Below are 57671 nucleotides of genomic sequence, written 5' to 3' on the forward strand. Positions count from 1 at the left end.
CCACAACACCGTCCGCCGCCGTCTCTATCTGCTGCAACTCGACCGGGTCAGGGGTGGTCAGGCGACCGATCATCAGGCCCACCATCAGGCCGACAATCGCCAATGAGCCCATGACCCTCGGCATTAGCTTCGGCCTTGGGTCTTCTTCAGGGGTAGAATGCAGCGCATCTTTGCCTTCGGAGCCGTGCATGTTTCACGTCATCCTTTTTCAACCAGAAATTCCGCCGAATACCGGCAACGTTATCAGGCTGTGCGCCAACAGTGGCTGCCACCTGCATTTGATCGAGCCCCTGGGCTTCGACATGGACGACAAACGCCTGCGCCGTGCCGGCCTGGACTACCACGAGTACGCCACCCTCCAGCGCCATGCCGACCTGGCCAGCTGCCTGGAAAGCCTGGGCCACCCACGGCTGTTCGCGTTCACCACCAAGGGTTCGCGACCGTTCCATGATGCCAGCTTCGCCGAAGGCGACGCTTTCCTGTTCGGCCCGGAAAGCCGCGGCCTGCCGGCCGACGTACTCGACGCCCTGCCGGACGGGCATCGCCTGCGCCTGCCGATGCGCGAAGGCTGCCGCAGCCTGAACCTGTCGAACACCGTCGCCGTGGCCGTCTACGAAGGCTGGCGCCAACTCGGCTTCAAGTAACACACATAACAAATGTGGGAGGGGGCTTGCCCCCGATGGCGGAGTGTCAGTCGACATCTACGTGACTGATCCACCGCCATCGGGAGCAAGCTCCCTCCCACATTGGGTTCTGCGTCGGGTTCGAGATTACTGAACCGTCGGCGCGCCTTCCTGTTGCATGCGCTGCAGCTCTTGGGCGTACAGAGCATCGAAGTTCACTGGAGCCAGCATCAACGCCGGGAACGAACCACGGGTGACCAGGCTGTCCAGGGTCTCGCGGGCATACGGGAACAGGATGTTCGGGCAGAACGCACCCAGGGTGTGGCTCATGGACGCTTCGTCCAGGCCCTGGATCAGGAAGATACCGGCCTGTTGCACTTCAGCGATGAAGGCCACTTCTTCGCCATTCTTGACGGTGACCGACAAGGTCAGCACGACTTCGTGGAAATCGCCTTCCAGTGCCTTTTGACGGGTGTTCAGGTCCAGGGCAACGCTTGGGGTCCATTCCTGGCGGAAGATAGCCGGGCTTTTCGGCGCTTCGAACGACAAGTCACGCACATAGATACGCTGCAGCGAAAATTGTGGGCCTTGGGCTTCTGCTGCTTCGGTGTTCTGTTGGTCAGTCATCGCAGATCCTTCTTGATCTTGGGGTCTTTTAGGGGTTAGGAGTCAGACGAGCAGCAGCGCATCGAGTTTACCGGCGCGCTCCAGGGCAAACAGGTCGTCGCAACCACCGATGTGTTTAGCGCCGATCCAGATCTGCGGCACCGACGTGCGCCCCGCCTTCTGGGCCATTTCGGCACGCACCTGGGGTTTGCCATCGACCTTGATCTCTTCGAAGGCAACGCCCTTTTTCTCCAGCAGGGCTTTGGCCCGCATGCAGTAAGGGCACCAATCGCTGGAATATACGACGACCTGGCTCATATCACTTCACCAGCGGCAGGTTATCGGCGCGCCAGCTGCTGATGCCACCGGACAGCTTGGCGGCGGTGAAACCGCTCTTGAGCATCTCGCGGGCGTGGGTACCGGCGTGCTGGCCCTGGGCGTCGACCAGGATGATGGTCTTGGCCTTGTGCTTTTCCAGCTCGGGCAGGCGCGCGATCAGCTTGTCCTGAGGGATGTTCAGGGCACCGACGATATGGCCGGTGGCGAAATCCTTGACTGGGCGGATATCCACCACAATGGCCTCATCCTTGTTGACCAGCGCGGTCAGCTCCGACGTGCTCAGGCTGCGGCCACCACGGCTCAATTCGTGAGCGATCAGCAGCGCCAGCAGGATGACGAAGGCACCCACGAGCAGATAGTGGGCAGTGGCAAATGCAATCAGGTGATCAACCATCAAGGAGGTTCCAGGGCGTTAAAATGGCGGTAAGTATACACAGCCGTCAGGGGGGGCCAACCCCCGTAAGGCGGTGACGTGGTCGGAACTTCGCTTTAAACTGCCACTCCCTTTTCAATTGCCTTCCTTTATTACCGCCGCGAGAGGATCTATGACTACTACGCCTAAACCTTTGGTCCTGATAATTCTCGATGGCTTCGGACACAGTGAAAGCCACCACGACAACGCGGTGTACGCGGCCAAGAAGCCCGTACTCGACCGCCTGACCGCGACGGTGCCCAACGGCCTGATCTCCGGCTCGGGCATGGACGTGGGCCTGCCGGACGGCCAGATGGGCAACTCGGAAGTCGGCCACATGAACCTCGGCGCCGGACGAGTGGTCTATCAGGACTTCACCCGCGTGACCAAATCGATCCGCGATGGCGAGTTCTTCGAGAACCCGACCCTCTGCGCAGCGGTAGATAAAGCAGTGGCCGCCGGCAAAGCCGTGCACTTCATGGGCCTGTTGTCCGACGGCGGCGTTCACAGTCACCAGGACCATCTGGTGGCAATGGCCGAGCTGGCCTTCAAGCGCGGCGCCGACAAGATCTACCTGCACGCCTTCCTCGATGGTCGCGACACCCCGCCAAAAAGCGCGCAATCCTCCATCGAGCTGCTGGACGCCACCTTCGCCGCCCTGGGCAAGGGCCGCATCGCCAGCCTGGTGGGCCGCTACTTCGCCATGGACCGCGACAACCGTTGGGACCGCGTGTCCCAGGCCTACAACCTGATCGTCGACGGCCAGGCCGAATTCCACGCCGCCACCGCCCAGGAAGGCCTGGAAGCCGCCTACGCCCGCGGCGAGAGCGATGAATTCGTCAAGGCCACCACCATCGGCGAGCCGGTCAAGGTCGAAGACGGCGACGCCGTGGTGTTCATGAACTTCCGCGCCGACCGTGCCCGCGAGCTGAGCCGTGTGTTTGTCGAAGACGGTTTCAAGGAATTCGAGCGGGCGCGCCAGCCAAAAGTCCAATACGTCGGCCTGACCCAATACGCCGCCAGCATCCCGGCCCCCGCTGCCTTTGCTGCCGGCAGCCTGGACAACGTGCTGGGCGACTACCTGGCGAAGAACGGCAAGACCCAGCTGCGTATCGCTGAAACCGAAAAATACGCCCACGTCACCTTCTTCTTCTCCGGCGGCCGTGAAGAACCGTTCCCGGGCGAAGAACGCATCCTGATCCCTTCGCCGAAAGTCGCCACCTACGACCTGCAGCCGGAAATGAGCGCGCCGGAAGTCACCGACAAGATCGTCGACGCCATCGACCACCAGCGTTACGACGTGATCGTGGTCAACTACGCCAACGGTGACATGGTCGGCCACAGCGGCAACCTGGAAGCTGCGACCAAGGCCGTGGAATGCCTGGACCTGTGCGTCGGCCGCATTGTCGAGGCCCTGGAAAAAGTCGGCGGCGAAGCGCTGATCACCGCCGACCACGGTAACTGCGAGCAGATGTCCGACGAAACCACCGGCCAGGCTCACACGGCTCACACGACCGAGCCGGTGCCGTTCATCTACGTCGGCAAGCGCAACTTCAAAGTACGCGATGGCGGCGTACTGGCGGATGTGGCGCCGACCATGCTGATGCTGATGGGGTTGGAGAAGCCGAAAGAGATGACTGGCACCTCAATCCTGGTCTGATCTAAACAACAGTGTGGGAGGGGGGCTTGCCCCCGATAGCAGTGGGTCAGCCAACACCTATTCAGCTGACACACCGCAATCGAGGGCAAGCCCCCTCCCACATTGGATCTGCGGCGTTTGGTAGATGTCTTTTTGCCATACCACCGCCACTCGGCACCTATCTTGCCTTCCAGGCCGAATTGGGCGTTTTTTTTGCAGCGCTTGGCGGGCATACTAGGCCGTCCCTTTCCCTGGTGTCGCCCGCCTCTATGCTTCGCGCCTTGATTACCCTCGCTCTTGTCTGCCTGCTCCAACCGGCGTTTGCCGACGAGCGCGCACAAACTCAACAACAGTTGGACGCTACGCGTCAGGACATTACCGAGCTGAAAAAACTGCTCGGCAAGCTCCAGGAAGAAAAATCCGGGGTGCAGAAAGACCTGCGCGGCACGGAAACCGAAATGGGCAAGCTGGAGAAGCAGGTCCAGGAGCTGCAAAAAGAACTAAAGAAGAGCGAGTCGGAACTGGAGCGACTCGACGCTGAGAAAAAAAAACTCCAGAGCGCACGCGTTGAACAGCAACGCTTGATCGCGATCCAGGCCCGCGCCGCCTACCAGAGCGGCCGCCAGGAATACCTCAAGCTGCTGCTCAACCAGCAGAACCCGGAGAAATTCGCGCGCACCCTGACCTACTACGACTACCTGAGCAAGGCCCGCCTGGAGCAATTGAAAAGCTTCAACGAGACCCTGCGCCAGTTGGCCAACGTCGAACAGGAAATCGCCAACCAGCAGTCGCAGCTGGAGGACCAGAAAGCCAGCCTCAACGCCCAGCGCGACGAGCTGGACAAGGTCCGCAAGGAGCGCCAGCTGGCCCTGGCCAAGCTCAATGACGACGTGAAGGCGCGCGACGCCAAGCTGCAGGCCCGCGAGCAGGACCAGGCCGACCTGGCCAAAGTGCTCAAGACCATCGAAGAAACCCTGGCACGCCAGGCACGCGAGGCCGAAGAAGCGCGACAGAAAGCGCTGATCGCCCAGCAGGAAGCGGAAAAAAAGCGCCAGCGTGAGGCCGAACTGGCAGCCACCAGCGATGCCCCCGCACCGCGTAAACCGGCACATGCCGCCCCTGGCCCGCTGGTTTCCAGTGCCGGCGAGTCGTTCGGCGGGCCTTTTGCTTCAGCCCGCGGCAAACTTCCATGGCCGGTTGATGGTCGACTACTGGCACGCTTTGGGGAAACCCGAGGCGACGATACCCGCGCCAAGTGGGATGGGGTGATGATCAGCGCCTCTGCCGGCAGCCAAGTCCACGCCGTACATGGCGGGCGCGTGGTGTTTGCCGATTGGCTGCGGGGCGCCGGCTTGCTGGTGATTCTCGACCACGGTAATGGCTATTTAAGCCTTTATGGCCACAATCAGACGTTACTCAAGTCGGCAGGTGATGTTGTAAAAGCCGGTGAATCCATCTCCACTGTCGGTAACAGTGGTGGCCAGGACACCCCGGCGCTGTACTTCGCTATTCGTCAGCAGGGTCGCCCGAGCGATCCCGCACAATGGTGCCGGTCCCAAGGATAGGGTCGCATCTACATTAGGAGTTCGTTCGACATGCTGCATTTGTCCCGCCTCACTTCGCTGGCCCTGACGATCGCCCTGGTCATCGGCGCGCCTCTGGCTTTTGCCGACCAGGCCGCCCCGGCTGCACCCGCCGCCACGGCCGCGACCACCAAGGCGCCATTGCCGCTGGACGAGCTGCGCACCTTTGCCGAGGTCATGGACCGGATCAAGGCCGCCTATGTCGAACCTGTAGACGACAAGACCCTGCTGGAGAATGCCATCAAGGGCATGCTCAGCAACCTTGATCCGCACTCCGCCTACCTGGGTCCGGAAGATTTTGCCGAGCTGCAGGAAAGCACCAGCGGTGAATTCGGCGGCCTGGGCATTGAAGTCGGCGCCGAAGACGGCAATATCAAGGTGGTCTCGCCCATCGATGACACCCCGGCGTCCAAGGCCGGCATCCAGGCCGGTGACTTTATCGTCAAGATCAACGGCCAGCCGACCCGCGGCCAGACCATGACCGAAGCCGTCGACAAGATGCGCGGCAAGATCGGCCAGAAAATCACCCTGACCCTGGTGCGCGACGGCGGCAACCCGTTTGACGTGACGCTCACCCGCGCGACCATCGTGGTCAAGAGCGTGAAGAGCCAGCTGCTGGAGTCGGGCTACGGTTACATCCGCATCACCCAGTTCCAGGTCAAGACCGGCGACGAAGTGGCCAAGGCCCTGGCCAAGCTGCGCAAGGACAACGGCAAGAAACTCAGCGGCATCGTGCTCGACCTGCGCAACAACCCGGGCGGCGTGCTGCAGTCGGCGGTGGAAGTGGTCGACCACTTCATCACCAAGGGCCTGATCGTCTACACCAAGGGCCGTATCGCCAACTCCGAGCTGCGCTTCTCGGCCACCGGCAACGACCTCAGCGAGAACGTGCCATTGGCCGTGCTGATCAACGGCGGCAGCGCCTCGGCCTCGGAAATCGTCGCCGGCGCCCTGCAAGACCAGAAGCGCGGCGTGCTGATGGGCACCACCAGCTTCGGCAAAGGCTCGGTACAAACCGTGCTGCCGCTGAACAACGATCGCGCCCTGAAGATCACCACCGCGCTGTACTACACGCCGAACGGCCGCTCGATCCAGGCCCAGGGCATCGTGCCGGACATCGAAGTGCGCAAGGCCAAGATCACCAACGAAATCGACAGCGAGTACTACAAGGAAGCCGACCTGCAAGGTCACCTGGGCAATGGCAACGGCGGTGCCGACCAGCCAACCGGCAGCAGCAAGAAAGCCAAGCCGATGCCGCAGGACGATGACTACCAGTTGGCCCAGGCGCTGAGCCTGCTCAAGGGCCTGAGCATTACGCGCAGCCGTTGATATGCGTGTTGCCCTGATCATCGCTGTGCTGTGCAGCCTGGCAGGGGTCGCGCAAGCGACTCCTGCCGGCGAATCCCACAAAGCCTACCTGACCCTTATCATCGACGACTTGGGGCAAAACCTGCCCCGGGATCGTCGCGTGCTGGCCCTGCCTGGGCCAGTGACCACGGCGATCATGCCCGACACGCCCCACGCCGCCGAATTCGCCCGCGAAGCGCACAAGGCCGGCAAGATCGTGATCCTGCACATGCCCATGGACCCCGCCACCGGCCCGTTCGCCTGGCACCCTGAACTCTCCCTCGAAGAACTTGGCCAACGCCTGGACGCCGCCTTCAAGGCCGTGCCCTACACCGCCGGCATCAATAACCATATGGGCAGTCGCATGACCGCCCAGCCGGCCGCCATGGCCTGGCTGATGGCGGAACTGCAGCGGCGCAACAAATTCTTCGTCGACAGCCGCACCAGCGCACAGACCGTGGCCGCCGCCGAGGCGCAGAAGATCGGCCTGGCCCATGTCTCGCGGGATGTATTCCTCGATGATGAGCGCACCGAAGCGGCGATTGCCACGCAGCTGCAAACCGCGATCAAGCTGGCGCATAAACAGGGTTCGGCGGTGATGATCGGCCACCCCTATCCGCAGACGCTGGCGGTGCTCGAGCGCGAATTGCCCAAGCTCCAGGCCCAGGGTATCGAGTGGATTGATATCAAGCTGATGATCAGTGTGCGCAGCAATCAAGCCATGGCGGGGCACGGCAAGAACGGCGTCTACCGCTACAAATAGTCCGCCATGATCTGTTCCACCCGCCCTTCAGAGCGCAACTGATCCAACGCTGCCTGCAGCCTGGCCACCGTCTCATCCGGCACATCCTTGTTCAGCGCCAGGTACAACTGGGCACTGTTGAACCGCAGCACAGTCTTGAGCCCGGTCACACCGACCTGGCGCGCCAGGTAACGTCCGGCCGGGTCGCCGGTGGCCCACAGGTCGATCTGGCCATCCACGAGCTTTTGCGCGTTGTCCTGGTCACGCAACACCACCACCGGGTTAAGGCCCTGCTTCTCCAGGGTCTCGGCGATGGCATCGCCTTTATAGGCGCCGATCCTGTAGCGGCGCGCGTGCTCCAGGTCGTCGAGCTGGATCTTGCTGTCGGCCTTGGCCAGCAGCACCCAGTCGTCCGGGCCAATGGGGCCGACCCACTTGAACAGCGCTTCACGATCCGGCAGGCGCGCCATCACAAACACGCCATAGCCGGGTTTCTCCAGGGCGAGCTTGTAGATTCGCTCCCAGGGAAAACGCAGGGTGAGATTGTAGGAAATGCCGGCACGCTTGAAGGTTTCCCGCACGATGTCCACGGCGATGCCTTCGATGTTCTCGTCCCGGGCGAAGTTCTTGCCGTTCTTGGCCATGTTGTAGGGCGGGAAATTTTCCGTCAGCAACACCAGGGAGGCGTCGGACGGCTCTTCGGCGTGGGCCGCACTCACCATGAAGATGGAGGCGCTGGCGAGGGCAAGCAGCAGGGTCTTGAACATGAAGGCTACCGGAATCCATGGCAAGCGCAGAGAGTGCCGCGCGCCTGCCATGGTGTCCAGCAACGTTTAGCGAACCACGATACCGCGCGCCGCCATGTAGGCCTTGGCCTCGGGAACGGTGTATTCGCCAAAGTGAAAAATACTCGCCGCCAGCACCGCGCTGGCATGGCCTTCGATCACGCCGTCGGCCAGGTGTTGCAGGTTACCGACACCGCCGGAGGCGATCACCGGAATACCCAGCGCATCGCTGATGGCGCGGGTCACGCCCAGGTCGAAGCCGTTCTTCATGCCGTCCTGGTCCATGCTGGTCAGCAGGATTTCCCCGGCGCCCAGGCCTTCCATCTTCATCGCCCACTCCACCGCGTCCAGGCCGGTCGGCTTGCGACCGCCATGGGTGAAGATCTCCCAGCGCGGGGTTTCGCCCGGGCCGGAGACTTTCTTGGCGTCGATGGCGACCACGATGCATTGCGAGCCGAAGTGCTGCGCGGCTTCGCCGACGAACTCCGGGTTGAACACCGCAGCCGTGTTGATCGAGACCTTGTCCGCACCGGCATTGAGCAGGTTGCGGATGTCCTGCACGGTGCGCACGCCACCGCCCACGGTCAGCGGGATAAACACCTGGCTGGCCATGCGCTCGACGGTATGCAGCGTGGTGTCGCGGCCGTCGACGCTGGCGGTGATGTCGAGAAAGGTGATCTCGTCGGCACCCTGCTCATCGTAGCGACGGGCGATTTCCACCGGGTCGCCGGCGTCACGGATGTTCTCGAACTTGACGCCCTTGACCACGCGACCGTTGTCGACGTCCAGGCAAGGGATGATGCGTTTGGCCAGCGCCATGGTCAGTCCTCAGCCGTTGTAGGCATCGCAGTAAGCCTGGGCTTCGGCGACGTCCAGGGTACCTTCGTAGATCGCGCGGCCGGTGATGGCGCCGATGATCCCTGGCGCCTTGGCGTCCAGCAGCGACTTGATGTCACCCAGGTTGTGAATGCCGCCGGAAGCGATCACCGGAATCTTCGTCGCCGCCGCCAGCGCCGCGGTGAACGGCACGTTGCAGCCCTGCATCATGCCGTCTTTGGCGATGTCGGTATAAACGATGGCGGACACGCCGTCGGCTTCGAACTGCCTGGCCAGGTCGATGACTTGCACGGTGCTGATTTCAGCCCAGCCGTCGGTGGCGACGAAACCATCTTTAGCGTCCAGGCCCACGATCACTTTGCCCGGGAACGCGCGGCAGGCTTCGGCGACGAAGGCCGGGTCTTTCACGGCCTTGGTGCCGATGATCACGTAGCTCACGCCAGCCTTGACGTAATGCTCGATGGTTTCCAGGGAGCGGATACCGCCGCCGATCTGGATCGGCAGGTTCGGGTAGCGCCTGGCGATCGCGGTGACCACCTCGCCGTTGACCGGCTGGCCTTCGAAGGCGCCGTTCAAGTCCACCAGATGCAGACGCCGGCAGCCCCCTTCCACCCATTTGGCAGCCATGCTCACCGGATCATCGGAGAACACGGTGGAATCTTCCATACGGCCTTGGCGCAGACGGACGCAGGCGCCGTCCTTGAGATCGATAGCGGGGATAATCAGCATCTGGCAAACCTTATTCGATATTCAGCAATGCTTGGGAAATCAGGGTTTCTCAAGCGACCACAGGTCGCTTTCGATGCTTTCGAACCTTTCTTTAAGGAGCGTCTGCGTATCGAAAATCGCCCTGTTGTAATAGTGCGGAGCCACTTCGGTGGTGAACAGCTCAAGAATCTCGGCGACCTCGAACGAGCCCAGCTTGAGCTCGAAGCGGTCTTCCATGAAGCGCTTGATCTTGAGGGTAGCCTCACTTTCCTGCTCCGGCGTGAGGGTCAAGATCGGCAGCTTCGGCTTCCTGGCCATTTACCAGCGCCCATCCCAGGCGGCGAAGTTCTGCAGCAATTGCAGGCCATGGGTATGGCTCTTCTCCGGGTGGAACTGCACGGCAAAACGCGAACCTTCGGCCAACGCTGCGGCGAATTCGACGCCGTAGTGCCCACCACCCACCACCTGGCGCGGTTTACCGGCGGCGATGTAGTAGCTGTGCACGAAGTAGAAGCGCGCCATGTCCGGGATGTCGTGCCACAGCGGGTGATCCACCGCCTGGCTGACTTCGTTCCAGCCCATGTGCGGGACTTTCAGGTGGGCGCCGTCTTCGTGCAGGTCCTTGCCGAAGAACTTCACCTGGCCGGGGAACAGGCCGATGCAGTCGACGCCGTCGTTCTCTTCACTGCGATCGAGCAAGGCTTGCATGCCCACGCAGATGCCGAGGAACGGACGATCCTGGCTGACTTCGCGCACCAGGCTGTCAAAGCCCAGGCGACGGATCTCCGCCATGCAATCGCGGATCGCCCCCACACCGGGGAACACCACGCGGTCGGCTTCGCGAATCACGCTGGCATCGCTGGTGATCAGCACCTTGCCGGCCCCTACGTGTTCGAGGGCCTTGGCCACCGAATGCAGGTTGCCCATGCCGTAATCGATAACCGCGACCGTCTGCATTACAGGACGCCCTTGGTCGAGGGCATCTGCCCGGCCATACGCTCATCCAGCTCCACGGCCATGCGCAGCGCGCGGCCGAAAGCCTTGAACACGGTTTCGATCTGGTGGTGGGTGTTGGTGCCGCGCAGGTTGTCGATGTGCAGGCTGACCAGTGCGTGGTTGACGAAGCCCTGGAAAAATTCCTGGAACAGGTCGACGTCAAAGCCGCCCACGGTGGCGCGGGTGTACGGCACGTGCATCTGCAGGCCTGGGCGGCCGGAGAAGTCGATGACCACACGCGACAGCGCTTCGTCCAGCGGGACATAGGCGTGACCGTAGCGACGGATGCCTTTTTTGTCGCCGATGGCCTTGGCAAACGCCTGGCCGAGGGTGATGCCTACGTCTTCCACCGTGTGGTGGTCGTCGATATGCAGGTCGCCCTTGCTGACGATATCCAGGTCGATCAGCCCGTGACGGGCGATCTGGTCCAGCATGTGCTCAAGAAAAGGTACACCGATATCAAATCGGGCCTTTCCGGTGCCATCCAGGTTGATCGAGGCTTTGATCTGGGTTTCCAGAGTGTCGCGCTCGACGGACGCCTTACGTTCGGCCATCACCAGCTCCGCAAAATCATTGGGCGAAAAAGGCAGCCATTATAGGGGCGCGGGCGCTAAACAGAAACATCGAAGGGGATAAGACTGACGAGTTGAGGCGGGGAATGCCGGGATAGACATGTATACACAAGCGGGTGCTCCAGGATGGTGCGCCCGCTTGTATTCAACTTAGTGGAACAGTACCGCCGTCTTCTGCAGGGTCACCCACACACCCCACGCCAACGGAATACCCACCACCAGCCAGGCCGCGATCGCCAATGGCACGGTGCCGGGCGCCGCTTTCCACTCCAGGGAAGTGCTGGCATCAGCCCCTTTGTCATGGCCCAGCGCCTGTTCGGCGGCAAGTTCTGCATCGGTCATGAAGTACTTGTCGGCCACCGGGCGGACCAGCATGTTGCAGATAAAGCCCAGCACCAGCAGGCCGGCGAGGATGTACAAGGTGATGTCATAGGCCGCAGCGCGTTCAACGCCGATGCTCAGTTGATACTCACGCAGGTAGTTCACCAGCACCGGGCCCAGCACGCCCGCCGCTGCCCAGGCAGTCAGCAGGCGACCGTGGATCGCGCCGACCATCTGGGTACCGAACAGGTCGGCCAGGTAGGCCGGGACCGTCGCAAAGCCACCGCCGTACATCGACAGGATGATGCAGAACGCCGCCACGAACAGCGCCACGTTGCCCAGGTGCCCCAGGTTCGGGATCAGCGCATACAGGGCAAAGCCCAGGGCGAAGAACACGAAGTAGGTGTTTTTACGCCCCAGGTAGTCGGAGAACGACGCCCAGAAGAACCGACCACCGATGTTGAACAGGCTCAGCAGGCCGGTGAAGCCCGCAGCGATGGCGGCAATCGACGCCAATTGCCCGGCGTCCAGTTGGCCAAACGGCACATCGACACCCAGCAGCTTGCCACCGAACACTTCCTGCAGCAGCGGCGAAGCCATGCCGAGGATGCCGATACCGGCCGACACGTTCAGGCACAGCACCAGCCATACCAGGCGGAACTGCGGGGTTTTCCACGCCACATTCACGTGCACGTGACGGTGGGTGATCATCGCGTTACTGGCTTTTTTCGCCGGTGCGGTCCAGCCCTCAGGCTTCCAGCCAGTGGGTGGAACGCGGTAGGACAGCGCGCCGCCGATCATGAACACGAAGTAGATCGCAGCCATGACCAGGAAACTCTGCCATACGCCTACGCTGGTCGGCGAAGCAAAGTGGCCCATCAGCGCAGCAGCCAGCGGGGCGCCCACCATTGCGCCGCCGCCGAAGCCCATGATCGCCATGCCGGTGGCCATGCCGCGCTTGTCCGGGAACCACTTGATCAGGGTCGATACGGGCGAGATATAGCCCAGGCCCAGGCCGATACCGCCAATGACCCCGGAGCCGATCCACATCAGCCAGATCTGGTGGGTATAGATACCCAGCGCCGAGATCAGCAGGCCGCCGCACCAGCACAACGCCGACACAACACCGGCCTTGCGCGGCCCGGCATGTTCCAGCCAGCCACCCCAGATCGCTGCCGAGCAGCCCAGGAAGATGAAGAACAGGGTGTAGATCCAGCCCAGCATGGAGATGGGCCAGTCGCATTGGGATGAGAAGACCTGGGCGATGAAGCTCATGTCCGGTGCACAGGCGACAGGCTTGGTGATACCCAGCGCCTTGGACAACGGCAACCAGAACACCGAGAAGCCGTAGGCCATGCCGATGCACAGGTGGATGGCCAGGGCGGCCGGTGGAACCAGCCAGCGGTTGAAGCCGGGCTTGGCGATAATGCGCTCCTTGGACAGGAACGCAGGCTGTGGGGCGGTAGTGCCCGCCACAGTGCTGCTGCTCATTGATGTATCCCCCAGTTATTAGTATGCGTTCGTCAGGCGCTCTCTCCCTCGGCCTTGCACGCAAAGCGTGGCCGTTTTTTGTAGAGTGAAGCTCCATTTTGGCGCGACGATAAGTCGCAGAAGGCGAACGAACGGCTGAAGATTAGCATTAGCGAGTGACAGAAAAACCAAAATGACATCATCTTTTTGCGATTTTTCGGTTTTATTGGCGTCAAAAACCCGTTTTCACCCCTATGGATACAATGTAACGATCGGTGACCTGACGCAGGCCGTCGGGCGTTATACTCTGCGGCTAAATTTTGAAATCGACATACAAGGACTCGCCCATGAAAGCGTTCGGCAAAATCCTGGGTCTGGTACTTCTCGGGCTGTTGCTGATCATTGTGGCTCTGGGCTTTGCCCTGACCCATCTCTTCGATCCCAACGACTATAAAGACGAGATTCGCCAGATTGCCCGCGACAAGGCCCACATCGAGCTGACGCTCAATGGCGATATCGGCTGGAGCCTGTTCCCCTGGCTCGGCCTTGAACTGCACGAAGCCAGCGTGGCGACCCTGACCACGCCGACCCAACCCTTCGCCGACCTGCAAATGCTTGGCCTGTCGGTGCGCGTCCTGCCGCTGCTGCGTCGCGAGGTGCAGATGAGCGATGTGCGGGTCGAAGGCCTGAACCTGCGCCTCAACCGCGACAAGCAGGGCCATGGCAACTGGGAAGACATCGGCAAGAACGCGCCGGTGGCAACTGCCGGAACCCCCGCGCCAGCGCAAGCGCCTGCCGAGCCCGAAGCAGAAAAACCGTCCAAGCCGATCCGCCTGGATATCGACAGCCTGACGGTCAACAACGCCCGCGTCGAATACAACGATGAACAGACCGGCAAGCAATTCAGCGCCGAAAGTATCCAGCTGAGCACCGGCGCCGTGCACGAAGGTGCGAGTATCCCGGTGAAACTCACCGCCTTCTTCGGCAGCAACCAGCCGGTGATGCGCGTCAAGACCGAGCTCAACGGCAACCTGCGTATCGAGCGCGCGCTCAAGCGCTACCAGTTCGAAGACATGAAAGTCACCGGCGAAGCCACTGGCGAGCCGCTGCAAGGCAAGACCGTGACCTTCTCCACCCAGGGCCAGCTACTGGTGGACCAGGCGGCCAATATCGCCGAATGGACCAACCTGAAGCTCGCGGCCAACCAGTTGCGCGCCCTGGGCGAGCTGAAGGTCAACGACCTGGACAAGACCCCGCAGCTCAGCGGCGCGCTGTCCATCGCCCAGTTTGACCTGGCCAAGTTCCTCGACAGCGTCGGCAACCCGCTGCCGCCCATGGCCGAGGGCAGCCTGAGCAAGGTCGAGCTGGTCAGCCGCCTCAAGGGCACGCCGACCAGCCTGGCGCTGGAAGACCTGAACCTGAAACTCGATGGCAGCACCTTTACCGGTCGCGTCGCCGTGGACGACTTTGCCAAGCAGGCGCTGCGCGTGCAGCTCAAGGGCGATACCTTCAACGCCGACAACTACCTGCCGGCCAAGTCCGAATCCGCCAAGGGCGCGACCGCCGCCCGCCAGGCCGAAGTGCAGAACAGCGAAGCCGGCGCCATGGCGGCCGGGGGCACCACGCCACTGCCGGAAGCACCGACCAAAGGCGCCTGGAGCACGGACAAACTGCTGCCATTGGCCCACCTGCGCAAGCTGGATGTGAATGCCGACCTCGCCTTCGGCCAACTGACCCTGAGTAAATTGCCGATCCAGAATGCCGTGCTGAAAGCGTCCGGCGTCGACGGCCAACTCAAGCTCGACACCCTGAGCGGCGGGCTCTACAACGGCACCTTCCAGGCCAATGGCAGCCTGGACGTGCGCCAGGACATTCCGCTGCTGGCCCTGCAAAGCCGGATCAGGCAGGTGCCGGTCGAACGCATCCTGCAGGCCCAGGGGCAAACGCCGCCGGTGAAAGGCCAGGTCACCCTCGACAGCAACCTCAGCGGCCGCGGCAACAGCCAGAAAGCCCTGATCGACAGCCTCAACGGTACCGCCAGCTTTGTGATCAACAACGGCGTGCTGCTCAACGCCAACCTCGAGCAGCAACTGTGCACCGGTATCGCCCTGCTCAACCGCAAGACCTTGAGCGGCGAACAACGCGGCAAGGACACACCGTTCCAGGAGTTGAAGGGCAACCTGACCTTCCGTAACGGCGTCGCCAACAACCCCGACCTGAAAGTGCGCATCCCCGGGCTGGCGGTCAATGGCAACGGTGACGTCGACCTGCGCGTACTGGGCATGGATTACCGCGTCGGCATCATCGTCGAAGGCGACCAGCGCGAAGTACCGGACCCGGCCTGCGAAGTCGGCGCCAACTTCCAGGGCATCGAAGTGCCGCTGCGCTGCCGTGGCCCGCTGGAGCTCGGCGCCAAGGCCTGCCGCCTGGACAAGGACGGCCTGAGCCAGGTCGCGATCAAGGCGGCCGGCAACAAGCTCAGCGAGAAGCTGGAAGAGAAGCTCGACAAGGTCAATCCGCAGCTCAAAGATGCTTTGAAAGGCCTGTTCAAACGATGAAAAACGAGCAGTTTTCAACGGCGGTGCTGGACTGGTACGACCGCCACGGCCGCCATGACCTGCCCTGGCAGCAGGGCATCACGCCTTACCGGGTGTGGGTTTCGGAGATCATGCTGCAGCAGACCCAGGTCAGCACGGTGCTCAATTACTTCGACCGCTTCATGGCCTCCCTGCCAACGGTCGAAGCCCTGGCCGCCGCGCCGGAAGACGAAGTGCTGCACCTGTGGACCGGCCTGGGTTATTACACTCGGGCGCGCAACCTGCAAAAGACCGCGAAAATCATCGTGGCCGAGTACGGCGGCGAGTTTCCCAGGGATGTGGAAAAACTCACCGAGTTGCCCGGTATCGGCCTGTCCACCGCCGGCGCGATTGCCAGCCTGAGCATGGGCCTGCGCGCGCCGATCCTCGACGGCAACGTCAAACGCGTGCTGGCGCGCTTCACCGCACAAGAGGGCTACCCCGGCGAGCCCAAGGTGGCCAAGCAGCTGTGGGCCACCGCGGAGCGCTTCACACCCCATGACCGTGTCAACGCCTACACCCAGGCGATGATGGACATGGGCGCCACCCTCTGCACCCGCAGCAAGCCCAGTTGCCTGCTGTGCCCGCTGGAAAAAGGCTGCGAAGCCCACCTGCTCGGCCTGGAGACACGCTACCCGATCCCCAAGCCGCGCAAGAGCATCCCGCAGAAGCGCACGCTGATGCCGATGCTGGCCAATGCCGAAGGCGCTATCCTGCTTTACCGTCGCCCTTCCACCGGCCTGTGGGGCGGCTTGTGGAGCCTGCCCGAACTGGACGACCTGCAAGACCTCGAACACCTGGCCAACCAGCACGCACTCGAACTGGGCAAGCATCAGGCACTGCCGGGGCTGATCCACACCTTCAGCCACTTCCAACTGGCCATCGAACCCTGGCTGGTCCAGGTCGAGGAATCCGCCCATCACGTGGCCGAGGCCGACTGGCTCTGGTATAACCTCGCCACCCCGCCGCGCCTGGGCCTTGCCGCCCCGGTAAAGAAACTGCTGAAACGCGCGGCCGATGTATTGAACGCAGGAGAGTCGTCATGACCCGCACCGTAATGTGCCGCAAGTACAACGAAGAATTGCCAGGCCTGGAACGCCCTCCGTACCCAGGTGCGAAGGGCCAGGACATTTTCGATCATATCTCCGCCCAGGCATGGGGCGACTGGCTGAAACACCAGACGCTGCTGATCAATGAAAAACGCCTGAACATGATGAACGCCGAAGATCGTAAATACCTGTCAGGCGAAATGGACAAGTTCTTTTCCGGCGAGGATTACGCCAAGGCTGACGGCTACGTGCCGCCTGCTCAATAATTGATCAAAAATCGGGGTCGGCACGTAAGCGACGGTAATAATTAAATTTTTTTTGAAAACTTGCTTGACGACCCCCTGAAAAACCCGTTTAATGCGCCCCGTTGCCCAGATAGCTCAGTCGGTAGAGCAGGGGATTGAAAATCCCCGTGTCGGCGGTTCGATTCCGTCTCTGGGCACCACTAATTAGTTTCAGGTGGTGCAAAAACCACCCGAAAGCCCACAAGAAGCCCGCCCAGTGCGGGCTTTTTGTTGTCCGGGATTTATAGATGCCGCCTGGGGCGATCGAGCATCGCCCCAGGGGATTTCAGCTAGCTGCGATCCGACATCAATGTGAACACTGCCACCCGCTCCTGATCGGATATCTCAAAGCCGCGCTCTTCCACCCGATCCAGCCAGCCCTGGGCTGACAGCTGCTCGCCAAAGCGTACCAGGCGCCCGTAACGCTCGAAGACCGCCCTCAACACATTGATCATCGCCGGATAGCTGCAACCGCCATCAAAGCCAATGCTCAGCCTTCCGATTCGCGAGCGCTCAATTACGTAGCCACTGACGGGCCGCTTAAAGTCCTTTTTCGTCATATCCCTGTGCTTCCAATACGGCAAGTTCAAAAAACGGCACAGCCAATTTGACCGACCGGTCACTCGATCGGCAAACATACAGCAAGGTGCCAGGTCACTTCAGCAAAAACACCACCAGCGGGTTGTCGTTCAATCGCCCCTCTAGGCTCGGCTGCAGGCGATCCAGGGGCGTTCCCGGCAACAGCGCCGTTTCCTTGCGTGCCACGATCACCCAGGCAGGACGGGGCAAAGCATCCAGCCGTCCAACCTCGTTACCCGCGATAAACACGGGCTGCTCGTCGTGGTCCAGGTTCATCATGTAGCGCACGGCCCAGGTATCACGCCCCAGATTGAGAAACACCAAGGTACCCGGCTGCTTCACGCGAAGCGCCTCCACCTGCCCCACGAATCTCCGGGTATCGAACTGCAAATCCTTGGCCGGCTCCACGACAGCCACCAACACCAGCCATTGCGCCGCCAATGCAACGAGGCTGAGCCACACCAGTCGCTGCGGCCGTCGCCAGACACCCAGCGCCGCCACTTGCAGCACCAACAGGACAGCAATCAGTAGCGGCAACGAAACGTTAGGCCAGTAACCGTGCTTCTGCCACCCATGCCGACAGACAAACACGGCAACCACGCACAGCGCCGGCAGCGCCGCGACAAGCCACTCATAGCCCCTGCGCACGCCCGAGAGCCAGCCTTGCGCCTGAAGCAGCCCATAGGCCGCGACAGCCGCAAACATCGGCACCATGGGCAGGATGTAATAGGCACGCTTGAAATGCGGCACCGACAAGCCAAGCAGGATCATCAACCCACAGGCACCGAGCCGCACCACCAATTGCACCGGATCATCAAACCGCTGCGCCCAACGATGACGCAGCGCAACCAATGTGACCAACGCCAGCGGCACCACGGGGAAGTAACGGTACAGGCTCAGCTGGAAGTAGAAATAGAACGGCTCGCCGCTTTCATCAAGGCGCCCGCCCACTTGCATCTTGAACACTTCATCGGCAAACCCATCGCCGCCGCTGATGCGCGCCAGCTTCACCAACAGCCACCAACAGGCCGCCAGCAACACCAGGCCGACGATGCCGTGGATCAACACCTGCCTGACCCGTCGTCCAGGACTGCCCAGCGCCCAATACACGCACACCACGCCGCAGACTTCGATCAAGCCCAGCGGGCCGCGTATCGCGAAACCCAGGATGAACAGCGGGAACACCGCAAGTTGCCTGAGCCGTGAGCCCAGGCGCTCACCACTGTGCAGCAGGTAGAAACTGCCGACACACAGCAACGCCACCATCTGGTCCAGGCATACCGAGCGGGACTTCTCGAGCAATTGGGTGGTGAGCAACGTCAGCAGCACCGTGAGCAACGCCCACGGGCGACTCGCCGGGACCAGCAAGCGATAGATCAAGGCTACGACCCCGGCGGATGCAAGGGCAGTGGGCAGCACATTGGCCAAGTGGTTGGGCGCACCGAACAGCCGGGCAAATACGTAACTGAAGAAGGTCGCGGTACCAGGGTAGTCCGCATAAGGCTGCCCATAGGTGGTGGGGAAAAGACTCGCGCCATGGCGAAACATTTCCTGCAGGAACAGCGCCCAGCGCCCGTCAAAGCCCTGGGGTTGCTGGTCCCAGATACCCAGCGTGAACAGCAACAGCGCGAACAGGAAAATGCCCAGGGACTCCAGGCGGAAACGGTTGCAGTGATCCATGGGTTGGCCTGTCGGATAGGGAACGCCGACCTAGGGTGCCGAACGTATCCCTAATAGCACCTGAACAAACCTGAACATTCACGTTTCACCGACCTGCAGGCCACACCAGCCTCGGGATCAGGCGCACGTAGATCAACTCGCCCACCAACTCGACCAGGGTTTGCAGGATCACCGCCGTCGCCGCCACGCCGCGCACGCCTTCTGGCAACGCCAGGGCCAGCGGCAACACCACCAATGAGTTACGCGTCGATGCGCTGAACGTCACCGCCCGTGCCGTCGCCGCCGGCAGCGCGAACAGCCTCGCAGCCAACGCCCCGATCACCGGCGCCAGCAACAGGAACGCCACGTAGACCGGAATCACCGGCAGCAACAGGTTAATGTCGCGCACCACCGAAGTGATTTGCGAACCGATCACCACCACCAATACCAGCACCATCGCCGGCACCGGCAACCACGCCCAGGCGTCATTCCAGGCGCTGACGCCCGATGAGCGTCGTGCCAGGAATGCGGTGATCACCGCCAGCGCCATGGGCAGCACGATCAACAATAGGAACGCCTCGATAAACGGCCCCGCCTGCACCACCACCCCGGACTGCGCCCCCAGCATCAACCTCAGGTACATCGGCAACAGCAGCAACTGCAGCAACAACAGCACCGGCGTCGCCGCCAGCATCAAACGCGAGTCGCCTTTACCGATATGGGTAAACACCACCACATAGTCGATACACGGCGTCAGCAACACCAGCAATGCGCCCACCAGCAATGCCGGGCGCTCCACCAGGCCACGGGTCAACACCCACACCAGCAACGGCACGAGGATGAAATTGGCCAGCAGCAGCGCCGACAGAAAGCGCTTGTGACTCAAGCTCTGGCGCAGATCCAGAAAAGGGATTTGCAGGAACATCGCATACATCAACACCGCAATGGCGGGCGTGACCAGCACGCCGAGGCCATGGGCCAACGAAGGCGCGAGCAGGCCGAAAGCACCAGCCAGGAGGACAGCGGCGAAGTAGAGGGGGATCTGGTGGTGTTCGAGGGTGTCGCGGGTCATGAAAACGCTCTGGTGGATCGCAGAGGTGCAAGCCTATGCGTCTACTGGCGCGAGGTCGAGTGCAGCGGACCGGTCGCCTCTGAAGGATATTCTTGGCGTGTATGCAATACGGTCAGGATCTCGACCTGTTCCATAACGCGATAGACGACCAGATAGTTTGGATGAACAACCATTTCACGAGTGCCGGACAAGCGCCCTTGCCTGAATCCGTATGGCATTGACGACAAACCCTCAGCGGCCTCCACAATCGTACGGTGCAACGAAGCGGCGGAAGCGGCATTGTACTGCTCGATGTAATCAATAATTTCGGTCAAGGCGACGATAGCCTCAGGTCGCCATTTAACGAGCAGCACGACGAGCCTTGCGCCTCTCTTCCAGCATCCTCTCGACTTCGGCCATTGCCTCATCATGTGGAATGCTTGGGCGAGGATCATCAATGGAAGCCTGTACCTTGGCACGAAACCAACGGTCGTAGCTGGCAGCCTGCTCTTCAGTTTCAAACTCTGAAACGATGGGAGAACGTGGGATGCTCATGGAGACCTCCGGAATAGGTGCCTGCCAGTCTAATCTGTCCATGGTTTGCTGTCGTTTCTCTCGGATGTATGGCTTTCGCCGGGGCTCTGCACGCTTTGCGAGCGCCGAAGGTTAATGACCCAATCAAAGGGCAGACAAGTGCTGGCAAACTGGCTAACTGTTACTAAAAAATAATAATCCAGGCAGGGGCTTCGAAACGATGAATTTGAATGACGCCTCTTCAGTAGTAAAAATTGCAACTACACCCAGAAATAGCCAAAGCGAATCCTTCAAGGAATCCGCCGCAGACGGCCATCCCCTCGGCGGCTTCACCTGGCGCCACCCGCGCACCGACCGCGAACGCCCGGTCGTCATCATCAACGCCGCCACCTCCGTGCGTTGCCGCCACTACTCACGTTTCGCCGACTACCTGTTCGCCAACGGCTTTGACGTGATCACCTACGACTATCGCGGCATCGGCGAGTCCCGCAGCGGTTCGTTGCGTGGGTTCAAGGCGTCGTGGTCGGATTGGGGTACGCTGGATTTCGAAGCGATCCTGCTGCGGGCACAGCGGGAGTTTCCAGGCCAGCCGATTGATGTGGTCGGCCACAGTTTTGGTGGCTGTGCGGCAGGGCTGGGCGCATCCGGCGCGGTGATCCGGCGAATCGTGACCGTGGGCGCGCAGTTCGCCTACTGGCGCGATTACGCCGCCGCCGGGCGCTGGCAGATGTTTGCCAAATGGCATGTGGTCATGCCGGTGGTCACGGCATTCTGCGGGTATTTCCCCGGCAAGCGCCTGGGTTGGCTGGAGGATACGCCGGCAGGCGTGGTGCGCGACTGGAGCACGCCAACGCCCAGGTATGAGACGCGGCCCAGCGGGCGGGCCCTGGCGGACTTGCCATTCAGTCGCGTAAAGGCGCAGGTGCTGGCGATCAGCATCACCGATGACCCCTTCGGCACTGTGGCGGCGATTGAGCGGTTGCTGGGTTACTTCGACGGCAGCGAGCGCACCCATCTGCGCATCGCCCCGGAAGACATCGGCGAAAAACAGGTCGGACATTTCGCGTTCTTTCGCAGCGAGTATCAGGATCGGTTGTGGCCGATTGCATTGGCCTGGCTGCAACACGGTCAATTAACGGCGGATACCCTTGGGATTTCCCTCAACCTGCGCTTCAATACCCCACCCAGATCCTGACCCAAGGACGTGAGCCCATGGCCTCGCCGAACAAGCAGCAAAAACGTGCCCACCGGGCCAAGGCCAAGGCCAAGCAGAACCGCACCCAGCGCGCCGTCGCGAGCAAACCGGATGCGTTTGCCGGCGATGACGACCGCATTGACCTTGAGTCAGTGGATTTGACCGAGCTGTTCGTGGAGATGCGCACCGCCGGCGAGACCAGCCAGCAGGCCCTCTGCGCGGTATTCCTGGCCCACCCGCTGCTCGCCCTGGTGCTGGAGCAGGAAGGCGAAGAAGAAGCCACCGACTTTATCCTGGCGGCACTGATCGAGTATCGGCAGTGGGCCACCGACAGCGACGATGAAGCCGCCGCACTGGCGTGGATCGAATCGCCGCAGTTCCAGGCGGATTACGTCGCCGCATCCGAGGCCCTCACCAACTAAAACCAAATGTGGGAGGGGGCTTGCCCCCTCCCACATTTGAACTGCGGCGCAATCAAGCACCGCATTCCATCACATCAATTCAGCACCGCAGCGCCCACTCTCTGCGCCTTGCGACGGCTGGACACAATCAACCCCGCCGCCACTACCAGCAAGCTCAAGACCCCAGTCGCGATGATCTCGACCCGATGCGCTTCCTGGAACAGCATGATGGTCAATGTGCCGACGATGAATACCATCACCGCGTAAGTCAGGCCTGGGAACAGCCACATCTTGAAGACAATTTTCTCGCCCGCCGCCATGCGCTTCTGGCGCATGCGCAATTGCGACACCGCAATCACCAGGTACACCAGCAGCGCGATGGCGCCGGAGCTGGCCAGCAGGAATTCGAACACCGCTGCCGGCGCCACGTAGTTGGCAAATACCGCCAGGAACGCCGCGCCGGTGGACAGCAATACCGCCCAGTAAGGCGTGCCGCTCTTGTTGGTGCGCTTGGCCACGGCCGGTGCATCGCCGCGACGGCCCAGGGAGAACAGCATGCGCGAAGCGGTGTACAGCGCCGAGTTCAGGCAGCTGGTCACGGCAACCAGGACCACCAGGTCGACGATCAGCTTGGCGTTCGGGATACCCATGCGTTCCAGCACGGTCTGGTAGGAACCTACCGCCGCCAGGGTCGGATCATTCCAAGGCACCAGGGACACGACGATGAAGATCGACAACAGGTAGAACAAACCAATCCGCCAGATCACCGAGTTGGTGGCCTTGGTGATTTGCTGGCCTGGGTTCTTCGATTCAGCGGCGGCGATGGTGACGATCTCGGTGCCCATGAAGGAGAACATGGTGGTCAGGATCGCGGCCAATACCGCGCCCATGCCGTTGGGCATAAAGCCTTGGGTGTCAAAGAGGTGGGAAACGCCGCTGACCTGGCTGGTCGGCAGGAAGCCGAAAATTGCCGCCAGGCCGAGGATCACAAAGCCCACGATCGCCACGACCTTGATCAACGCGAACCAGAACTCAAACTCACCGTAGTTCTTCACGCTGAACAGGTTGGTCGCCGTCAGCAGCAACGTGATGACCAGCGTGAAGGCCCAGATGGCCACATCCGGGAACCAGGCGTGGAGAATGGTCGCGGCGGCGTTGGCTTCCAATGGAATCACCAGCACCCAGAACCACCAGTACAGCCAGCCGATGGTAAAGCCGGCCCAGTGACCGATCGCACGGTCGGCGTAGGTGGAGAACGAACCGGTGTCCGGCGACGCCACGGCCATTTCGGCCAGCATGCGCATCACCAAGACCACCAGCGTACCCGCTGCGGCATACGCCAGCAGGACCGCAGGGCCGGCGGCAGCAATCGCGTGGCCGGAGCCGACAAACAAACCGGCACCAATGACGCCGGCAATCGACAGCATGGTGACGTGACGCGGTTTGAGCCCCTGTTCGAGGTCATTGGAGCTTTGCGTACTACTCATTGACACACCTTTGCGAGGAATTGCGAAAACGGTCCGCCCGGCCTGGGCTCTTCCTCGTGAAAAGAAACCAACAGGGCGTTCTTTATTTTTTACGCAAGATTTGCGCCAAAATGTTACAAAACCGCGATTGACGCGGCCTGCAGGACGATTCACCAGTCATCGCAAGTCATTGAGAACAATGGCATTCCGCTATAGCGTTACCGTGCGACTCACTTTCAAGACGAACAAGTGCACCAAAACCACACACGAAAAGTAAGCAGCGCGCCATAAAAGGGCCGATAGCTACCGTTTGCCCGTTTAACCCTTCCAACACCCGGCCAAAGCTGGCACCATCGCGCCCTTTTTCACGCGAAGCCTGCGGATTCACGGGTTAAAACGGTTGTTCGGTTGTTGATGGCGCGACACCCTGCTGTGCCGATGCGACACCCTGCCGCACACCGCCCGTTTACCGCCCGCCGCGCTGTTGGCCGCCATCAGGACGCTATGCTAGCTTGGCGCCTCGCCAGGAAGGCGGCCCAACAGCGAAGATCGCAATGAACACAATGAGGACCCCACATGGCCGAGGCCACGCCCGCGCTTGAAATCCGCAACTTGCATAAACGCTATGGTGAGCTGGAGGTACTCAAAGGTATCTCGCTGACCGCTCGCGACGGCGATGTGATCTCGATCCTGGGTTCCTCCGGTTCCGGCAAGTCCACGTTCCTGCGCTGCATCAACCTGCTGGAAAACCCGCACCAGGGCCAGATCCTCGTGGCCGGCGAAGAACTCAAGCTCAAGGCCGCGAAAAACGGCGAGCTGCAGGCCGCCGACGGCAAGCAGATCAACCGCCTGCGCAGCGAAATCGGTTTTGTGTTTCAAAACTTTAACCTGTGGCCGCACATGAGCATCCTCGACAACATCATCGAGGCCCCTCGCCGTGTGCTCGGCCAGAGCAAGGCCGAGGCCATAGAAGTGGCCGAAGCCCTGCTGGACAAGGTCGGTATCGCCGACAAGCGCCATGCCTACCCCGCGCAATTGTCCGGCGGCCAGCAACAACGGGCCGCCATCGCGCGCACCCTGGCGATGCAGCCCAAGGTCATCCTGTTCGACGAACCCACTTCAGCCCTTGACCCGGAAATGGTCCAGGAAGTACTTAATGTGATCCGCGCGCTGGCCGAAGAAGGCCGCACCATGCTGCTGGTCACTCACGAAATGGGCTTCGCCCGTCAGGTGTCCAGTGAAGTGGTGTTCCTCCACCAGGGCCTGATCGAAGAGCAAGGATCGCCACAGCAGGTGTTTGAAAACCCGCTTTCGGCGCGCTGCAAACAATTCATGTCCAGCAACCGCTAACGGAGCAACATGCATGCAGAACTATAAAAAATTCCTTCTGGCCGCGGCCGTCTCGATGGCGTTCAGCGCCACGGCCATGGCAGAAACCTTGACCATGGGGATCGAAGCGGCCTACCCGCCGTTCAACAATAAAGACGCCAGCGGCCAAGTGGTCGGCTTCGACAAAGACATCGGCGACGCCCTGTGCGCCAAGATGAAAGTCGAGAAGTGCGACGTGTACGTGTCCGACTGGGACGGCATCATCCCGGCCCTGAATGCCAAGAAATTCGACTTCCTGGTGTCCTCGCTGTCGATCACCGACGAGCGCAAGCAAGCCGTCGACTTCACCGACCCGTACTACTCCAACAAGCTGCAGTTCATCGCGCCCAAAGCCACCGCAGACTTCAAGACCGACGCCGCCTACCTGAAGGGCAAGGTCATCGGCGCCCAACGCGCGACGCTGGCCGGTACCTACCTGGAAGACGAGCTGCCTGACACCGAAGCCAAGCTCTACGACACCCAGGAAAACGCCTACCTTGACCTGACGTCCGGCCGCCTCGACGGGATCCTCGCCGACAAGTACGTGCAGTACGAATGGCTCAAGAGCAAAGACGGTTCGGCCTACGAGTTCAAGGGCGACCCGGTTGTCGAGAGCGACAAGATCGGTATCGCCGTACGCAAGGGCGACCCGCTGCGCGAGCGCCTGAACAAAGCCCTGGCAGAGATCAAGGCAGACGGCACCTACAAGAAGATCAACGACAAGTACTTCCCGTTCAGCATCGAATGACCTGAACGGCCTGCCCGGCGCGCTCACTTGAGCGCGCCGGCTTTCAGCAATGCCTGCCGCGATATGAAGACACCATGAATTTCGATCTCTACGGATTCGGCCCGGCGCTCGCTGCCGGCGCGCTGATGACCGTCAAACTGGCCCTCACGGCGTTATGCCTGGGGCTGGTACTCGGCCTCGCCGGTGCCCTGGCCAAGACTTCCCCGTACAAGCCGTTGCAATGGCTGGGCGGTACTTACTCGACAATCGTTCGCGGTGTGCCGGAGCTGCTGTGGGTGCTGCTGATTTACTTCGGCACGATCAACGCCATGCGCTCACTGGGTGAGCTGCTCGACATTCCCGACCTGTCCCTCAGCGCCTTTGCCGCAGGCGTGATCGCCCTGGGCCTGTGTTTCGGCGCCTACGCCACGGAAGTGCTGCGTGGAGCGATCATCTCCATTCCCAAGGGCCACCGCGAAGCGGGTGTGGCGCTGGGCCTGTCGAAGTTTCGTATCTTTACCCGGTTGATCATGCCGCAGATGTGGCGCATCGCCCTGCCGGGCCTGGGCAATCTGTTCCTGATCCTGATGAAAGATACCGCGCTGGTCACGGTCATCGGCCTCGAAGAAATCATGCGCCATGCGCAGATCGCCGTGACCGTCACCAAACAGCCTTTCACCTTCTATATGGTCGCCGCGTTCATCTACCTGGGCCTGACGTCGCTGTCGATGGTGGCCATGCACTTCCTGGAACAACGCGCCGCCCGCGGCTTCGTGAGGACGACGTAATGGAATGGGAAGTCATCATCAAGTGGCTGCCGAAGTTTATCCAGGGCGCCATCCTGACCCTGGAGCTGGTGAGCATCGCTGTGATCCTCGGCCTGATCCTGGCCATCCCCCTGGGTATCGCGCGCTCGTCCAGGCACCTGTCTGTGCGCGCCCTGCCTTACGCTTATATCTTTTTCTTTCGCGGCACGCCGCTGCTGGTGCAGTTGTTCCTGGTCTATTACGGCCTGGCCCAATTCGACAGCATCCGCTCAAGTTTCATGTGGAAGTACCTGCGCGATCCGTTCTGGTGTGCCACCGCCACCATGACGCTGCACACCGCCGCGTACATCGCCGAGATCCTGCGGGGTGCCATCCAGGCCATTCCGCCTGGGGAAATCGAAGCCGCCCGTGCGCTGGGCATGTCCAGGCCCAAGACGCTGTTCTACATCATCCTGCCCCGGGCCGCGCGCATCGGGCTGCCGGCCTACAGCAACGAAGTGATCCTGATGCTCAAGGCCAGCTCGCTGGCGAGCACCGTGACCCTGCTGGAGCTGACCGGCATGGCCAGGACGATCATCGCGCGCAACTACCTGACGGTGGAGATGTTCTTCACCGCCGGCGTGTTCTACCTATTGATCTCCTTCCTGCTGGTACGCGGCTTCAAACTGCTGGAACGCTGGCTGCGCGTCGATGCCTGCCAGGGACGTTGAAGCCCGCTTCAAGGCGCTGGATGCGTTTCTGATCGAGCACCAAGGGCTGTGGCGACCACGGCCCTTTGTGCATCGGCAACTGCCTTGGGAAACCGAGCATCCGCAACTGGCCCGATGGCTGCGGCAACGCTCGTTGTCCGACGCGGAAACCAGCCATAACCATCCCCACACCCTACCGGCGCCGGCGCCTTTTCCCTCATTGGCCCGCGAAGCCCTGCGCCTCAGTGCTGTGGATAAGTTACCGAAGCAGCCCCTGCAACCCGCGGCGCGCCGCCTGAATGTCGACGTACCCGGGCGCAAGTGGCAGCAAATCGAAGCCTTCGGCGCCGCGCTGCAGTTTGCGCAAACACCCCGGCATTGGCTGGACTGGTGCGCCGGCAAGGGCCACCTCGGCCGCCGCCTGCTGCACACCGGCCAGCAACTGACCTGCCTGGAATACGACCCGGCGCTGATCGCGGCAGGCCAGGCCTTGAGCGACCACCACGGCCTGCCCGTCACCCATCGCCTGCAAGATGTCATGGCAGACGTGGCCCTTGACCCCGAGCACACCCCCGTCGCCCTGCATGCCTGCGGCGACCTGCATGTGCGCCTGCTGCAACTGGCCAGTGCCGCCGGCTGCAAGCAACTGGCCGTAGCGCCGTGCTGCTACAACCGCATCCACGCGAGCGCCTACCAACCGCTGTCCGAAGCGGGCCGTGCTTCCACCTTGCAGCTGTCGGTCGACGACCTTGGCCTGCCCCTCAGCGAAACCGTTACGGCCGGCAAACGCGTGCGCCTGCAACGGGACATCTCCATGGCCCGCCGCCTGGGCTTCGATCAGTTACAACGCCAATTACGCCACTGCGACGAGTACCTGCCCACACCGTCCCTGCCCGCCGGTTGGCTGGACAAACCCTTCGCCGACTACTGCCAGGCGTTGGCCAGCCTCAAAGGGTTATCCACAGGTGAACAGGATTGGACGGCGCTGGAGGCGCACGGCTGGCAACGGTTGGCCGAGGTCAGGAACCTGGAGTTGCTGCGTGGGCTGTTTCGGCGCTCACTTGAGCTGTGGCTGGTCCTGGATCGGGCACTGTTTCTGGCCGAACGTGGCTACAGGGTCGAGGTGGGCACCTTTTGCGAAACCGCACTGACACCACGCAACTTGATGGTGCTTGCCGAGCGCGATTAAGGGGCAGAATTGTCGCACCCCAGCCTGTGGATAACTCTGTTGATGGAATCGTTACAAGGCCTGTGGTCATCTGCGCTACAGGCAAAAAGCCACGTTGTTCATTTTTTGTTCACAGAATAAAACGCACGTAAAACAGGCAGTTGCGGGGTGATGAGAATGGCTCCACAACCTGATCATTTCGCGACAGCCCAAACAACCAACTGTGCATAAGCATCTGGCGTCAAGGACATAAACCGGCATTTACAGTTGCTTTTTGCGGGCAATCAGCAGGCGGCAAAGCTCATTGATATCGTCACCGGCCAGGCTCAACGCCTGGCTGTCCAGCGGGTCGGCACCGAACGTCAGGGCTTCGCTGATCCCTACGTCGTGATGCACCTCAAACGGCTCTTTCGTCCCCAGGCGCTGCCGGAATGCCTCAACCATATCCAGGCTGAAGGCGCTGTCCTCATCCAACTGGTTAAGCACGTAGTGAACGTGCGGCGCCCGGTCGCGCCCAAGGTGCGGCGCCAGCAGCCCATCGAGTTGGTCCAGGGTTCCCAGGGACGCCGCGTCGGCCTGGGCGATCACCAGCACCACATCCGCCACGCTCACGGCTTGGTGGAAATAGACGCTGTTACCGGCGGGGGTATCGAGGATCACCGTGTGGCGGGCGTCCAGGCCCAAGGCGTGCAGCCGCTGCGCCAGCCAGTACGGTTCATGTTTCAGCCAGCGCTGCAGGGTGTCCTGCTGCTGGATATCGGTGTCGCCAAAGGTAATGACGCGGCTGCCGACAAAACCAGGCTGCTGGATGTGTTTCCAATGCGCATTCTGCAGGCTGGCGAGGCCGATGCCCGGTGAGGTCGGAGCGACACCGAAGTGACGGCGCAAGGCGTTTTGCGGGTCCAGGTCCACCGCCACCACCGATTCGCCCAGGCGCTGCAAACCACTGCTCAACAGGGTGGCCAGGGTGCTGCGCCCCACGCCTCCGTTGACCGACACCAGCGCCACCACGCAAGGGCGCCGCTCGGCCTTCTCCATCAGCGCGGACTGTACAGTGGAATCCTGAGGGGGAAAGGGGGTGCCATCCTCCACGGGAATGCTGCCAAAAAAGTGCAGTCGCGAATTCAGGCCACGGGGGTCACGGCTGACATCTTTGCCAAGCAGAGCAAGAAGACCGTCGGTAAAGCTCATAGCGCACCCTCCTCACGGCGAAGCTTAAAGACGTGAAAAGGTCAGCTGATACGACTGCTTACCGCAGGTCTTCTTATGGTCGCCCTTGTACAGGCAGTCTGCTTCAAGCGCACAAAAGTGTCATTATTTTGATGGATAAGCCGTCTATTTTTTAGATAAACGGCAAGGCGTCAAATTACCGACCAATACTGATCGTGTCGTAGGGAGTCTGCAGATCCCGCTCTGGAATTTCCCAAATCAACAACTTCGGCGGGGTTTGCTTGAACGCCGGGCTGTCGAAGTACGCCTTGGCTGCGCCGGAGAACTCGCCGCCGTCCTTGCTGAAATTGCCCACGGGAGCGTTCAGGGCTTTCTGCAGGAAGCCGACAAAGTTGGAATTGCGCGAGAACGAAGTCCCGATCAGTGCCACATTGGGCAACCCGGCGTCGCCGAACAGGTCATCAGTGTTGCTGGTGGCGCCACCCGCTTCGTGGGCGGAGCTGGCCGCGACCGATTCCCCCGGGGGCTGCAACTTCGGCGGTAACCAGTCGAGACCGGCCAGGCGCACCAGATCACCGGGGCGCACGGCAAGCGGTGCCTGGGTGATCTCAAAGGTTTGCTCGGGCGTAGCCTTGATCTCACGTTGCTGGATGCGTTTTGCCAGCGCCTGGGCGCCGGCGTTGGAGCCGATTTCGCTCCAGTGGGTGTCGGTGCGCAGGTATGCCTCGGGCCCGAGGGGTCTTAAGGTATCGGTGAGGTCCAGCGCGGACACGCCAGCGGCCTGCAAAGTGGCCGTCCAGTCCTGAATCCGGCTGTTGAGCACTGCCGGTCGGTACACGCCACACAGCTGGGCAACCGCAATGCGGCTCTTGTCCGGTACCACCACCACTTGCAGCTCGATACCTTTTTCACCCAGTTGCCGCTGCAGGTCGATCACGGCCTGGGCCTTGGCCTGTGCGTTGGCTTGGGCGTGGCGGTTGATGCGCAGTTCATCGCTGATAAACAGCCAGCCCGGGCAACCCGGCCGCACGCGTGGGCCGGTGTCGCCGAACGCCAGCCAGCTTGCGCCACGTTCCAGGTTGGCCGCCTGGATCGCCATCGGCGCCTTGGCCAGTTCCTTGGCGAAACGGTGGGTCAACTCACCGTGCAGCAGCATGTCGCTGTCGACCTTGGCAGGCAAGAAGCTGATCGGCCCCTTCACCATCAGCCAGGCGCAGGACAGCAGCCCCGCCGCCAGGAAGGGCACCAGCACCCAGGCCGCCAGGGGGCTGGTGCGAACAGCCAAGTCGCTCGGAGGAGTCGGCGCGGTAGGAGCGGGCATGGTCGGGCGTCCTTAGAACTGAAAGTACAGAAACGGTACGGCGTCGCGGCTGGCGATCAGCGCGAACGACAACACAAACCCGGCCACCGGCCACAACGAAGCGGCCACCACAAACCAGGGCTGGGTACCGAAACGCTGCTCGCAACGCACCTGCCAGATCGGCGCAATGATGCACACCAGGCCCAGCAACGCCGCCATGCCGTGGGCCGGGCGCATGGCCACGGCCATGGCGTCACCCAAGGCCACGCCATGCATACCGAACTGGCCGGCGTACATGGTCAGCGCCGAATGGAAGTCCGGCGCGCGGAACAAGGTCCAGGCCAGGCACACAAACAGCAACGTCAGGATGTGCGACAGCACCGGCGGAATACGCGGCAGGCTCGACCGCGACCAGGCGCGATCCACACACAGCGCGATACCGTGCGCCGCCCCCCACAACAGGTAGTTCCAACTGTCGCCGCCGTGCCACAACCCGGCGATCGCCATGGTCAGGAACAGGTTGCGATAAGTGCGCCACACGCCGTCACGGTTACCGCCCAGGGCGATATACAGGTAGTCGCGCAACCAGCTGGACAACGACAAGTGCCAACGACGCCAGAAGTCCTGGATGCTGCTGGCCAGGTACGGGCGGTTGAAGTTTTCCGGGAAGTGAAAGCCCAGCATCAGGCCCAGGCCGATGGCCATGGCGCTGTAGCCGGCGAAGTCGAAGAACAGTTGCAGCGAATAGGCCAGGCAACCGATCCACGCATCCACCAGGCTCGGGTTTTCCAGGTGGAAGGCAATGTCCACCAACGGCGACAAGGTGTCCGCCACCAGCACTTTCATGCCCATGCCGATCATGAAGCGCCGCGCACCGAGGGAGAAATTCGGCCAGTTGAAATAACGCTGGTTCAGCTCCCGGCGAACCCAGTCATAACGGATGATCGGGCCTGCAATCGAGTGGCCGAACATCGAAATGTACGTGGCGTAATTGATGAAGCTGCGTTCCACCGGCACCGTATGACGGTGCACGTCCACCAGGTAGGAAATCGCCTGCAGCACGATAAATGACAAGCCGGCCGGCAAGGCCACGCGCTGCCAATCCAGCGGCATGGCGCCGTACCAGGTGATCACCTCGCTCACGGTACCGGCGACGATGTTGGCGTACTTGTACCAACACAGCACCGCCGTGTTGAACACAATCAACGCGATCAACAGGCGCACCCGGCCTTTGCCGTCCTCACGGGAACGGTCCACCAGCAGGCCGCCGACCCATGCCACCACGGTCAACACCATGTGCAGGAACAGGAACAACGGGCTCAGCCAGCCGTAGAACAACCAGCTGCCGATCAACAGGATGACGTTGCGCCAGCTCGGACGAGCCAGGGCATAGATCAACAGGAAGGCCGGCAGGAACAGCGTGAGGAATTCGAGTGAGGCAAAGACCATGGTGGTGTCGGGCCCGATCAGTTAGCGAGTGCGTCGGAAGCGAACAGCAACTTCGAACCTGCAGCCGAAGGGACGGCCAGCACGCTATAGCGCTCACCCGCCTTGAGGGTGAACGTCAGCGGCTGGCCCACCGGAGCACCGGCGCACTTGAGCTGCACCGACAATTCCAGCGGGTTGATCATGCGGCGTTGCAACGAACCTTCGGCCACCTTCTTGAACAGCTCGGCCTTTTGGGCCACGGCTTCCAGGCTGGCGTCGGCGCAGGCGGCATCGGCGTTGATAAAGGCCAGGGAAGCCTTGAGCGCGTTGAAGTCGTCCGGTTGCTCACGCACCACCAACTGGCGCGTGGCGCCCTGGGCGTCGACCAACGCGACCACGGTGGCGAATTCGCCGGGGGCCACGGTCACCGACAGGTCGACGTTTTTGCCGTCGCGGCTCAACACGCCCTTGATCGGCTTGTCACCCCCCACCACCGGCAGGAAGGCCGACACGGCTTTATCCCCGCTCAACACCAGGCTGGCCTTGGAACCGTCCGCCACCAGCCTCAACTCACCGGGAGTGCCGTTGGCAAAACGCAGGAACGCTGCGTCTTGCTCCGGGCCGGTGGGGTACAACGGGATGTCGGCGCTGTAGGCGCTGACACTGGCGAGCAAGGTCGCCAGGCCCAGGGTCATGCGTTTCATTATTTGCTTCCTTTACCGTAGGCTGATGGCGGCAGGTCGCCCAGGGCCGTACCAATGGCCTTGGCCCATTTCTGGTAGCCGTCGATGGTGAAGTGCTGGCCGTCAGTGGTGATCCACTCGCCCGGCTTGGAGAAGGTCAGCGAATCGATGTAGGTGCACGGCGCCACGTTACTGGCCAGGAAGGCCGACATCAGCTTGGTGCGGGTGTCGTCCTTCTTGTACTGGGAACCGACCTTGCCCCACGGCGGACCGACCCACACGCACTTGGTGCCGGTGTCGGTGATCGCCTTGGTCAGCGAGGTCACGCTTTTCCAGGCCCAGGCCTTGGGGAACACCGGGTTGGTGTACGAGCCCATGGTGTCGCCGATGATCAGCACGACAACGTCGGGTTTGTCCTTGGCGATCAGTTCCTGGATCGGCGTGGTGCTCATGGCGTTCTTGCCGTAGATCACCGCTTTGCCGGTGGGCAGGCGCTCGCCGCCACACTCGACTTTTTTCGGTACGACCCAATCCGCCGCACCAGCACCGCAGGCACCGATGGAATGAACCACCGCGCCTTGCTTGGTCAGGTTGTCTTGCAGCGGGTTGAGCAACGAATCGGGAAAGCTCATATGACTTTCGCCCAGTACCAGCATGGTTAGGCCGGCAATCGCAGAAACAGGCATGAATGACTCCGATTTAATCAGTTGGAATAAGGGGAACGGTACGGGCTGACCGGCAAAGGCATAGGTCCGCTCAGGTCTTCGAACAAGTAGCGCAGATAAGCATTACCCGCGTACTGGCGGTAATCCTGGGCGTTATCGAGTCCGATTTCACCCCCCAGGTAGAACCGCGAGCTGAGACGGTATTCGGCCGCCGCGTTGAAGCTGTAGCCGACGCCGGTTTTGCTGGTGCTCTCGTACTTGGGATTATTCCTGGACGCTTGCAGCGTACTTTCGCCAGGGAAGAAATCCGCCCCATCTTGCGCGATATGCTGCAGGCCTACCGAACTTTTTACCTGGTAACTGAAGCGATCAAAGCTTTGTGCCCAACGAATCGGCACGCCCAGGGAGAAGAAGCGCTGCGGGCTGAAGTAACCACCGTTGCCGTAGGTGTAGAAGTCCTGGTTTTCCTTGAAGGTCATCGCCGAGCCGCTGATGCCCAGGGTCAACGTGTCCCGCTGGTTGTTGCGCAGGTACCAGTAGATGCCGCTGCCCAGTTCCAGGCGGGTGTTGTCTTCGACGTTATTGCCCAGCAATTCATGCAGCGACGCGTAGCCGTAGACGCCCAGCTTCTGGTTGTCATAGCTCAGCTCACCACGGCCGCCGTTGGCGGTGACGCCGCCCCATTTGTTGCCATCGCCGTCTTCGGAACCCGCGAAGGAAGTGACACTGTCGGTGACCGGACGCCGGGAAATATTGGCGCCATAGCGGAAGTTCGAATTGGCCTCGAACGGACGCGAGACACTCACGCCACCCACCAGGGTGTTGTAGAGGAAGCCCAGAGGGCTGACCCCGACGTCGGCCTTGAGACCTTCATCCGGATTCTCGAACGCGACGGCCAAGCCAACACCGGTGTCGCTCTGGGAGCCCGCCGGGGTGGTGGTGCCTTTGCCGAAACGCGACAACGCATCGCTGCCCACGCTGCCCGCACTCAAGTGCACCGGCGTGACGCGCAACGCTATGGTGTTATCGCCCACCGGCATGCGCGCTTCGAACGGCGCTTCCACATCGGTGATCTTGCTCAAGCCTTTCTCGCCGTTATTGCTGCGCACGCTCAAGCCCTGCACCACATACCCGGTACGGTCACGCAGGATGGTATCCAGCGCACGCCGTGCCGGGCTCAGCTCGGGGCTGTCGATGGAGGCGATGGTCGACGGCGGCACAAACGGGTCGCTCAGGTCGTTGGACGTCGCGCTGGCAAAAGCGCTGGACGTGACGGTCTTGGTCGGTGCATCGATCGGCGGCGGCACGGCGCCGGCGACAGTCAGGTCGGTGACCTGGCGGCGCTGGCCCGGCAAGCCCACGAAGGGGTTAGACGATTTGCCCTGAGGTTCGGCCTGGGCCACCTGGGTCCTGGCCTTCATCGCGGTTTCAATCGCCAGGGCCTTGCGCAGCAGTTCAGCGGCTTCGCTGTTCTTGCCCAGGCCCTGATAGATGCGTGCCGCCGAAGTGAGGATCTCCGGGTTGCCCGGTTCGAGCGCCAGGGCCTTGTCGCTGGCCGATTGCGCCAGGCTGCGGTCGTTGCCTTTCAGGGCGATGTCCGCCAGACCCAATTGCAGGCGCGCATTGTTCGGGTTCTGCTGGATCAACGGCGTGTACAGCTCCATGGCCTTCTTGCCATTGCCGCTGGCCGCGTACATGCGCGCCAGGGCACCGACACCCAATGCGTCGTTCGGGCGCTGGGCCAGGGCCGGGGAAAGCATGTCGTAGGCCGCCACCAGGTCGTTCTTCTCGCGCAGGGCGTCGGCCTGCTTGACCCGGTACAGGTAGATCAAATCGTCATAGCGCTGGCGACCGATCTCGGTCAACGGCTGGCCTTGCACTTCGCGCAGGATCTCGCCCGCCTCGCTGTACTTGTTGGCCTTGAGCAGTACGTTGGCGTACAGCAGTTTCTGGTCGACAGTCGGGTTGGGGTTGTTCTCCACCACCTTCTGCATCATGTCCAGGCCGAACTGCGGGGCGCCCACTTCAACATAAGCAGCAGCCAGCACCGCCACGCGCTCAGGTTTTTGCCGGGTCAGCGACTCGGAACGACCAAGCAGCGCCAGGGCTTCCGGACGCTGGCCACGACGCGCCGTTTCGATGGCGATGTCCGTCTGCTGATGCAGGGCGATATCGATCGCCAGCTCGTTCATGTCCGCCGTGCGCTGGGCGGTTGGGATGCGCCCGAGGGTGGCCTCGGCTTGTTTCCACTCGCTCAGTTCAGCCGACAACAGGGTGCTGGTGTACAGCGCATCCGGTTGGTTGGGCTGGGTCTTGAGCAGGCCGTCGATCAGGGCACGCGCATTGCGGATCTGACCGTCGCGCAGGTACATGCGCGCCAGGGCAAAGCGGGTCCAGGGGTTTTCCGGGTCGGCGTCGAGGGCCTGGCGGTAGGCGGCTTGCGCGGCCTTCAGGTCACCGCGCTGCTCGGCCAGTTTGCCGACCTGGGTAGCGCGCAGTGCGTTGATTTTCACGCTCGGCGCAAACTTGGCGCGCTGGGCCGGCGACACCGAGTCGATCAGCTTCAGGGCTTCATCCGGCTGGCCGGATTGGGACAATACGTTGATCAAACCGCTGAGCGCATCCGGGTCGCCAGGGTGACGGGCCAACACCTTGCGGTAGCCGGCTTCGGCAACGTCGAACTGGTTGTCCTGGGCCTGGAAACCGGCCAAGGCGATTGCCGCACCCGGTTGGCCCGGGTTCAGGCGCTCGGCCTGGGCCACCAGGTCGCGGGCCTGGGCACCGCGGCCGGCGCGCTGGGCGTCACGGCTCTGGCTGATCAGGTTCCAGTAACGCACGTCGTTCAGGGCCGACTGCCACGCGGCGCCACCGGGCAAGCGCGTGGCCTGCACCAGGTAGTTTTCCGCATCGCTGAAACGCTCTTGCTGTTGACGCAACACGCCCATGCCACCAAGGGCATCGACGTCATTGGATTTTTGCGCAAGGCGCGCCGTGAGCAGTGGCTCGGCGGTTTTCAAGTCGCCGTCGTCCAGGGCCTTGAACGCCTTGGTCATCTGCGGATCACGCTGCCAGGCACCGCCGCCCTTGCCTTGGGCGATGCCCTTGTCCATGAGCGCGCGGATCTCGGTGTCATCCGGGTGCACGGTGAGAAATTGCTGGAACAGCGACACCTGGTCCGGCTTCGGTGGGCCGAGCCAGACCAGCGCAAAGCGCCAGGTTTCATCGGCGTTGCCGCCCACATCGTTGTTCGAGGCCAGCTTGGCCAACGCACGGATACCGTCCGGCCGGGTTGCCGGGTTGCGTGCCAGGTGCTTGGCCAGGAACAGCGCAACGATCGGATCGTTGGGCCGCTCACGGGTCAGGCGCTGCAGGCCGGCAATGGCCTCATTGGTGCCCTTGGCGGTAAAACCCAGGGTGTTGTAGTACTCACGGGCGATCAGGCCCTGGGGCTGGCGGCCCTGGAAAATCTGACGGTACAAGGCCACGGCCTTTTCGCGCTCGTCTTCGGGCTCACCCAATTCACGCGCCTGCTCCAGCAGCTTGGCATTTTCCGGCATGTTGACGGTGATGTCCTGCTCCAGCTGCAACGCCTGGCGCGGCACCGGGCTCAGCGCTTGCAGTCGGGCCAGGTACTTTTGCGCCTCGGCCGGGTGGTTCTGCTGCATCTGGATCAAGCCGATGCCATAAAGCGCGTCCGGCTGCTCGGGGCTCAGGTTAAGCAGTTTCTGCCAGGTCTCCAGGGCCCGCTCGGGGTTTTTCTTCGCCTGCCAGTAGTAGCCCTGCTCGATCAGCAGGGACTGCGGGTCGCTGGTTTCAGCGAAGCTGGCGGTCGAGGCCAGGGCGGCGAGAATCGCAATGGCTAGCGTGTGACGGCGCATGCTGCCTCCCAGGAAAGTTTGACCGTACCGTCTTGTTCAAAACGGTACTTCTGATCGGAAAAGCCTTGGCTGAACAGGCTGAGCATGTAGTCGTAGTAGATCGGCTGCGCGCTGTCCGGCGCCGAGGGCGCCAAGGCTTTGTTGAGCGCGTCGTCGACCTTGGCCTTTTGCAGTTGTGCCAGGGCGGTTTCGCCACGGGCCTGGAAGAAGGCAATGGTCGACGCCGAGAAGCCGATCGGCGAATAGCCGTTGTTCTTCTCGACTTCGCCGGTGGTGACGTGGATTTTCTCCGGCGGGAAGCCGGTGGCCGCCGCAGCCGTCGCCCGGGACATGCCCCCCAGGGACTTGAGCATGCCCGCCGCGAGTGGATCGGCCTTGGCGGTCATGCCGGCCCACATGTAGGTGCGGATCGCGTCGTAGCTGCCCAGGTCATCGGAGAACGGGTCGACCACAAACAGCCCGGTGTTGGCACTGGTCGCACGGTAACCGACCCAGTTGGCCGCCAGGCCATGGGGGTTGCTGGCGGTGTCGGCGAGCATCCGCGCGTTGCTTTCGGCCACTTCGTTCCAGCCGGCATTCGGCCGCTCTTTATGGAAGCGACGTAGCTGCGCCAGCACCTGGTAGCTCGGGTTGAACCGCCACAGACCACCGGCATGGGCGTACCCCACCGGCCCCGGCAACAGCATCTTGCCCAGGCCCGGCACACGCACGATCAGGTTGCGTTCCACATTGGCCAGCACCAATTGCGCATCGGCGCGGTATTGCGGTGCATTCCACACGCGGGCCGCTTCAAGCAGGGCGTAGGCCATCCACAAATCCGCGTCGCTGGCAGAGTTGGGGTCGATCACGCCCCAGGTGTTGTCAGGCTTTTTGCCCCACAACCAACCTGGCAGGTTCTGGCCGATATCGGCCCCCGACATGTTGGCCTTGGTCCAGGTCCACAGCTTGTCGAAGCTGCCACGGTCGTTGCCGACCAGGGCGAAGAACATCGCGTAGGACTGCCCTTCCGAGCTGCTCTCGGTAGGTTTCATGGAGGAGTTGAGCACGCGGCCGTCGTCCTGCACGAAGCGCTTGGCATAGTTCTGCCACAACGGCCAGTCGCAGCTCTGTGCCTGCGCCACACCAGCACACATCAGCGAGCCCAGCGCTATCAGGGCCATGCTACGCAGCGGGCTCATGCCAACCGCCGTTTTGCACGGGCACGCAGCGACAGGTAGATCAGCGACGTGACCACCGCCAGGCTGAGGAAGGTGATCAACAGCATCCACCCCAGGTGCTGGGACAGTTGCCACTGCATGAACTTGAAGTAGTTGAGCTTGCCGACGTAGTACTGCTCGTCCGCCACCAGCGAGCTGATCTGCGTGCCTTGCACCACCGCCAGGCTGCCCTGGATCGAATCTTTGTAGTCGTCGCCGCCGATCAGGGCGGAGGTAGCTTCCAGCAGGCCTTGCGGCTGGTTGCTGGCGATCAGTACCACGCTGCGCCCGGACTTAAGCGGCGATTGGAAACCGGCCAGCCAGGTGCTGCTGCTCAAGCTGTTGAAGGTGATCCCGGTATTGGCCTTGTGGATATTGGCCGCCGGATCGGGGCTGACCCAGCTGCGCACATAACGCGGCAGGTCCGACAACAGGAACTGATGCTGCGCGCCATCGCTGGTCGCCGGCAGGTACTGCTGCCACTGCTTGAGCAGCGGTTGGTTGGCGGCGGTGGCGAGCACCAGCAGGTCCTTGTCGGCGACGCTTTGCACATCTTTGGCCTGTACCACTTTCACCGCAGTCGCCGGGTAACCGGTGGCTTCGCCGAAGCGGCCGAGCACGGTCAGGTAAGCGGTGATTTCATCGGTGCCGAAGTTGTCCGGCATGACCACGGCGGATTCCGACAGGTCGGCCAGGCGCGTGAACGGGAAACCGGAGTCGTTGAACACACCCAGGTTAGGCATGGCGATGTAGTGCTGGTAACCGGTGACATCGAGGGTCGAGTCCGGATCGACGGAACCGCGCATGTTGTCGACGATAATGTCGCGGCATTCGCCTTCCTTGATGTAGTCGTACATAAAGCGCAGCTGCAGCTTGGACTTGGGCGATGCCGAGCTGATCGGCAACAGGGTCGTCACTTCACGGGGCAGGCTTTCGTCTTTCTTCAACTGGTCGAGCAGGGTTTGACCGCCGCCCAGGTTGGTCACCGACGGCAGCGCCACGGACTTCATGAACTGGTCATTCAGACCGATCAGCAGCGCGGAATTGGTCGACACCTGCTGGGGGGTGTAACGGTATTTGAGGTGCAGCGGCACGCCTTCTTCGCGCCAGTTGAACAGGTCAGGCGGCAGGCGCATGTCGACGCTGATGGCGCCGGGATTGTAGCCCGACACACTGAGTTTCTGCTGCTCGACCAACTCACCGAGGCGCACCGGGCGGTTGCTCGGCAGCCAGTTCGGGGCGTCATAGGGACGGCGCGGCGCGAGGGCTTCGAGCTTGGTGATGACCACGCTGTTGCCGGCCAATACCGGGCTACCCAGCACCACGGCGGTGGCGGCGCGCTTGAGCTCTTGCGCGTCACGGCCGGTGACGATCAGCAGCTTGCCATTGGCGTCGGTGGGGTTGGCGATCAGGGTCAACGTCGGGCCGGTCGGCTTGGCGATGGCGACACCGTGCACATCCATGGCTTCGGCGGTTTGCACCAGCACGATGGCATTGCCCTTGGCCGGCAGCTCGCCGAGGGTGGTCGGGAAGGTCGCGCCACGGTAGCTGGCGAGGCCGCCGATCCAAGACGACAACGCACCGGCCGCTTCCAGGGCGGCACTGTCCGGCGCGGTGGCGAACACGAACGGCAGGCTCACCCGGCGCGCGTCACGCTTATCGAAGAATGGCAGCGGCAGCACGGCCAGGTCGTCCTTGAGGACGATCGGCTCGACCTGCACTTTCAGCTCACTGCTGTTGCTGATCTTGGCCCACAGGCTGCTGTGCAACGGGTCTTCGCAGGACATGGTGTAGTGACCGATGAACTGCAGGCTCAAGCGGTTGAATTCGGTGATCAACTTCGGCGGGATCTGCACCAGTTGTTCCTGCTGAGTACCGGCACCCTCTTTGGGCAACGCCAGGCTGGCGGCTACTTCGCCGTTGACCAGCACGTTGATCTGCGACAGGTCCGCCAGCAACGCCGGCGAGTAGCTGTACTTGAGCAACAGTTGCGCGCCCTTGACCACTTCGTCGGCACGAATGTCGAAGTTGACGCTGTCGGAAGACTCCACCCCTTGCAGGTTCATGGTGTCGCGACGCCCCAATTGCTTGAGGGTCAGGCTGTAGCCGTTGTCGGTGCTTTGCACGGGCACGGTGGTCACCGCTTGCTCGGCAGCTTGCGCCAGGGTGTTGAAACCCATCAGCGAGGCGATCATCAGCGCGAGTGCACGGCGCGGATGAGGGCGAGCGAAAATCTTCGAGGTCATGGCTTGTCCATCAGCGTATCAAGCGGTTTTTTGGGGGTGCGGCTCAAGGCCAGACGCAGTTCGTGTAGGGTGGCGCGGCCGAGGGTGAACAGGCCGCCGATGCCGATGGAACTGACTTCGCGCAGGGCCGCCAGCGGCGTATCCGGTTGGCCGGCGCCCCAGCTCGCGGCCCAGGTGTCGGCGCGGGAGAAGGTCAGGCGTACCAATTCGCTTTGCTGGCGCAGGCTGAGGGGTTCGAACTGGGCGCCGATCTGCGCCCCTTTGCTGAACACCACGCGCGCATCGAACAGGCTGTCCTGGCCGTTGCGCGAAAGCACCAGTTGCACGCGCTCGCCCTGGGTGATCGAGTGACCATCGGTGAGCATCAGGCCGAAGCCGTTCTGCGAGAAATCCTGGGTAGTGCCATCCAGCACACGGCCGTCGGCACAGATAATGCTCACCGGTAGCTTGGCGCTGACGCGCGGCTCTGAACGCACCTGGCGCGCCTCCGAGGCCACGGCTACGGCGGCGCTGGTGATGATCAGGTTGTAGAGGGTCCAGGTCAGGTTGATCGCCACCGTCACGGCCGTGGACGCATCGCCCCATATCAACTGATGGATACCAAAGCCCAGGCCGACCAGGTTCACGGCCAACAGCACCAGGTAAGGGCGCGCCAGCTTCCAGTCGAAGAACTGCTTGTCGATGATGCCGCCCTTGTCGGTGACATTGAAGCCACCGGCCTTGGGGTTGACCAGCGCCACCAGCACCGGCGGCAGGATGTACCAGGCCAGTACGGTCTCGTACACCTCGTTCCAGAACGAGTGCCGGAAACGGCCCTGGATGCGTGAGTTGGTCAGGCTTGAATGCACCAGGTGCGGCAGTACATAAGCGACGATCATCAGCGCCGAGGCATGGAAAATCTCCGCGCCAAAGACCAAATAGGCCAGCGGCGCGGTGAGGAAAACCAAACGCGGCAAACCATAAAAGAAGTGCAACATCGCGTTGGCGTAGCAGATGCGCTGGCCCCACTTGAGGCCCTTGCCCAGCAGCGGGTTGTCGGTGCGGAAGATCTGCGCCATGCCCCGCGCCCAGCGAATCCGCTGGTTGATGTGGCGCGACAGGCTTTCCGTGGCCAGGCCCGCGGCTTGCGGGATCGCCAGGTACGCCGTGTTGTAGCCCAGGCGGTTGAGCTTGAGCGCGGTGTGGGCGTCTTCGGTCACGGTCTCGACGGCCACCCCGCCGATTGCCAGCAGCGGCTCACGGCGAATCACCGCACACGAGCCGCAGAAGAAGGTGGCGTTCCACAGGTCGTTGCCGTCCTGCACCAGGCCGTAGAACAACTCGCCCTCGTTGGGCACGGCGCGGAAGGTGTCGAGGTTCTTTTCGAACGGGTCCGGCGAGAAGAAGAAGTGCGGCGTTTGCAGCATCGCCAGCTTCGGATCCTTGAGGAACCAGCCCAGGCTGACTTGCAGGAAGGAGCGCGTCGGCACGTGGTCGGCGTCGAACAGCGCGATGTATTCGCCGTCGGTGACCTTCAACGCTTCGTTGAGATTGCCGGCCTTGGCGTGGAAGTTGTTGTCGCGACGGATGTAGTTGACCCCGACCTTGCGGCAGAACTCGCGAAAGTCATCACGGCGGCCGTCATCGAGCACGTGCACGCGCAGCTTGTCCTTGGGCCAGTCCATCGCCTGGGCGGCGAAGATGGTCAGCTTTACGATGCTCAACGCTTCGTTATAGGTGGGGATGAACACATCCACCGTCGGCCATTCTTCCGGCTCGGTCTTGAGCCACACCGGAGTGCGACGCAGCGGCCAGGCGGTTTGTACGTAGCCGAAGATCAGCACGATCAGGGCGTAGAACTCGGCGGCGACCAGGCCGTAGCCGAAGAACATGTCGAGCCAGGTTTCAAAGCCCAGGGTGGAGGTGAGTCGCCAGAACATGTAGCGCAGCGAGGCCACCAGCGACAACACCACCAGCGCAAGGATTGCCAGGCGCCCCGGGATCCTGCGCAGCACCAGCACCGCCATGAAGCACACAGCGGCAAACAGGCATTGGCTGTAGAGGTCCAGCGGCGCACTGATAACGCCAAAAAACAGCAGGGCACCGAGCACGCAACTGGCAAATACCAGCACCGTACGTAGCGCCGCAGGCCAGCGATTGAAGCGCGCGATGGCGCCATTCAGGCGCTGTTCAGCGCGCCCTTCGACGAAGGGCGTGGAGGACGTATTGTCGGTCATGGAAGGTCCGAGTCGATGCGTTCGAGCAAGGCGCGGCACAGGGCGTGGACGTCCTGGCAGCCGATACTGTTGACGGTAGGGTCGAGGGGATCACGCCCGTAGGCCTGGGCTTCGCTGAACGCCAGGTCGCGGTGTACCGTGCCCAGCAGGGCACTGCCGAGGCGCGTCTTGAACACCTCGGCCATGTCCAGGCTGAAGCGGTGGGCGGCGTCCAACTGGTTGATCACATAAAAGCGTTGTGGCGGTTTTGCGCGTTGCAGGTATGGCGCCAGCACGCTGTCCATCTGCTCCAGGGTGCTGAACGACGCCACATCCGACTGCACCACCACCAGCACCGCGTCGGCGACCGACATGGCTTGACGGAGGTACACGGTGTTGCCGGCCGGTACGTCGATGATGACCGTGTCCTGGCCGTTCAGCTTAAGGCTGGCCAAACGCTTGCCAAGCCACTCCGGATCCTGGCCCAGCCAGCGATTCAAGCTCTGCTGCTGCTCGTGGTCAGTGCCACCGAACGCCACCAGGCGGCAACCGCCAAAGCCGTGCTCAGGCAGGGCTTCCCAGCTTTCGTTAAGCAAGCTGGTGGCACCGACGCCAGGGAAGTCGAGGCCCAGGCACAGGTGGTGACGCAGGGCGTTTTGCGGGTCCAGGTCGAGGGCAAGCGCCGGGTGCCCCTGGCGCTGCAAGCCACTGGCAATCGCAGCAGACAAGGTGCTACGGCCCACGCCCCCTTTAACCGAAACCACCACCACCACTTTCGGCGTGGACTGCTCCGAATACACCTCGCCTTGCGTGCCCGGTACCACTTCGGACCGTGGCAGGTGGTCGGCGGCGCCATGGTTCAGCTCTTCGAGCAAACGCAACAACGGGGCCGATGGGGCTTCGTCCAAGAGAGCTGCCACTGCAGGCGGGGGAGCAACAACCTCCGGGCTTTCCAGGACCTCTACTTCGTCCTCGATAAACTCATGGATAAAGTCGATTTCGCGGTAGCCATTCGGGTTGGCACCCAGCTTGTTGAATAGTTTTGAAATGTCATCTGCTCGACTCACTCACTGCCCCTCCCCACCTGGTTTGCGCTTTAAAGGCGATAAAAAGGTCAGCGAAGAGCTGACCTTGTATTTTTATAGTTATGTGTTGGCCGAGGCATTCTGTGATATCACATTGATGGTGTCAGTATTTTGATGCTTTTAGCCCGATCTTATCCGACGAACGGCCTGGCGCCATTTTTATGACTATTTCGCCGAAAAAAATGCATTCCTTGTAAGAACATGAACTTGCACTGATTTATCGTGATTTTTGTTGGCCTGCTGGTCAAAAACGGCACAAATCTGACATACCCACAAACAAATAATCCATTGCCTCAAATCTGTCTCGAAAATTTGCCTACACGATTTTGCGATTAAACCTACTATTCATATCGCGCGACAGAATACGCAAACCGCAGCTGGATTCAAGGCAAAACCCACCCGGCGGTCGCCCGCGACGTCTATGCACAACTAAGCAAAACCCACGCCGCTGGACACTTCCTCGACCCTCAATGAACCCACCCATTGAACCAAGAGGATACCCAGCACGAGCGCAAACGCGTTGACCATCGTCAGCCTGCGGGCATTGGCTCAGGCTTATTGATGAACCCGCCTCTCGGTGAATTCATAATCACCCTGGCAATCACTGGTAGGGGCCGCTGCCATGCTCACGTAATGCACGGTGTCCGGATCCACCAGCTTATAGGCGTACACATCCGGCGAACGCACCCCATCGGTGCGCAACTCGTTCTTACCGTCGGCCGCCGACCACGAACCCTGCTCGGTCTGAATCACCTGCGTCTGCTGCGCATCGCGAAAGAAGGTAATGGTGAAACGGCCATCGGCCTTGAGGTGGTTGGTCCACGACAGGAACTGACAGTTGCCGGCTTCCGAACGCAGGCCTTTCCAGGTACCGACCAGCGCGGGGTCATTGCCGGGCTTGGTAGTGGAGCACGCGCTGAGAGCGGCGGCGAGGAGGATGAGGCACAGGGAGAGAATCCGTTTCACGTGGGGCTTCCTTAGGCAGGGATGAACTCAAGATCGCACCGGCCAGGCCGCCCGGCGACGAGAGAAGAATCCTACCCGTGCTTGCCGGAAAAAGGGGCGTTCGTGAAAAAAGCTCGGGTTCTGCAAAAATAGTCAGAATTCAGGGGTTTACAGAACGTTGCCAATCGCTATAATCGTCGCCCTAACACGCCGGTATAGCTCAGTTGGTAGAGCAACTGACTTGTAATCAGTAGGTCCCGGGTTCGACTCCTGGTGCCGGCACCATACAAGGTTCCAGAGAAGGCTTTCAAAATCTCTGGAACCCCCGAAAAACCCGCCTTCTGGCGGGTTTTTTCGTTTTGGGGTTCTGTCGGGTTACGTCAAAATCTGGTGGATTCCAGCCGTTTTAGGGGTAATGTTAGGGGTAAGGTAATTCGATAAAGGGGGAGTACCCTTATGTCGCGCACCACTGCTCCACTCTCCGACTCGGCTTGCCGCTCAGCCAAGCCCACTGACCGCGCCTACAAGCTTTTCGACGGCGACGGCCTCTACCTTCTAGTCCAACCCAATGGCCGTAAAGGCTGGCGTCTCAGGTATGTCAAACCTGATGGACGCGAAGGACTGACCTCGTTCGGCAGCTACCCCGTGGTCGGCCTCGCCGATGCGCGCAACAAGCGCCTAGAGGTCAAGCGGATGCTGGCGAAAGGCATCGACCCCATAGAGACCAAACATCAAGCCAAGACGCAGGCCGCAATCAAAGGCCGAACCTTTGAAAGCGCTGCACTGGAATGGCACAAAGCGATGTCTGCCAAATGGGCACCGGGCCATGCTAAGACGGTCCTGAGCCGCCTCAAAACCCATGTATTCCCGCTGATCGGCGCTCGCTCTATTGTCGATCTGGACACCCATGACCTGATGCAACCTCTGGAAGCGATCCAGAAACGCGGCACGATTGACGTCGCTTTAAGGGTACAAAACTACCTGCAAAGCATCATGCGCGAGGCGAAACGTGCTCGACAGATCGCGGCAAATCCTGCCTCCGACCTTGAAGGTTTGATCAAAGCCCCGAGGGTGATTCACCGCCCTGCTTTACCCTTATCGCGTCTGCCTGAATTGCAGGAGCGCATCGACACCTACAGAGGCCGCGCACTTACCCGGCTGACGGTCATGCTCTCGCTGCATGTGTTCGTCCGCTCCAGCGAACTGCGCTTCGCCCGCTGGAGCGAGTTCGACCTCAAGCGCGGCACCTGGGAGATACCGGACACTCGACCCGCGTTGGACGGAGTACCCTTTTCAACAAGGGGAACGAAGATGGCCGGGGACATCCACCTTGTACCCTTATCGCCGCAAGCCGTGGTTCTGCTTGAACAGATCCACGTCCTCACCGGCAAATTCGGCCTGGTGTTTGCAGGCGACGCCAAGCCCTGGAAACCCATGTCTGAAAACACGGTGAACAGCGCACTCAGAAAAATGGGCTATGACACCAAAACCGAAATCTGCGGGCATGGGTTTCGGTCGATGGCCTGTAGCGCGCTGATTGAGTCAGGGCTGTGGTCCGAGACAGCCATTGAAAGGCAGATGAGCCACAAGGAGCGGAATAACGTCCGCGCCGCTTACATCCACAAGGCCGAGTTCATTGAGGAGCGCAGGCTGATCATGAACTGGTGGAGCCGGTACCTAGAGGCCAACCGGCAGGAGCATGTCACTCCACACGAGTTCGCGAACCAGACCGGAGCGAACGTCACTCGCCTAAAAGCAAAACGTGGCGCAACCGAGTAAGCGTTCGGTCTTCATATCTCAGTGATCCGCTTGTCCACGCGGGTCCATCCAAACAGGGCTGCAAAGCCGCCCTGCTTGGATGGACCTCACTTAAAAAATCTAAAGCCCACGCAACTGTCTGTGGAAAACCACAGATTTCCACCGGTGGATAATTTCATCCACAGCCGCAGAATTCCCGAGAACTCAAGCCTTGACCCGAATTATCCACAGGCGTAGAAAAGATCGGGCAAAGCGCTGTCGTTGACAGCAACCCCAGGTAGCCAGAACCTTTAAGGCTACGCCACACCGTGGTGGTTCTCCCAAAGTGCGATTAGCGTCCGGCGGCTCGCACGGTCACAGCGATGTGATGGATGCCTACTTTTACCAGCGTGCCCACTGCGGCAACTCATTCCCTTTCATAGCTGCCCTGCAGCAACCTATCCGCTTGGCCACTTCATTGCGCCAACCTGCGCCCGTCTCTTTCTTCCGGAAAGAGACGGGCGCTCCTAACGCTGCTGCAGCCCATCTCGTACAAGGCATTGCAGCATTTCCCCTCGTGACAATCGGCGTGACAAACACCGAAGTCACCAGCAACAGCGCCGCAGATGATGGTGCCGCAGCCCAGGGAATGGACTGCACCTGACTGACAGTCAGGCATGCCCCGGTCATCGCATCACTGCTTTTACCTGACTCAGGATCTCGCGGCGTTGGATTCGTCAGCCGATGCAGCCACCACCCGCCCACTTCCTCGGAAGTGTTCAGGAGGCCAGATCATGAGATGCCCAAGCTCCCGGTCGTAAAGAGCCGCCAGTCCCGCGTTAGTGGACAACCCTCACAGGTCGCAGGGGCCTTGATCCCTGATAACACTCAGCATTCTTGGCGGGATGACGTGGGGAAAGTTTTAAAAGTTTTGGCTTCGAGAGGAGTTTGCTCATGGCATTGGTAGGAAGGCGAGACGGGCGCAATTTTGGCTATGGTCGGCAGCTGAGCTATGCGGGGCCACAAGCATTACGTGATCTTTTTGGCGGCGGGCATTACGGCACGGTCAAAGCGCACAGTGATCGGTGGCAGGCATTTGTGCGGTGGTGTCGGTCGAAGGATGGGCCAGGGTTTAACGATGCGCGGCAGATAGATCGGCAGACCTTGCTGGACTACGCCGGACATCTGCGTCAGCAAGTTGAACAAGGCGCTATAGGCATCGCCACCGCGCAAAACCGGTTGTCCAGCGTGAACCGGACCCTGGCTGCGCTTCGCGGTGATCAGTATATGAGAGCGCCAAGTCCAAGTAAGGCGCTGGGAATGCAGCGCTCCGGTATCCGCAGTGAAGTACCTCAAGGCCAAGACCGCGCACAAGTGAAACGGATCGTTGAAGTGCTATGTGAACATCAGCAGCCACGAGTCGCTGCCATCGTGCAGTTGGCACGCGAAACCAGGATGCGTTTACGTGAGGCCAATTTAGCAAACCTGCCCCGGCTGCAACGTGAGGCCAAACAACTCGGCAGGATCAACATCCAGGACGGCACCAAAGGCGGTCGTTCGGGCGCATCAGCCTCTCGCTGGATTACGGTAAGCAATAAGATCCGCGAGGCACTGGCATTCGCCCATCAAGTTTCGCCAAAAGGTAGCCGCAACCTATTGGCCCCGAACGAAAGCTACCTAGACTTCCTAACGAGCACCGTCCGTCCCGCTCGAGACCTCCTCCACACGCATGAACTCAGAGGCTTTCATGAGCTGCGGGCGGCTTATGCGTGCGAACGCTACGAGGAAATCACTGATCACCTCGCGCCCATCAACGGTGGTAATTGCTACCAACTCAACCAACACCTCGATCAGTTGGCCCGAGTACAAATCAGCTACGAACTTGGTCACGGTCGTATCGACGTGGTTTCGGCTTACATTGGTGGTCGAGCATGAGCAAAACATTTGATATGGAACTGTTCCTGGCGAGCGTACTGACTGGATCGTATACCACACGTCAACGTCACCTTCGGCAGGCAAAGATAATCCAAACGACAATTGTTAATCGCTGGAACCTGGAAAACCCGTGGATATGGCAACGAAAGCACCTTATATGGTTCCTAAACAACAGCGCGAATAATAAGTCAACCTCCACCCATTATTATTACGTACTGACCGCTCGTTTGATCGTATCTCGGTTAAAAAAAGGGTGGCGGTTACCGAAATAACCATACGAAATTTCTTGGGACGATGCTTACTCTGGAGAAGTCATGCTAAGCTCTGATGCACCAATTAAAAGCGAAAAACTCAACAACAAATTACAACCGGCCAGCAATCAACATTACTCCTTTAAAAGTCACCATGAACAAAAAAATTATTTTATGTGCCTGGATCTGCGCAACATCTATAATTCAGATTTTTTTGGATAAAGTTATTTTCCCAGAAAATGACAAAATACAATATAGAGAGATGGAACTCTACAGACCACGAGCGGACTTCGAATACAAATTAACTGAACTGTTAAAAAGTATACGCACCAACCAGTATTATGAGAAGTTAAACATTGAAAATACAAAACGAACAATTGACACAGCCTATATACATACACTTCTTGAGTATCATCGAGAGATCGTTCAGCTCTACGACGTAGCGGGATCAAAAGAAATTCTATTAGCGCTTCAAGAAATGGGTACCGATATTGTACGAATGTCTAAGAGCATTGGATATAATACTTGCGTTCCCAGCGATCAGTTTTCCAACTTCAATACTTCTGCAAAAGAGATAGCTCCGCTAATAGATAAATTAAGTTCCATTAAAGAAAACATATTAAACTTTGACGAAAAAATTCGTAAAGCTAAACCTGATCATCTCGAAAACGGAAAGTTTGATACTGAAGCAGCGGCAGAAAAGGTCAGGCTATTGATCGAGCTTATGAAAGATCCATATCTATATGTTAGATTCAACAACAAAGACCCAATTTCTGATTTCCAAAAATACATAAATGACTTCGACACCATACATGAGACATATAGAACCTGCGCTGCCAACTATGCAGAGAGAAACGAACACAACAACCACATTAAATTGTTTTATCAAATTATGACCCTCTTAATTCTCACCATACTTATGTATAGAAAAGACTTGTTATAAATATTCAAATATTCAAATATTCAAATATTCAAATATTCAAGAAATATCATCCACGTTGATTAGTAATGCTTTACATAGCCATGACTGATCAACACACCGTTCGCCTTTGGTCGAGTAGAGAGAGAGAGAGCGCTTACAACCCATGCAAACTTAAACCCATTGAACTGCCTAAAACATACCAAATATCTTGTCACTTTACTTTTACCAAGTCGGTACAGTTCGGGGGAGATTATTGGCCACCCTGGATACTTAAATTGATTTCTCCATTGCTAAAGTAAAATTAATAGCGAGATTAAGGCATATCGCTTTTTGGCATAGCATTGAGCGAACTGTCACTTGTAGCCCATGGTTTTACAGTAGTCACAGATTTACGATTCGGCTTAATTTTTTGTTTCCGCACCGACCCCCATTGATAAATAAGTTCTTGTTCGTATGCCTCTACATCCTTGAATGCAGCTTCTCCGATATGTGCAATGTAGAGTGAAAAATCAGATCGCAACATTCCAGCAATCAAGTGCATATATCCACTGTTATACCTAGCAGAAGCTGTATAACCAGAACTTTGACTTGTACCGAAACTCTTAGCTTTACCTATATAAAAAGGCCTATCTCCATCTTGAGGATGGTGGAATACGTACAAACAGAAGCACTGACGCTTAGCATCTTCGAGTGTATCGTATGTAAACTTTTCCCAAACCAGTTGCATTGGTTTACCCCGACATCAAACTACAATCATTATAAAAACAGTGCGGCAAAACTTCAGATTTGTTTTCGAGTAAATCTTACCATGCTATAAATAACTAACTCCCCTTAGGTACTACAAGATTCACAAAACCAAACTTGCCCTCACTGAACCTCTCAATCAATGAGTACCACTCATAAAAAAAGCCCCTAGGAAACGAACACCTTGAATGCCACATCATTATTTGCCGAAGTTGCTGTCCATGAGTCTAGCAACTGGAATGCCTGAAGACTTTCATGTATGCATTCATTACCGCGACTCACTTGATTAGAAAAATGAGTCCGAGAAAAAGCGTTTCCGATCACAATCCAAATTTCTTTTTCCACCCGTAAAGAATTTCTTCGTTCAGTAAACACGCGCCACGCTTCATCAACCACAGTCTCATAACCCACCCCTAATCTCGCCATATAAGCGTCGGGGGCTTCCTTATGAATCAGCCGCACTCGCTTTAGGAGGTCTGGGTGAGTTAGATCTAATCGCCACGGAGCGCCTAGCAATCGATGATTCCCAAACTTAAGATCCTTATTAGGACTTATCAAAACCTCCATATTTTTTATTGCTTGCCCACCTACTTCTGCAATTGCACCCGCTGAGGATCGCGGCTGCAAAGTATCTCCACACTTAACATGTATAAATACCAACTTTGTTTCAGAACTGGCAATAAAATCTGCAGGCTCTGTATTTAAATCAGTGCAGAGCAAATAATCAATATCAGGTATATGCGAGAAAAATGGACCATATTCAGCCACACGCATATTAGAGTCATTTACATTTCGAATTTTGTCTATTAAAAAAAACACGGAATTAGGTAGAAAAGCGTTTTGTACCAACCCAGCGGAACCTCCTTTTTCATCCATTCCGGGCGAAAGTAACTCGTTTACCTTTATAATTGAGCGACCTATGGCGGATTTATCTAAGTCAAATCCTGCCTCAAGTGGTAGTCTAAATTTATAATATCGTCCTTGGTAGAACGCTGATGAATTTATATACAGAATCCTCTGCAATCCAGCAGTAAACACTTCCGTCATCGACTGTCCAGAGAAAAACTCCTGCCCGGAATCAGATATCTGTTGATTAAGAAGCCTGTAGTTACTATCTAAAACAAGTCTAGGTGCGTGTGTATTTATGTCATATGACAAATAGATATGCACATCCCCTAGTTCCGCCCGATAAACAAAACTATTAGAGCCAGACACATACTCTAGATAAATAATATCATTAATTAAATTAAACTCCTGCCCATTTAACGCAAACATCAGAGGATCGGAAAAATCACAAAAATCAAGAATGATGCTTGCAGGCTCACACTCCGGAGGGTTAGCAACGGGCTTCGCGAAAGAATTTATTAAATTACTTTCGACGACCCTTCCGCTATTTATCACATCTACAACATCATCTATCCACGCAGCTAATCCGCGCAGACTTAGGTTCCTATTCTTCTGATCAGAAATTCGTCCAGATCCTACACCGAGGTAATAGCTACTTTGTGCAACACCATTCTGCGATAGATTATCAACCATAAGTGTTGACAGTGCATAGGAGGCGTTGGACTGCGCCGAGTGAATATCTTCGAGATTACGTCCTCGCCATGAGACTCCTTCTGGACGCCGCCTAGCTTCGCCTATGGCCATACTTGTGGCCGACTTGGTTCTAATGCGGTCAGTTCTTGCTCCGAGGGATAGAATTTCCTCCAGTGAAATTACACCGCCAAGACCAATTTCAGCTTCACTCGAATAGTTAACGCCTCTACTATCATAAACAACGAATAGGTCACCAAGCTCTCTACAAATTACAACTTGAAGCGCCGGCTCAAAAAATAAAGAATCCTTTAAAAACCTTGAATTACTAAAACTTATGCTTAGAGCAATTGAAAAACCTAGAGACTCTCGAATTACGACAAGCTCACCAGCCATAGTGAGCTTCCAATATAAGGCATCTATAAATTTAGCCATCGTAAAAGCAGGCGTCTTCTTTATAAAACAGAGAGATGCCAGAGGAATAGTTAAGCTTTGTTCCACATCGAAATTATCAATATCAAATTTCTTCCTAAAGCCTGAGTCAAAATAACTTACATCAGGGAAGGCATCAAGATACCTCTTTAGGAGCATTGATGTATCAAGTGACTTTAAGAACGAAACACAATTATCGCGAACACTAATATACTCATCAAAATCTAGGAAATTTCTCCACAAGCTCGAGTTGGAGTTCGAGTTTATTTCCAACGTAAACGCATCATAATTCCGATGTGCCCGAACAACCCGCCCGACTGTTTGCACAAGCTCTCGACCACTACGGACAGCATATGTCAGAACCAGAATTTTTGCTTGTGGAATATCTATACCTTCATCAAGTTTTCTCTGATGAATAATCACATCATAACTGGAGTTTTTAAGTGACCTAGGAACTGTAGATTTAAAGTTCTCTCTTGCATCGCCTGAAAACTGTTGGTGGACAGCCAATACAGAAAACTCCGGAGAAAATAATTCGGCGTATAACTCTATAGCTTCAACATTTTCGCATTTTACAATACACTTGGTATTAGGCTGTTGCTCTAAAAGTTCTTTTACACGCGGAAGCAGTCTTTCATAAGCCATAGACTCCCAAACCGGCTCACAGAGAACATTGTCTTCAAGCGCATGTTTGTATGTATAAACATAGCTCCATTCGGGAGCAACATCAAATTTAAATAAATCGTTTCTATATGGCGTAGCAGTTATTATGACTTTATGGGCTCTAAATGACCGTGATATTTCACTCCAGATTGGGGACGGCTCGGAATGTCCCTCATCCACAATTACCAGATCCACAGCCTCAACTAACGCACTTAAAGCCACCTCAGATAGCGACGACAACATCTGAAAAGTAGTAACATTTATACTTTTATCTTCAGTAAGTGCCACACCATCAATTACTGTTTTCAATTCAATATCATATTCAGGCAGTCTATCAGTGAAAAACTCCCCTGAAAGCTGCTTAACCAGTTGCTCCCGTACCGCCGAACGATGGCAAATAACTAATATTTTCTGCTGTTGCCCAAAGTGGGCTAGAACAGAAATCACTCCTGTTTTACCACCCCCGGTGGGCATGCTTACCAAGCATGAATGGCGAATTTCTGGTTGGTTAAGGTAATCGAATGCCAGCTCAAGCGCATTTTTCTGGCCTTTACGAAGGACATTCCAAAGGTCGTCGTTAACTTCTACAGCCCCGAACTCCATTTCTGATCTCCATACCCTACGCTCAGCACCGGGATAGTTAGCTGAGTCGGAAAGCATACCGGCACAAAGCTACTACACCCACATATTTTTGACTATTCACTACCAGCCCTCCCTTCAATGCAATTCGCTTCTGCAAATTAAACGAATATCGCTAATTTTCATCAGGAGGGCTCAAAAAGTCAGATGCGTGCGTCTTCACCTAGCTAGAGGTAGATTTAGGGGTATATCCAAGACTAGCCGCCTATAAAAAACTTTATTTACAGATAGTTAGGTATAGGTTCGACTCCTGGTGCCGCACCATACAAAACAAAGCCCTCACAGAAATGTGAGGGCTTTGTTGTTTCTGGGTTAATACAACCCAGTCGCTCGCCTGTAAATCCTTCCCCAAACCGACAAACCGCTATTGGTGGCCGACTACCAGCCGAAGCATAACGTCCGCATACCATGTACACAGCGCATACAGAACACGTGTGGAACAACGTTAATGGCAGCCTCTCCCGTTCTGTCTTTCCGAGTAAAGCCCGAACTTGTCAGCGAGTTGGATCAACTGGCGCGGGCGACCGACCGAGATCGTCAATACCCCCCAGCAGCGGGCTTTGAGCCGCTACGTGACCGCTGAGTGCTGGCATTTAAAGCCGTGCAGGAAGACATTGCAGATACTGATGCCGGCAACGCCACTGATTGGGAATTGGGGGAGGCAGCCGTCTTCCACATTCTCAACAGCCTGGGAATGCTGGAGCGTTCCCTCATGCAGGGAAAGCGTCTCCAGTACTCGATTGCCGGGAGCTGGTTATCACTGCGTATCCGTATCGAGCAACCTCTAGTTTGCAAGGTGACCGCGAAGCGCACCACAGCACCAAGCCCCGTAACTCGGGGCTTTGTGCTATTTGGCGTTTGAATGAATATCGGCAACTGCAAGAAAACAAACCCGGCCAGGGTAATTCAAAGGCCGTCAGGAATATGGACGGAGAATTCCACCCCATCAAACAGGTGTAAACACTGTACAACCATGCGCCCGATCAATACGATGAGAAACATTATCATTCACGCAGTGCGAGCCTCACATGCAGGATGCCAGCCCAACATCGTCCGTCGAACAGTTGTACGAGAATCATCACGGCTGGCTGCAGGGCTGGCTGAACCGGCGGTTGGGGCACAGTGCCGACGCCGAGGATCTGGCCCACGACACGTTCATCCGTGTGCTGCGCGCCCCCCAGCAGGTGTGCGAGTTGCGCCAGCCCATGGCGTTTCTCGCGGCGATTGCCAATGGACTGCTGGTCAATCGCTGGCGCCGCCAGGAGATCGAGCGGGCTTATCTTGAAGCGTTGGCTGCTCGCCCCGAAGGCGGGGAATCGTCACCCGAGGACCGGTATCTGGTGATCGAAACCTTGTTGCAGCTCGACTCGCTGCTGATTGGGCTCTCTGAGCGCATACGGCAGATTTTCTTCATGTCTCAGCTCGACGGCCTGACGTATCCGCAGATCGCTGCGCAGTTGGGTTTGACTGTGGCTCAAGTGCAACGGGCCATGGGCAAGGCATTCAGTGTTTGCTATGCGAGCCGTTTCGAATGAGGGCCGAGATTAATCCGCAGGTGCGCGATATCGCCATTGATTGGCTTGTCAGGACGCAGTCCGGGCTTATGAGTGCGCCTGATCTGGAGGCATTGCGGTGTTGGCGCGAGGCGAGCGATGAGCATGAGCAGGCCTGGCAACGTGTCGCCAGCTTGCCGCTGTTGCAGCAGCCCGGAGCGAATCTCTTGCGCGATGCCACCGCGCGCAGGGCACTGGCGTCGGCTGGGCCGGACATGCAGAAACGTCGGCAGTTACTCAAGCGCCTGTTGGTCCTTGGTGCGGTTGGCACCGTTGCCTGGCAAGGCGCGGGGTCCACGCCAGTGCGCGCCGCGCTGGCGAACCACCGCACAGGAACAGGCGAGCGTCACCAGTGGACCCTGGTTGATGGCAGCTCGCTATGGCTGAACACGGCCAGTGCGGTGAACCTGGATTTTAATGACCAGGTGCGGCGCATCCAGATGATAGAGGGCGAGCTGGCCTTGAATGTGCGAGCAGAATCGCGCCCGCTGCAGTTGATCACGCCGGACGCGATCCTGCAGAGCCGCGATGCGCAGTTGCAGGTGCGCCATGACCGGCAGGGCACGCAGGTCACCGTCGTGGGCGGCCAGGTGCAGGTGCACTCACGCGGCCAGCCAACGTCCTCTTCACTTGAGGCCGGATGGCAGGCACGGGTGGACCGCCTGGGTATCGGCGTACCGAGCCGCCCCGACCTGCTGGTCGCCCAGGCCTGGCTGCGCGGGATTCTGCCGGCGGATCGCCTGCGCCTGGATGCCTTGGTGGCGGAACTCTCGCGTTATCGTCCCGGTGTTTTACGTTGTCATGAGCAAGTCTCAGGGTTACGCCTCACAGGCAGTTTTTCGCTGGATGACACCGACGCAGCCTTGACCCTGGTAGCGCGCACGCTGCCGGTGCGTATCGAGCGCATGACGCGGTATTGGGTCTCGATCGTGCCCGCCTGAAATATTTTTTCCGCTGCACGATAGTTTTTTCGTACTCGCTTGGCCTATAGGGATCACCCACCCGCCAGAGGTGGGTCTTGACCCCTTAGGAGCCCCGTATGACTTCACCTTCCCGCGCCCTGCGTGCCCGTACGCTTGGGCTGTTGTTGCTCAGCGTGCAACCGCTTTGCGGCCTTCCAGTCTTTGCCGCGGGTAGTTCGCAGCATTACAGCATCGACGCTGGCCCCCTGGATTCTGCGCTGTCACGTTTCGGCGCACAGGCAGGGATTACCATGGCGGGCAGCTCAACGCTGACGGCTGGCAAGAAAACCCAGGGGCTGCAAGGCAATTTCAGTACTGAGGCCGGCCTGGCGCAGCTCTTGCTCGGCTCGGGGCTGACCTATGAGCGCCAGGACGACGGTAGCCTGCTGCTGGTACCGAGCAACGGCGACGTGTTGGAGTTAGCGCCGACTGCGATCAGTGGCACCGCATACGACACCTCGTTGGGCCGCAACGATGGCCTGGTCGCCAGCCGGACCATGAGTGCCAACAAGACCGATACGTCGATCATGGAAACGCCGCAATCGATCAGCGTGGTCACCCGTAAGCAGATCGATGCCCAGCAGCCGCAAAGCATCGGGCAGGTGCTGCGCTACACCGCCGGGGTCAATGGTGAAGCCAACGGTGTCGATACCCGGCGCGACACGATTAGTATTCGTGGCTTTGACGCGACGACTGGCGGTGGTATCTATCGCGATGGCCTGCGCCAGTACAGCTTTGCCAACCAGAGCCGTGCCGTGGGTGAAGTCTATGGGCTGGAGCGCGTGGAAGTACTGCGCGGGCCATCGTCGGTGCTCTACGGGCAAAGCTCGCCGGGCGGCATGGTCAACGTGATCAGCAAGCGTCCCACCGATGAGCCGCTGCATGAACTGGTGGCGCAGGCAGGCAGTTTTGATCGCAAGCAATTGGCTGCGGACTTCGGCGGACCGCTTAGCGAGGACGGCGTCTTGACTTATCGGCTCACCGGGCTGTGGCGAGACAGCGGTACGCAAATC

The 57671-nt window shown here is 59.5% G+C and carries 51 protein-coding genes, 2 tRNA genes and 1 pseudogene (2 of these 54 cut by a window edge); 24 read left to right on the forward strand and 30 right to left on the reverse strand.

What is annotated here, in order from left to right; genetic code table 11:
- On the reverse strand, window positions 1–190 hold the 5' end (the start) of the coding sequence (locus C8K58_RS10165) for a hypothetical protein (RefSeq protein ID WP_092358719.1). It extends 251 nt beyond the left edge of the window; the window shows 190 of its 441 coding nt (coding positions 1–190); it begins with the start codon at window positions 188–190; its stop codon lies beyond the left edge, outside the window.
- On the opposite strand from C8K58_RS10165, the gene C8K58_RS10170 reads away from it, so the two are divergent.
- Window positions 189–644, forward strand: coding sequence for a tRNA (cytidine(34)-2'-O)-methyltransferase (locus C8K58_RS10170; RefSeq protein ID WP_046070509.1), 456 nt, complete (start codon window positions 189–191; stop codon window positions 642–644). The genes C8K58_RS10165 and C8K58_RS10170 overlap by 2 nt on opposite strands.
- A gap of 126 nt (window positions 645–770) precedes the next feature.
- Here C8K58_RS10170 and secB read toward each other — a convergent pair whose 3' ends face one another.
- Genes secB through C8K58_RS10185 form a run of 3 tightly spaced genes read right to left on the reverse strand, consistent with a single transcriptional unit; the run spans window position 771 to window position 1962 of the window.
- Window positions 771–1250: a protein-export chaperone SecB gene (gene secB / locus C8K58_RS10175; protein WP_014716520.1), complete on the reverse strand. Its 480-nt coding sequence runs from the start codon at window positions 1248–1250 to the stop codon at window positions 771–773.
- A gap of 42 nt (window positions 1251–1292) precedes the next feature.
- Window positions 1293–1547 (reverse strand): glutaredoxin 3, encoded by a 255-nt coding sequence (gene grxC, locus C8K58_RS10180; RefSeq protein WP_010213876.1) that lies wholly within the window; start codon window positions 1545–1547, stop codon window positions 1293–1295.
- Window position 1548: 1 nt separating this feature from the next.
- Complete coding sequence (locus C8K58_RS10185; protein WP_108573676.1) at window positions 1549–1962, reverse strand: rhodanese-like domain-containing protein; 414 nt, start codon at window positions 1960–1962, stop codon at window positions 1549–1551.
- Window positions 1963–2113: 151 nt separating this feature from the next.
- On the opposite strand from C8K58_RS10185, the gene gpmI reads away from it, so the two are divergent.
- The 4 genes from gpmI to C8K58_RS10205 all read left to right on the forward strand — a co-directional run bounded on the left by gpmI (window position 2114) and on the right by C8K58_RS10205 (window position 7312).
- Window positions 2114–3640: a 2,3-bisphosphoglycerate-independent phosphoglycerate mutase gene (gene gpmI, locus C8K58_RS10190; RefSeq protein ID WP_098480536.1), complete on the forward strand. Its 1527-nt coding sequence runs from the start codon at window positions 2114–2116 to the stop codon at window positions 3638–3640.
- A 248-nt stretch (window positions 3641–3888) separates the two neighbouring features.
- Window positions 3889–5184 (forward strand): murein hydrolase activator EnvC, encoded by a 1296-nt coding sequence (locus C8K58_RS10195; RefSeq protein WP_027605073.1) that lies wholly within the window; start codon window positions 3889–3891, stop codon window positions 5182–5184.
- 30 nt (window positions 5185–5214) lie between these two features.
- The gene (locus C8K58_RS10200) at window positions 5215–6531 is read left to right on the forward strand and encodes a S41 family peptidase (RefSeq protein WP_027605074.1); all 1317 of its coding nucleotides are present in this window, start codon (window positions 5215–5217) and stop codon (window positions 6529–6531) included.
- A 1-nt stretch (window position 6532) separates the two neighbouring features.
- Window positions 6533–7312: a divergent polysaccharide deacetylase family protein gene (locus tag C8K58_RS10205; protein WP_027605075.1), complete on the forward strand. Its 780-nt coding sequence runs from the start codon at window positions 6533–6535 to the stop codon at window positions 7310–7312.
- Here the strand turns inward: C8K58_RS10205 and C8K58_RS10210 are convergent.
- From C8K58_RS10210 to C8K58_RS10240, 7 genes are all read right to left on the reverse strand, one after another.
- Entirely contained in the window at window positions 7303–8058 is a 756-nt protein-coding gene (locus C8K58_RS10210; RefSeq protein WP_027605076.1) for an ABC transporter substrate-binding protein, read from the reverse strand. The genes C8K58_RS10205 and C8K58_RS10210 overlap by 10 nt on opposite strands.
- Window positions 8059–8124: 66 nt before the next feature.
- Entirely contained in the window at window positions 8125–8895 is a 771-nt protein-coding gene (gene hisF, locus C8K58_RS10215; protein WP_003171107.1) for an imidazole glycerol phosphate synthase subunit HisF, read from the reverse strand.
- Window positions 8896–8904: 9 nt separating this feature from the next.
- Window positions 8905–9642, reverse strand: a complete 738-nt coding sequence (gene hisA, locus C8K58_RS10220) for a 1-(5-phosphoribosyl)-5-[(5-phosphoribosylamino)methylideneamino]imidazole-4-carboxamide isomerase (RefSeq protein WP_027605077.1) — start codon at window positions 9640–9642, stop codon at window positions 8905–8907.
- Window positions 9643–9681: 39 nt separating this feature from the next.
- Complete coding sequence (locus C8K58_RS10225) at window positions 9682–9939, reverse strand: DUF2164 domain-containing protein (RefSeq protein WP_027605078.1); 258 nt, start codon at window positions 9937–9939, stop codon at window positions 9682–9684.
- The gene (gene hisH / locus C8K58_RS10230; RefSeq protein ID WP_027605079.1) at window positions 9940–10578 is read right to left on the reverse strand and encodes an imidazole glycerol phosphate synthase subunit HisH; all 639 of its coding nucleotides are present in this window, start codon (window positions 10576–10578) and stop codon (window positions 9940–9942) included.
- Window positions 10578–11171: an imidazoleglycerol-phosphate dehydratase HisB gene (gene hisB, locus C8K58_RS10235; RefSeq protein WP_017849940.1), complete on the reverse strand. Its 594-nt coding sequence runs from the start codon at window positions 11169–11171 to the stop codon at window positions 10578–10580. Before hisB ends, hisH begins: the two co-directional genes overlap by 1 nt.
- 168 nt (window positions 11172–11339) lie before the next feature.
- The gene (locus tag C8K58_RS10240; RefSeq protein WP_027605080.1) at window positions 11340–13001 is read right to left on the reverse strand and encodes an OFA family MFS transporter; all 1662 of its coding nucleotides are present in this window, start codon (window positions 12999–13001) and stop codon (window positions 11340–11342) included.
- Between the two features lie 326 nt (window positions 13002–13327).
- On the opposite strand from C8K58_RS10240, the gene C8K58_RS10245 reads away from it, so the two are divergent.
- The 4 genes from C8K58_RS10245 to C8K58_RS10260 all read left to right on the forward strand — a co-directional run bounded on the left by C8K58_RS10245 (window position 13328) and on the right by C8K58_RS10260 (window position 17050).
- Window positions 13328–15538 (forward strand): AsmA family protein, encoded by a 2211-nt coding sequence (locus tag C8K58_RS10245; RefSeq protein WP_027605081.1) that lies wholly within the window; start codon window positions 13328–13330, stop codon window positions 15536–15538.
- Complete coding sequence (gene mutY / locus C8K58_RS10250) at window positions 15535–16602, forward strand: A/G-specific adenine glycosylase (RefSeq protein WP_027605082.1); 1068 nt, start codon at window positions 15535–15537, stop codon at window positions 16600–16602. The genes C8K58_RS10245 and mutY overlap by 4 nt, the downstream gene beginning before the upstream one ends.
- Complete coding sequence (locus C8K58_RS10255; RefSeq protein ID WP_027605083.1) at window positions 16599–16871, forward strand: oxidative damage protection protein; 273 nt, start codon at window positions 16599–16601, stop codon at window positions 16869–16871. The genes mutY and C8K58_RS10255 overlap by 4 nt, the downstream gene beginning before the upstream one ends.
- Window positions 16872–16974: 103 nt before the next feature.
- Window positions 16975–17050: transfer RNA gene (locus tag C8K58_RS10260), tRNA-Phe, on the forward strand.
- 129 nt (window positions 17051–17179) lie between these two features.
- On the opposite strand, the gene C8K58_RS10265 is transcribed toward C8K58_RS10260, so the two are convergent.
- The 5 genes from C8K58_RS10265 to C8K58_RS10285 all read right to left on the reverse strand — a co-directional run bounded on the left by C8K58_RS10265 (window position 17180) and on the right by C8K58_RS10285 (window position 20733).
- Entirely contained in the window at window positions 17180–17449 is a 270-nt protein-coding gene (locus C8K58_RS10265) for a hypothetical protein (protein ID WP_027605084.1), read from the reverse strand.
- A 94-nt stretch (window positions 17450–17543) separates the two neighbouring features.
- Window positions 17544–19148, reverse strand: coding sequence for a glycosyltransferase family 39 protein (locus tag C8K58_RS10270; protein ID WP_027605085.1), 1605 nt, complete (start codon window positions 19146–19148; stop codon window positions 17544–17546).
- 85 nt (window positions 19149–19233) lie between these two features.
- A complete protein-coding gene (locus tag C8K58_RS10275; RefSeq protein ID WP_027605086.1) occupies window positions 19234–20199 on the reverse strand; it encodes an arsenic resistance protein in 966 nt (321 codons plus the stop codon).
- 41 nt (window positions 20200–20240) lie between these two features.
- A complete protein-coding gene (locus tag C8K58_RS10280; protein ID WP_051429336.1) occupies window positions 20241–20549 on the reverse strand; it encodes a type II toxin-antitoxin system RelE/ParE family toxin in 309 nt (102 codons plus the stop codon).
- Window positions 20539–20733: a stability determinant gene (locus tag C8K58_RS10285; RefSeq protein WP_081744416.1), complete on the reverse strand. Its 195-nt coding sequence runs from the start codon at window positions 20731–20733 to the stop codon at window positions 20539–20541. The genes C8K58_RS10280 and C8K58_RS10285 overlap by 11 nt, the downstream gene beginning before the upstream one ends.
- A 199-nt stretch (window positions 20734–20932) precedes the next feature.
- On the opposite strand from C8K58_RS10285, the gene C8K58_RS10290 reads away from it, so the two are divergent.
- Entirely contained in the window at window positions 20933–21907 is a 975-nt protein-coding gene (locus C8K58_RS10290) for an alpha/beta fold hydrolase (protein WP_027605087.1), read from the forward strand.
- Between the two features lie 17 nt (window positions 21908–21924).
- On the forward strand, window positions 21925–22329 hold the full coding sequence (locus C8K58_RS10295) for a hypothetical protein (protein ID WP_027605088.1): 405 nt from the start codon (window positions 21925–21927) through the stop codon (window positions 22327–22329).
- Between the two features lie 74 nt (window positions 22330–22403).
- Here the strand turns inward: C8K58_RS10295 and gabP are convergent, their stop codons facing one another.
- Window positions 22404–23795, reverse strand: coding sequence for a GABA permease (gene gabP, locus C8K58_RS10300; protein ID WP_027605089.1), 1392 nt, complete (start codon window positions 23793–23795; stop codon window positions 22404–22406).
- A 555-nt stretch (window positions 23796–24350) separates the two neighbouring features.
- Here gabP and C8K58_RS10305 point away from each other — a divergent pair.
- The 5 genes from C8K58_RS10305 (at window position 24351) to C8K58_RS10325 (ending at window position 28514) form a co-directional block, all read left to right on the forward strand.
- Window positions 24351–25124, forward strand: a complete 774-nt coding sequence (locus C8K58_RS10305) for an ABC transporter ATP-binding protein (RefSeq protein ID WP_027605090.1) — start codon at window positions 24351–24353, stop codon at window positions 25122–25124.
- A gap of 13 nt (window positions 25125–25137) precedes the next feature.
- A complete protein-coding gene (locus C8K58_RS10310; protein ID WP_027605091.1) occupies window positions 25138–25890 on the forward strand; it encodes an ABC transporter substrate-binding protein in 753 nt (250 codons plus the stop codon).
- 74 nt (window positions 25891–25964) lie between these two features.
- Window positions 25965–26657, forward strand: coding sequence for an ABC transporter permease (locus C8K58_RS10315; protein ID WP_027605092.1), 693 nt, complete (start codon window positions 25965–25967; stop codon window positions 26655–26657).
- On the forward strand, window positions 26657–27346 hold the full coding sequence (locus C8K58_RS10320) for an ABC transporter permease (protein ID WP_027605093.1): 690 nt from the start codon (window positions 26657–26659) through the stop codon (window positions 27344–27346). Before C8K58_RS10315 ends, C8K58_RS10320 begins: the two co-directional genes overlap by 1 nt.
- Window positions 27327–28514 (forward strand): methyltransferase, encoded by a 1188-nt coding sequence (locus C8K58_RS10325; protein WP_108573677.1) that lies wholly within the window; start codon window positions 27327–27329, stop codon window positions 28512–28514. Before C8K58_RS10320 ends, C8K58_RS10325 begins: the two co-directional genes overlap by 20 nt.
- Window positions 28515–28754: 240 nt before the next feature.
- On the opposite strand, the gene bcsQ (C8K58_RS10330) is transcribed toward C8K58_RS10325, so the two are convergent.
- The 11 genes from bcsQ (C8K58_RS10330) to C8K58_RS10380 form a co-directional block, all read right to left on the reverse strand.
- Window positions 28755–29684: a cellulose biosynthesis protein BcsQ gene (gene bcsQ / locus C8K58_RS10330; RefSeq protein ID WP_108573678.1), complete on the reverse strand. Its 930-nt coding sequence runs from the start codon at window positions 29682–29684 to the stop codon at window positions 28755–28757.
- Between the two features lie 175 nt (window positions 29685–29859).
- On the reverse strand, window positions 29860–30984 hold the full coding sequence (locus tag C8K58_RS10335; protein ID WP_108573679.1) for a cell division protein FtsQ: 1125 nt from the start codon (window positions 30982–30984) through the stop codon (window positions 29860–29862).
- 12 nt (window positions 30985–30996) lie between these two features.
- Complete coding sequence (locus C8K58_RS10340; RefSeq protein ID WP_027605097.1) at window positions 30997–32412, reverse strand: MBOAT family protein; 1416 nt, start codon at window positions 32410–32412, stop codon at window positions 30997–30999.
- A 17-nt stretch (window positions 32413–32429) separates the two neighbouring features.
- Window positions 32430–33095 (reverse strand): DUF4397 domain-containing protein, encoded by a 666-nt coding sequence (locus C8K58_RS10345; protein WP_027605098.1) that lies wholly within the window; start codon window positions 33093–33095, stop codon window positions 32430–32432.
- A complete protein-coding gene (locus tag C8K58_RS10350; RefSeq protein ID WP_027605099.1) occupies window positions 33095–33760 on the reverse strand; it encodes an SGNH/GDSL hydrolase family protein in 666 nt (221 codons plus the stop codon). The genes C8K58_RS10345 and C8K58_RS10350 overlap by 1 nt, the downstream gene beginning before the upstream one ends.
- A gap of 17 nt (window positions 33761–33777) precedes the next feature.
- Window positions 33778–37617, reverse strand: coding sequence for a cellulose biosynthesis protein BcsC (locus C8K58_RS10355; RefSeq protein WP_027605100.1), 3840 nt, complete (start codon window positions 37615–37617; stop codon window positions 33778–33780).
- Window positions 37599–38795, reverse strand: a complete 1197-nt coding sequence (gene bcsZ, locus C8K58_RS10360) for a cellulose synthase complex periplasmic endoglucanase BcsZ (protein WP_027605101.1) — start codon at window positions 38793–38795, stop codon at window positions 37599–37601. Before bcsZ ends, C8K58_RS10355 begins: the two co-directional genes overlap by 19 nt.
- The gene (bcsB, locus tag C8K58_RS10365; RefSeq protein ID WP_027605102.1) at window positions 38792–41059 is read right to left on the reverse strand and encodes a cellulose biosynthesis cyclic di-GMP-binding regulatory protein BcsB; all 2268 of its coding nucleotides are present in this window, start codon (window positions 41057–41059) and stop codon (window positions 38792–38794) included. The genes bcsZ and bcsB overlap by 4 nt, the downstream gene beginning before the upstream one ends.
- Window positions 41056–43275, reverse strand: a complete 2220-nt coding sequence (bcsA, locus tag C8K58_RS10370) for a UDP-forming cellulose synthase catalytic subunit (RefSeq protein ID WP_027605103.1) — start codon at window positions 43273–43275, stop codon at window positions 41056–41058. The genes bcsB and bcsA overlap by 4 nt, the downstream gene beginning before the upstream one ends.
- Window positions 43272–44321 carry a cellulose biosynthesis protein BcsQ gene (gene bcsQ, locus C8K58_RS10375; RefSeq protein WP_027605104.1) on the reverse strand — a complete coding sequence of 350 codons (1050 nt, stop codon included), beginning with the start codon at window positions 44319–44321 and terminating at the stop codon, window positions 43272–43274. Before bcsQ (C8K58_RS10375) ends, bcsA begins: the two co-directional genes overlap by 4 nt.
- 573 nt (window positions 44322–44894) lie before the next feature.
- Window positions 44895–45305 carry a hypothetical protein gene (locus C8K58_RS10380; RefSeq protein ID WP_108573680.1) on the reverse strand — a complete coding sequence of 137 codons (411 nt, stop codon included), beginning with the start codon at window positions 45303–45305 and terminating at the stop codon, window positions 44895–44897.
- A 188-nt stretch (window positions 45306–45493) separates the two neighbouring features.
- On the opposite strand from C8K58_RS10380, the gene C8K58_RS10385 reads away from it, so the two are divergent.
- The 4 genes from C8K58_RS10385 to C8K58_RS10410 all read left to right on the forward strand — a co-directional run bounded on the left by C8K58_RS10385 (window position 45494) and on the right by C8K58_RS10410 (window position 50150).
- Window positions 45494–45569: transfer RNA gene (locus tag C8K58_RS10385), tRNA-Thr, on the forward strand.
- Window positions 45570–45740: 171 nt separating this feature from the next.
- On the forward strand, window positions 45741–47063 hold the full coding sequence (locus C8K58_RS10390) for an integrase arm-type DNA-binding domain-containing protein (protein ID WP_108573681.1): 1323 nt from the start codon (window positions 45741–45743) through the stop codon (window positions 47061–47063).
- A gap of 912 nt (window positions 47064–47975) precedes the next feature.
- Window positions 47976–48956 carry an integrase domain-containing protein gene (locus C8K58_RS10400; protein WP_108573683.1) on the forward strand — a complete coding sequence of 327 codons (981 nt, stop codon included), beginning with the start codon at window positions 47976–47978 and terminating at the stop codon, window positions 48954–48956.
- A gap of 327 nt (window positions 48957–49283) precedes the next feature.
- Entirely contained in the window at window positions 49284–50150 is an 867-nt protein-coding gene (locus tag C8K58_RS10410; protein ID WP_108573684.1) for a hypothetical protein, read from the forward strand.
- 292 nt (window positions 50151–50442) lie between these two features.
- On the opposite strand, the gene C8K58_RS32230 is transcribed toward C8K58_RS10410, so the two are convergent.
- Window positions 50443–50856 carry a hypothetical protein gene (locus C8K58_RS32230; RefSeq protein WP_133822111.1) on the reverse strand — a complete coding sequence of 138 codons (414 nt, stop codon included), beginning with the start codon at window positions 50854–50856 and terminating at the stop codon, window positions 50443–50445.
- A gap of 185 nt (window positions 50857–51041) precedes the next feature.
- Window positions 51042–54107, reverse strand: coding sequence for a DEAD/DEAH box helicase (locus C8K58_RS10415; protein WP_158277073.1), 3066 nt, complete (start codon window positions 54105–54107; stop codon window positions 51042–51044).
- 484 nt (window positions 54108–54591) lie between these two features.
- Here C8K58_RS10415 and C8K58_RS10420 point away from each other — a divergent pair.
- From C8K58_RS10420 to C8K58_RS10435, 4 genes and pseudogenes are all read left to right on the forward strand, one after another.
- A pseudogene (locus C8K58_RS10420) lies at window positions 54592–54807 on the forward strand (CopG family ribbon-helix-helix protein); the annotation flags it as partial.
- Between the two features lie 364 nt (window positions 54808–55171).
- The gene (locus C8K58_RS10425; protein WP_092358685.1) at window positions 55172–55678 is read left to right on the forward strand and encodes a sigma-70 family RNA polymerase sigma factor; all 507 of its coding nucleotides are present in this window, start codon (window positions 55172–55174) and stop codon (window positions 55676–55678) included.
- Window positions 55675–56637 (forward strand): FecR domain-containing protein, encoded by a 963-nt coding sequence (locus C8K58_RS10430; protein ID WP_092358683.1) that lies wholly within the window; start codon window positions 55675–55677, stop codon window positions 56635–56637. Before C8K58_RS10425 ends, C8K58_RS10430 begins: the two co-directional genes overlap by 4 nt.
- 98 nt (window positions 56638–56735) lie before the next feature.
- Window positions 56736–57671 carry the 5' portion of a TonB-dependent siderophore receptor gene (locus C8K58_RS10435; RefSeq protein WP_108573685.1) on the forward strand. It continues 1488 nt past the right edge of the window, so the window shows 936 of its 2424 coding nt (coding positions 1–936); its start codon is at window positions 56736–56738; its stop codon lies off the right edge, out of view.

This window comes from Pseudomonas sp. GV047 (assembly GCF_003058245.1).
Classification (GTDB): Bacteria; Pseudomonadota; Gammaproteobacteria; order Pseudomonadales; family Pseudomonadaceae; genus Aquipseudomonas; species Aquipseudomonas marginalis.

Excerpts from the sequence above, each read along its gene's own strand:
- C8K58_RS10240 (WP_027605080.1), bottom strand. The coding sequence starts at position 13,001 with ATGAGCAGCAGCACTGTGGCGGGCACTACCGCCCCACAGCCTGCGTTC.
- gpmI (WP_098480536.1), top strand. The coding sequence starts at position 2,114 with ATGACTACTACGCCTAAACCTTTGGTCCTGATAATTCTCGATGGCTTC.
- C8K58_RS10325 (WP_108573677.1), top strand. The coding sequence starts at position 27,327 with ATGCCTGCCAGGGACGTTGAAGCCCGCTTCAAGGCGCTGGATGCGTTT.
- C8K58_RS10195 (WP_027605073.1), top strand. The coding sequence starts at position 3,889 with ATGCTTCGCGCCTTGATTACCCTCGCTCTTGTCTGCCTGCTCCAACCG.
- mutY (WP_027605082.1), top strand. The coding sequence starts at position 15,535 with ATGAAAAACGAGCAGTTTTCAACGGCGGTGCTGGACTGGTACGACCGC.
- C8K58_RS10410 (WP_108573684.1), top strand. The coding sequence starts at position 49,284 with ATGCACCAATTAAAAGCGAAAAACTCAACAACAAATTACAACCGGCCA.
- C8K58_RS10315 (WP_027605092.1), top strand. The coding sequence starts at position 25,965 with ATGAATTTCGATCTCTACGGATTCGGCCCGGCGCTCGCTGCCGGCGCG.
- C8K58_RS10185 (WP_108573676.1), bottom strand. The coding sequence starts at position 1,962 with ATGGTTGATCACCTGATTGCATTTGCCACTGCCCACTATCTGCTCGTG.
- C8K58_RS10210 (WP_027605076.1), bottom strand. The coding sequence starts at position 8,058 with ATGTTCAAGACCCTGCTGCTTGCCCTCGCCAGCGCCTCCATCTTCATG.
- C8K58_RS10225 (WP_027605078.1), bottom strand. The coding sequence starts at position 9,939 with ATGGCCAGGAAGCCGAAGCTGCCGATCTTGACCCTCACGCCGGAGCAG.
- C8K58_RS10200 (WP_027605074.1), top strand. The coding sequence starts at position 5,215 with ATGCTGCATTTGTCCCGCCTCACTTCGCTGGCCCTGACGATCGCCCTG.
- bcsB (WP_027605102.1), bottom strand. The coding sequence starts at position 41,059 with ATGACCTCGAAGATTTTCGCTCGCCCTCATCCGCGCCGTGCACTCGCG.
- C8K58_RS10335 (WP_108573679.1), bottom strand. The coding sequence starts at position 30,984 with ATGCCCGCTCCTACCGCGCCGACTCCTCCGAGCGACTTGGCTGTTCGC.
- C8K58_RS10310 (WP_027605091.1), top strand. The coding sequence starts at position 25,138 with ATGCAGAACTATAAAAAATTCCTTCTGGCCGCGGCCGTCTCGATGGCG.
- hisH (WP_027605079.1), bottom strand. The coding sequence starts at position 10,578 with ATGCAGACGGTCGCGGTTATCGATTACGGCATGGGCAACCTGCATTCG.
- hisA (WP_027605077.1), bottom strand. The coding sequence starts at position 9,642 with ATGCTGATTATCCCCGCTATCGATCTCAAGGACGGCGCCTGCGTCCGT.
- C8K58_RS10170 (WP_046070509.1), top strand. The coding sequence starts at position 189 with ATGTTTCACGTCATCCTTTTTCAACCAGAAATTCCGCCGAATACCGGC.
- hisB (WP_017849940.1), bottom strand. The coding sequence starts at position 11,171 with ATGGCCGAACGTAAGGCGTCCGTCGAGCGCGACACTCTGGAAACCCAG.
- hisF (WP_003171107.1), bottom strand. The coding sequence starts at position 8,895 with ATGGCGCTGGCCAAACGCATCATCCCTTGCCTGGACGTCGACAACGGT.
- C8K58_RS10355 (WP_027605100.1), bottom strand. The coding sequence starts at position 37,617 with ATGCGCCGTCACACGCTAGCCATTGCGATTCTCGCCGCCCTGGCCTCG.
- C8K58_RS10415 (WP_158277073.1), bottom strand. The coding sequence starts at position 54,107 with ATGGAGTTCGGGGCTGTAGAAGTTAACGACGACCTTTGGAATGTCCTT.
- C8K58_RS10270 (WP_027605085.1), bottom strand. The coding sequence starts at position 19,148 with ATGGATCACTGCAACCGTTTCCGCCTGGAGTCCCTGGGCATTTTCCTG.
- C8K58_RS10430 (WP_092358683.1), top strand. The coding sequence starts at position 55,675 with ATGAGGGCCGAGATTAATCCGCAGGTGCGCGATATCGCCATTGATTGG.
- C8K58_RS10265 (WP_027605084.1), bottom strand. The coding sequence starts at position 17,449 with ATGACGAAAAAGGACTTTAAGCGGCCCGTCAGTGGCTACGTAATTGAG.
- C8K58_RS10425 (WP_092358685.1), top strand. The coding sequence starts at position 55,172 with ATGCAGGATGCCAGCCCAACATCGTCCGTCGAACAGTTGTACGAGAAT.
- C8K58_RS32230 (WP_133822111.1), bottom strand. The coding sequence starts at position 50,856 with ATGCAACTGGTTTGGGAAAAGTTTACATACGATACACTCGAAGATGCT.
- C8K58_RS10275 (WP_027605086.1), bottom strand. The coding sequence starts at position 20,199 with ATGACCCGCGACACCCTCGAACACCACCAGATCCCCCTCTACTTCGCC.
- C8K58_RS10290 (WP_027605087.1), top strand. The coding sequence starts at position 20,933 with ATGAATTTGAATGACGCCTCTTCAGTAGTAAAAATTGCAACTACACCC.
- C8K58_RS10305 (WP_027605090.1), top strand. The coding sequence starts at position 24,351 with ATGGCCGAGGCCACGCCCGCGCTTGAAATCCGCAACTTGCATAAACGC.
- secB (WP_014716520.1), bottom strand. The coding sequence starts at position 1,250 with ATGACTGACCAACAGAACACCGAAGCAGCAGAAGCCCAAGGCCCACAA.
- C8K58_RS10320 (WP_027605093.1), top strand. The coding sequence starts at position 26,657 with ATGGAATGGGAAGTCATCATCAAGTGGCTGCCGAAGTTTATCCAGGGC.
- bcsQ (WP_108573678.1), bottom strand. The coding sequence starts at position 29,684 with ATGAGCTTTACCGACGGTCTTCTTGCTCTGCTTGGCAAAGATGTCAGC.
- C8K58_RS10245 (WP_027605081.1), top strand. The coding sequence starts at position 13,328 with ATGAAAGCGTTCGGCAAAATCCTGGGTCTGGTACTTCTCGGGCTGTTG.
- C8K58_RS10255 (WP_027605083.1), top strand. The coding sequence starts at position 16,599 with ATGACCCGCACCGTAATGTGCCGCAAGTACAACGAAGAATTGCCAGGC.
- C8K58_RS10390 (WP_108573681.1), top strand. The coding sequence starts at position 45,741 with ATGTCGCGCACCACTGCTCCACTCTCCGACTCGGCTTGCCGCTCAGCC.
- C8K58_RS10350 (WP_027605099.1), bottom strand. The coding sequence starts at position 33,760 with ATGCCTGTTTCTGCGATTGCCGGCCTAACCATGCTGGTACTGGGCGAA.
- C8K58_RS10285 (WP_081744416.1), bottom strand. The coding sequence starts at position 20,733 with ATGAGCATCCCACGTTCTCCCATCGTTTCAGAGTTTGAAACTGAAGAG.
- grxC (WP_010213876.1), bottom strand. The coding sequence starts at position 1,547 with ATGAGCCAGGTCGTCGTATATTCCAGCGATTGGTGCCCTTACTGCATG.
- bcsZ (WP_027605101.1), bottom strand. The coding sequence starts at position 38,795 with ATGAGCCCGCTGCGTAGCATGGCCCTGATAGCGCTGGGCTCGCTGATG.
- gabP (WP_027605089.1), bottom strand. The coding sequence starts at position 23,795 with ATGAGTAGTACGCAAAGCTCCAATGACCTCGAACAGGGGCTCAAACCG.
- C8K58_RS10205 (WP_027605075.1), top strand. The coding sequence starts at position 6,533 with ATGCGTGTTGCCCTGATCATCGCTGTGCTGTGCAGCCTGGCAGGGGTC.
- bcsA (WP_027605103.1), bottom strand. The coding sequence starts at position 43,275 with ATGACCGACAATACGTCCTCCACGCCCTTCGTCGAAGGGCGCGCTGAA.
- C8K58_RS10295 (WP_027605088.1), top strand. The coding sequence starts at position 21,925 with ATGGCCTCGCCGAACAAGCAGCAAAAACGTGCCCACCGGGCCAAGGCC.
- C8K58_RS10345 (WP_027605098.1), bottom strand. The coding sequence starts at position 33,095 with ATGAAACGCATGACCCTGGGCCTGGCGACCTTGCTCGCCAGTGTCAGC.
- C8K58_RS10340 (WP_027605097.1), bottom strand. The coding sequence starts at position 32,412 with ATGGTCTTTGCCTCACTCGAATTCCTCACGCTGTTCCTGCCGGCCTTC.
- C8K58_RS10400 (WP_108573683.1), top strand. The coding sequence starts at position 47,976 with ATGGCATTGGTAGGAAGGCGAGACGGGCGCAATTTTGGCTATGGTCGG.